A 41540-nucleotide genomic window follows, 5' to 3' on the forward strand; every position below is an offset into this window, starting at 1 on the left:
GACGCCTTCGCTCTCCAGGCGGCGCTCCGACCTCGCCTGTAGGGTACGTAGCTCGGTGCTCAACAAGGGCAGCGCGTGCCGCAGCACCTCGATCGCCCGATAATACTCGTCCAGGTCGATGTGTTCTTCGGCGGTATGATCAAGGCTGGAATCGCCGGGACCGTAGGCTGCCATCGGTACACGCCACTGCTTATAGGCTGTGTTCATGTCGGAGGTGCCGGTCTTCATCTTGAATTTCGGCTGTCCGCCGTGGCTGCGAATACTACGGGTCAGAATCCGCGCCGTCGGCTCGTTCCGCGACATCAGCACGGCAGGCGTCCGCTCGTCGATCTCCAGACGCGCATCGTGGCGGATCGTCTCAAGGAATCGGTCGAATGCATGGAAATCGAAGTCCGGCGGCGTGCGGCAGGAAATGTCGAGCGATGCATGTTCGATGTCGCCCGCGAAATGGCCTAACGTCGCCGTCGGACGGTAAAAAATACTAGGGCTGCCGTCGAAGGCTGCGAAGTGGCTGACGAGCCGGTTCCAAAACTCGACCGCGACCTCGGTCGCTTTCTCGCCCGGCCCGGCGGTATGCGAAGGCGGGCGGCGGACCTCGTAATGCATGCCCATGCGGCCCTTGTAGCCAAGCACGACGTTGGACCAGCCGCTCGGCTCGGCGATCAGGACCGCATCGGGATGGTAGCGCTCCAGCAGGTAGTGCGCGCCGCGAGAGCTGGGCGTTTCTTCTTCCACCGCCCCGACGACGAGCAGTTGCGCATCGATCGTATCGAGCTGGGCGGCAGCACAGATCGCCGTCGCCAGCGGGCCTTTAGCGTCGACCGCGCCACGGCCATACAGCAGCGATCCCTCCTGGTGGACCGGAATCTGATCCGCGACGGTATCCAGATGCCCAAGCAGCATAATCAGCGGCCCGCCTGGACTACCGCGCCGCCCGACGGCATTGCCCGCTCCGTCGACGAAGCTCTGGAAGCCTAAGCGGTCCATCGCGTCCACCAGGTACGTTGCCAGCGCGTGCTCGCCCCCGGAGGGCGACGGTATCTCGATCATCGTGCGTAAGAGCGCGGCGGCCTCGCTCGCGTTCATGGCAGCATCTCCTCTCGGATAAACGTAGCCTCAAGCGTCGTTCCCTGCCCGTCAAGCGCGGCCTGGATCGGCGACGTAAGCCGTCCGTCGCCCAGGATGACACGGCACACGCCGCCTTTGAGCGCATCCTGGGCTGCGATCAGTTTGACCCGCATTCGCCCCTGCGCACACCCAAGATACTGGGCAAAATCCTGCTCGCGCAGCCGTGTGATCAGACTCGCCGGATCGGCAGGATCGCGCAGTAAGCCGGGTACGTTCGACAGAATGAGCAGATGCGTCGCCCGTAGCGCAATCGCTAGCTCCGAGGCTAGCCGATCGCCATCGATGTTCAGCGGGCCGACCTTCGGATCGATCACCGGCGGCGAGATGACTGGCACATACCCCGACTTGAGCAGCAGGTGGAGAAGCTCCGTATTGATCTCCGTCACCCGACCGGTCAGATCGTCGCGCACAACACACAGTCGATCGCCAATGATCACTCTCGCGGGCAGCGTCTTCCTGGCCGTCACCAGCGCGCCATCGATACCGGTCAGCCCAACCGCCCGCACGCCGCGCTGGACAAGCTGTGCCGTCAGGAGTGGCTTGACCCGTCCGGCGATTGCCATCGTCAAAATATTGAGGGTGGCGGGATCGGTGTATCGGCTACGCCTGCCGTCGGGCCATGTCAGGTATTGCGACGGGATTCCCATCTGCTGGCTCAGCCGGTTGGCTTCTACCGAGCCGCCATGCAACACGACGACTGACTCGCCTCGTTCCACGAGCATCTGAATGTCGTTGCACACGTTAACCAACTCGTCTCCCAAGGAGCCGCCCACCTTGATCACGTACATTGTCGGCATGCCTCCTGCTCGGCTGCTTAGATCGGATGGAGGCCAGGAAAGCGCAGACTTTCTTGCTCGTCCCAGCCCGATAGGATATTGAGACATTGAATCGCGTTGCCAGCGCCGCCCTTGACCAGATTATCGAGCGCGGCGATGAGGATCAGTCGCCGTCCATCCGCCGATAGCTCGAACCCGATGTCACAGAAGTTGGTGCCGCTCAAAATTTTGGGATCGGGCAGGCGATAGACGCCGCTGCGCTGCTTCACCAGGCGGATGAACGGCTCGTCACCGTAGTGCCGTCGATAGATGCTCCAAACCTCTTTTTCACCGATCGGCTCCGGCAGCATCACCTGGCAAACCGCCTGAACGCCACGTACCGCCTCGATCGCCGTGGCCGTCATGTGGACCGATGCCTGGCAGACCTGGCGAATCTCGGCGGTATGACGATGATCCGCCGCCTTAAAGACCCGGATTGCGCCGCTCCGTTCGGGGTGATGGCTCGACAGGCTGGGCTCGTTGCCGGCGCCGCTCGATCCCATGCGTCCATCGACGAAAACATCGCCGTGCAGCAAGCCTTCCCGGCTGAGCGGGTAGAGTGCCAGCAGCGCGCTATTGGCGATACAGCCCGGCACGGCGATATAGCGTGCCTCGCGGATCTGCGCGCGGTTGACCTCCGGCGCGCCATAGACAAAGCGGGCCAGCCACTCCGGGGCGGGATGCTGCTCGTGATAGTAGGTGTTGTAGTCGGCGGGATTCCGCAGCCGAAAATCGGCGCTGAGATCGATGATCGTCGGCGCGAGTTCGGCCCAGCGCCCGATCGTCTGCATCGCCACGCCATGCGGCAGCGCCAGAAAGATCACATCCGCTCCGGTCACTTCCTCATCGCGCACGAAGGTCAGGCTTGTCTGCCCGCGCAAATTGGGATGGGCGGCATGCAGCGGACGGCCTGCGAACCGAGTCGATGTCACCTGCGCGAGTTTCAGCCTGGGATGCTGGAGCAGCAACCGGACCAGTTCGCCGCCGATATAGCCGGAGCCGCCGATCACAGATACGTTCATAGACGCGCCACCTGCCGAACGTACGCGACCAGCGCCTCGGCAACATCAACGCCGGTAGCCGTGACCGTACGATAAAACTCCATGGTATGGTTGATCTCCGTCACGATCAGCGAGCCGTCCGGGCGCTCCAACAGATCGACCGCGAGCACGCCGCCGCCAACTGCCTGGGCCGCTCTGAGCGAAAGCTCGACCAGATCGGGCGTCAGCTCGCAGGGCTGGGCAACCGCTCCCCGCGCCGTGTTGGTGATCCAATGCTCCGAGCAGCGATAGATCGCGTTGACCACACGATCGCCGATCACGTTGACCCGAATATCGCGGCCCGGCTTGGCGATATACTCCTGAATGTAGATGACCGAATGCGCAGGCGAGCCGAGCATCTCTTTATGTTCTAAGATCGCCTCGGCAGCCTCGCGATCGTTGACTTTCGCCAGCAGCCGCCCCCAGGAGCCTGTGACCGGCTTGAGGACCGCTGGATACCCAAAGTGGTCGATGGCGGTCAGCGCCGCCTCCGGTGTCAGCGCAACCGTGGTGCGCGGCGTCGGAACACCCGCCTGAAGCAGGGCAAGACTCGTGAGGATTTTATCGCCGCACGTTTCGATGACCTGGCTGCGATTAACAACTGGAATGCCCCGCGCTTCAAAGAGCCGTGTGGCGTATAAGCTGCGGGTGTTGGAGATGCTGCGATTAATTACCGCTGCGTAGGGGACAGCGGTATCTTCAAGCGCCATCACCAGACTACGCTCGTCAAGCTGATCGTAGGGAATGCCATGCCGCGCTAACGCCGCGAAGATCAGCTTTTCCTCCATACGAATCCGCGAGGCGATAACCGCTAGCGGTGCATCGTTCGGCCTGCTCATGGCTATTCTCCCCAATCCTCCTCAACTTCGGGAGCCAGCGCCAGCTCGACCGGACCAAGGGCGATGATCTCCAGCTCAGCCTGGCAATCGGGGCAGACGACGATCTCACCCGCGAGCGCATCGCTCGCAACCGTAACCTCTCCATCACACTCAGGGCACGTGCTCATGGTTGATTGTCCTTTCTAAGTCGATTGTGCCTGGTACAGTTGGCTTAACGATTGAGCAGTTCGCGAACGGTAGCTGTCAGATGGCCGGGTGTCACGCCATACGATGCAATCAGATGGTGATGATCGCCAACGTGATCGCAGAACGCATCTGCGATCCCGACGCGGCGCATCAGCGTCGGTGCGCGCTCGGCCAGCGTTTCCGCCACCGCGCCGCCAAGCCCGCCGATGATGCTGTGGTCCTCCACCGTAACGATCCCGCGCGTTTCGCGGGCAGCGGCTACCAGGGCCGCTTCGTCCAGCGGCTTCAACGTGTGCATATTGAGCACACGAGCCGTAATACCGAGTGCGGCGAGGCGCTCGTGCGCGGCAACCGCAGCCAGAACGGGATAGGAGCCAGCGGCCACGATCGTTACATCATGGCCGGGCCGAAGCTCGACAGCCCGCCCCACCGCGAAATCATAGTCGGCATGATAGACCAGATCCGTCCGGTTGCGGCCCAGCCGGATATAGACCGGTCCCGGCAGGTACGCTGCGGCTTCGACCATTTTGGCCGTTTCGACGGCATCGGCGGGCGTCATCACTGTCATATTGGGCAGCGCCCGCATCGCCGCTAGATCCTGCTGGGCATGGTGGGTCGGACCCAAGTACGCAGCGGCCAGGCCGCCATGTGTCGCTACGATGCGCACCGGCAGGTTGTTATAGGCGATGTCGATCTTGACCTGCTCGTAGGCGCGGGAGCTGGCGAACGCCGCCATCGTATTCACAAAGGGAATTTTGCCCAGCTTGGCGCAGCCTGCCGCTACAGACATCAAATTCGCCTCGGCGATGCCTAGGTCGATGTACTGGCCGGGCAGACTGGCTTGGAAGCTTGTTTCCAGGCCGCCCATGTCCGAGTCGAGGCAGTAGATGCGCTGGTCGCGCTGGGCCAACTCCAATAAGGTCTTGCGGTAGATCTCCCGGTCTGAAGCGGCAAACTGCTCGGTCCATTCCGGCGCGGGAGTGGTTCTGGCGCTGAGGCTCATCGTTTCGCACCTTCGTGGAGTTCCCTTAATGCCTTTCGGTGCAGATCGGCTGTCAGGGTGACATAATGACTCTTCTTGCGATCGGCCATGAACTTAACACCCTGGCCCTTGACCGTATTGGCAAGCAGGAGCGTCGGCTGCATTGGCTGGATGGGAATCTGCTCAAAGGCCGCGAGCAAGGCCGCAATATCGTGGCCGTTGACCGTCAGAACGTTCCAGCCGAAGCTTTGCCAGCGCTCGGCCAGCGGCTCCAGGCGCATTCGCTGCTCGGTCCGACCGCTGATTTGCAGACGGTTGCGGTCGACGATCGCAACCAGGTTGTCCAGGCCGAAGTGCGGCGCGGCCATCGCCGCTTCCCAGACCGATCCTTCCTGTAGCTCGCCGTCGCCCATCAAGACGAAGGTACGATTCGTCCGCCTGTCTAGCTGTGTGGTCAGCGCCAGGCCAACGCCCAACGATAGCCCGTGGCCGAGCGAGCCGGTGGGAAACTCGACGCCCGGCACTTTGAGCGTTGGATGCGAGAGCAGCCGACCGCCCGGACGAGCATAGGTCGCTAGCTCATCCACAGGAAAAAAGCCCCGTTCGGCGAGAGTGGCGTAGAGTCCAGCGCCCGCGTGACCCTTGCTCAGGATGAAATAGTCGCGCTGATCCCAGTGCGGATCGTCCGGTCGTACCCGCAGCACATGGAAATAAAGCACGGTCAGGATGTCGGCAGCCGATAGCGATCCGCCGACATGAGCACCAACCGGTCCCGCAGCCATCGCCAGGACATGCTCCCGAATACGCAGCGCCGTTTGCTGTAACGTTGCCAGATCATTCATGCAGCACCGTTGCGCTGGATGTGCTTGCTGCTCCGGGGATGTATGGCCCCTCCCGGGCAATCGCTTCCCACGGAGCTTCATACGGCAGCGACTCAGCCATCCGCCCGATCCGATCGAGGTTTTCCCAGACCTTCTCGAAGGCATCGGCGTAGAACTGAAGCAGCGGGCCGCTGTCGGGGTTGAGGTGCCGCCGTTGCAGCGTGAGCGAGTCGTTGATCACCGCGAGCGTTGTGGGATAATCTTCAATCGCATAGCGCTGCGGCGGAAGACCTGGGAGGGTCCAGGGATAGCCGTGGCCGTAGCCCTGCTGGGTCTGGAAAGGATGCTGGCCGGGCAGCGGCGTCATTTGGTATTGCGAGATCGGCACGCCTTCGGCGCGCATCGCACGCCGAACGGCCTGGCGGAACGGGCCGGGCTTGATACCATCTAGCCCCGCCGCTGCCGGATCGAAGCGGAGGCGCATAATATGATAGACGTGGGTGCAATCCGACGGAACGTAGGGCACGATCAGGCCGGGTAGCTCGGCCAGGCGCTTGAGAAACGCGCTAATGTTGCGGTCGCGACGCTCCTGATAGTCCGGATAGCGCTGAAGCTGGCTGCGGGTGAAGGCCGCCTGAACCGAGTTGAGCTTGTAGTTCCAGCTCAGCATATGCGATAGGTAGCTGCGATCCTCGCGCTCTTTGATCACCTCGCCGAACTGGCGGAGCATCACGACCTTTTCGTGGAGGATCGGATCATCCGTCGTCACCAGGCCACCTTCGCCACAGGTCGGAATGTTCTTTTGTACATTCAGGCTGAACGCGCCCATATCGCCCAACGAGCCAACCGGGCGGCCTTTGTAGGTCGCGCCGGGAGCCTGCGCCACATCCTCCACAACCACAAGGTCATGCTTGCGGGCGATCGTCAGGATCGAGTCCATATCTGCCGGAAGACCGTGAAAATGAACAGGAATGATTGCGCGGGTGCGGGGCGTGATCCTGGCTTCGATCTGTGTGGGATCGATATTGAACGTGCGCGGATCGATGTCGACGAACACCGGGATCGCCAGCTGATAGACGGGAGCCATGGCCGAGGCAATGAAGCTGAGCGCGGGCACGAGCACCTCATCGCCAGGCTGGATGCCCAGTGCCGCCAACGCCAGCGCGATAGCTGCGGTGCCATTGCTGACGCCGGCGGCATAGCGCGTGCCTGCGAGCTGCGCCCACTCCTGTTCCAGGGCGCGGGCTTCTTGCTCGCCCTCTGAGGTCGGCGTGAACTTGCCGCTGTCGAGAACGCGCAGCACCGCTTCTTTATCTGCGTCGGTCACGATCGGCCATTGGACCTGTCGCTGCTCTCGGGGCACTGCCTGCGGACCGCCGAACATTGCAAGTTTAGATCCCACAAATACCTCCATCTGATGGATTATTCTAAGTAGAGCGTCCGTAATCGGCTGGTAAGCGCTGCTTCGTCTTCGTCCGAGTACACATCGTCCTCGGCGTGGATCGCCCGTCCATCAAGGTCGGGTGGGATAGGCACACCCAGGAGATCAAGGATTGTCGGAGCTACATCCAGAATGCTCAACGCCGCGAAGCGGCCCAGCGCCGGAATATTCGGTCCGGCCATCGCCAGAAATCCCAGATTCGCGTGGCTGGCATCGTCGGCTCCGAGCTCTGTGATCGGCGTGATCAGTTTGGCGTGGCCGAGCTGGTCTGAGGTGAGATAGCGCAGCTCGTCGAACTGCACAAAGAGATCGGGGCAGCGATCAGCCTGCGAGCCGCTGTAAACATCTCGCCGCCGGATCGTCGTCACCGGCAGAGGCTGGCTGTCGGCGGTGGTTAGCTCGCTAAGGCCCGCCTGCAACTCCGCCAGCAGCCGATCGACCTCGCTGGTCGGGACGCAGCCCTGAGGCTCGCGGCCCTGTACGTTAAGGTAGATCTGCCCGCCCCAGCCACGGGCCCACGCGCGGGTGCGGCTCCAATCGATCGGAGCCTTGGCGAGTGGCGTCGGGCCGTCAATCGGCTGATCCAGGTGTAGATACCCGTTCTCGATGAGCCATTGGTTGAGGTTAACTTTGCCGTTGAGCCGTTGAATGCCGTGGTCGCTGGCGATGATCACGACAGTATCCGGCCCGGCGTGTTGCAGTAAGTCGCCAATGCGCTCGTCGCAGTAGCGGTAATGGTCGCGAATCGCATCGGCGTAGCGTGGGTCGGCATCGTACCGACCGTGGGCCGGGTCCAGGTAGCGCATGAAATAATGCCCGACCCGATCGGTGCCCATCGCGACCATAAAGAGGAGGTCCCAATCTGTGGTTTGCATCAGATGGCGCGTGATGTCGAAGCGCTGGCGATCCATTTCCCGAATGTTGCGCAGCAGCTCGTCCCGATCAATATCTCTGGCCTGCTCCGGCACGGCGGCGTCCAGCACGTAGGGCGAGCTTGTCTGTGCCAGAAGGTGGGATTGCAGCTCCGGCGGCGATACGATCGGCTTGCTGAGCGACGGAGCCATGAAGCACGCCACGCTGATACCGCCCGCGATGTCGACCGGCGGGTAGCAGATCGGTACGCCGATCGCTGCCACGCGGCGACCAGCCTCCGAGAGGAGGCTGTACAGCGTCGGCACGCGAATCACGCGCGAGTGGACGAGCCGGAAGTCGGTATAGCTCATGCCGACACGATACGTGAAATCGGTAAAGCCAAAGTGCCCGGGATCACGCCCACTGATCATTGCTGTCCAGGCGGCTGGCGTAATCGGCTGTGTGATGCTTTGCAGCGGGCCGTAGATCCCGCCTTGCATCAAGCGGCGGATGTTGGGTAGATCGGATAGCCAGCGCTCGACCAGATCCGGGCTGAGCGCATCAAGCCCAATCACAAGTACACGAGTCATAAGCTTTCTTCAATCGGCTAGTGCATCTTTCGTGATCCGTTTCCGTGATTCTGCGCGTGGGGGAGCAAAAGATGCGGTCATCTCCGCCCAGCGGCTACCTGCCCCGTTTCGACGCCACGCTACGAGCGTAGCCTGATCGCCCGCTCCAAGAGATCCAGCGTCTTTTCCTGCTCCAGCAGGAGCTGTGCGGTACGAAGCGCGACCTGATCAACGACATTCAGCCCTTCGGAGAAGCTGTGGCTGCCCAGCATACGGAGGCCGGTCCAGGAGTTGGCGACGAGCGCGACGTGCCGCCCGATCTCGGCAAGCTCGTACCAGTTGAGACGGCGTCCAGCCTCCATGAGGAAATCGGCGTGGAGCCCGGCAGCAGCCTGCGCTACCCAGGAGACGGTGTACATCTCGTCGAGGGCACGACCGCCCTCTGGCCCCAAGGCACGCTCGCACACGCCATGCAGATAGGCGGCGAGGCCAGCCATACCGGCCATGCCAGGCCCGGCGCCGGGCTCGCGGAAACGGCGCACATTGGTGGCGATGACCTCCGCGACCCATTCGCGAGTCAGCTCCGGGAAGGGGGTATTGACCTCAAGCTGTAGCCAGCGATTGGCGATCGGCGCGCCTGCGAAGAAGAAGTCACGCTCACCTTCGATGCGATTGTCTGAGCTTCTGGCCGCCAGAAAATCGCTTACCTTAATCGGTCCTTTGTAGATCGGTGGGGTGGAGTCGAGAACAAACACGTCGTCGGTTGCTTCGTCGAAGCCGTACATCACCAGCAGGTGGGCCGCGTGGACATCGCCAAAGGCCGGGCGGAACGGAATATAAAAATTATCCTCCGCGATAATGGCGGGCTCGCCCCGAGCGAGGACGGCTTTCAGATCCGCCAGCGCCGCCTCGCCGTCATCCGAGCGGTGCCAGGTGGAGGCGATGGGGTGGAACGGCATCATGCTTTCAGCGAGCGTTGGGCGGGGCGAGGGATAATAAAATTCTTCGCGAGTCACATCGTTGGGCTGGTGGTAAAACTCCCAGGCCGCTCCCATCGTCAGAATCGGGTCCTGGTTGTAGTAGAGCAGCACCGTGCCGATACAATCATGGAGGCAGCTACACAGGTCGTGAAACCAGAATGATATAGGCGACAGCTCAACTCTCATTGGACCAATCCTTCCGGTGTCTTCAGCGCAGTTGCCGCGAAGATATGGATGGCGATGTTCTGTGGGAGGCGCAGCCAGGCAAGCGGCTCCTGGCGGGTTACTGGTATCCGCTGCATCCACATCACAGGCTCTTGGCCCGATTGTATATGCCGTGGGAAATGCATATGCTTGCAGCGGAACGCTTCAACCTCGCCAAATCGCTGCGGGCCACCCGGCCAGAAATCCGAGATCCGCAGCCATTCCATCTCGATCGCGCCGCTCGTAAAGTGCAGATACACGATGTCTTCGGCACGTCGTTCGCTGGCTGCCAGAATATAAACCCAATCGTAGCGATCCGATGGGAGATCCAGCCGCTCACCGGAGCACCTGATATTGTTCAAGTGGCCCGCTTCTTTGGGTGGGAACCGAAAGGGGACACCTGCCACCTCAACAATGCTGTGGCTTTCGGGCAGTTCTTCGGCAGGAAACGAGTTCTGCCATACATTGAAGGTGCCGTCGCGTAAGTTGCTGGCGTATGAGATCGAATCCCAGTTGAAGAGCCGTGCTACATCAAGCAGCACGAATGGACTCTCAGGTGGTACAGGTGGCACCCGCTTGGCTCCTTTCCGCAGCATGATCGTTCAATTGCGGCTATTGCTGTCGCGCGAACGAGGAGACAAAGATTCTGGGTGGGTACGAGAGGTTGCTTCAAGCTCTGGACAGATCGAAGCGCACTGATCCGAAGCCCTGCACTGCTATGCGTGATATGCCCAGCGCTTCATCCGCTTGAACGCGCAGAACGAACACATCAGTAGTGTTAATAATGTTCGCTATTAAGTTCAGAACAACACGACAGATTTGGCCTGACATATGCGCCAGTCCAAAATTAACTATTCCTGTTCCCACAGGATGATTGTTCGGTTGTTGGGGATTACTTCACGTGCCTTGCACTCTTAAACGTTGCAGCCACGTGAAGACCATAGGTGGGGGGATTTGGTTTGTAGCTGATGTACCTGGTGCGCCGACAGGCCAGGAGTTTGGGAGTATCCCCAAACCTTCTCCACGCTGATGCAGAATCGTATGCATACCTTCCTGAACAGGTGCTTTGATTCTGCACGAGGTGGCACCTAAACGCAGGCATCAGGATAACACAAAGGTGAAAGAAATGTCAAAATAGTATTAATTTTCACAAAATTCATGGTGATCTTGCATTGGCGACAGTCGGATTACTCACCGTAGACCACGCGCTATAAAGCGGGCAAACAGGGAGCAAAACCATGACCCGCCGCAGGTTAAAAATAGGTAATGTTGCCGTTGCGCATGGCTGGTCGGCTGGTGTAGGTTAACCGAACCCGGATCGTTCAGAGGCCGCAGCCGCAGAGCGGAGCCAGCCTTGCTCTGCGGAACTGCCGCCGGTTTAACCACAGAGGTCATAGGAGGCAAAGCGATGAAGCTCCCCACGTTGTCGGTAGCCATGCTTGTGGTCTTCTTACTCAGCCTGGCGCCGACAGGCCAGGCGCATGGCAGCGCCACGTCCACCACACTCGATTCGTCGTCAGCTCTCAGCTCGGCAGCCGTATCGGTCAGCGCCCGGCCTATCGTCGGCTACTTCACCCAGTGGGGCATCTACCGCCGCAACTATATGGTCAAGCATGTCCATGTGAGCGGATCGGCACAGCGGCTAACCCATATCAACTATGCGTTCGCGGATGTCAGCGCCACGCTCAAATGCGCCAGCGCCGACACCTTCGCCGACTATGCCAAGGCGTTCGACACGACGGAGAGCGTCGACGGCGTGGCCGATCCAACCTCAGGCCCGGTGCTGCGCGGGAACTTTAATCAACTGCGCAAGCTCAAGGCGATGTACCCACACCTCAAGGTCCTGATCTCGGTCGGTGGCTGGACCTTATCGGACTACTTCTCGAACGCCGCGCTGCCGCAGAACCGGGCCGCCTTCGTCGCCTCGTGCATCGACATGTATCTCAAAGGCAATTTCAGCGCCGATCTGCGCGGCTACGCCGGGATCTTCGACGGCATCGACATCGACTGGGAGTATCCCGGCAGTTGCGGCGAGACATGCAACTACCGCCCTGAGGATACGCAGAACTACACCGCGCTCCTGGCCGAGTTCCGCAGCCAGATGAACGCGCTGAGCGCCCAGACCGGCAGGTCCTATCTCCTGACGGTCGCCTCGCCCGCAGGTCCGGCGCATTACACGAAGATCGAGCTGAGCGCCATTCACCAGTATCTGGATTTTATCAACCTGATGACCTATGACTTCCACGGCACCTGGGAGACAACGACCAATCTGCACTCGCCGCTCTACGGCGATCCGCAGGACCCCTCCTACAGCCAGCGCCACTGGAGCGACGCCGCCGTCCAGGCGTATCTGAGCGCGGGTGTTCCGGCTGCTAAGATCCATCTGGGCGTGCCCTTCTATGGCCGGGGCTGGTCGGGCGTCGCGCCTGGGCCAAACGGCGATGGGCTGTATCAGGCGGCAAATGGGGCGGCGCGCGGCAAGTATGCCGCCGGTGTCGACGACTACAAGGAGCTCGTTGTGCTGGAGGGAAGCTACAGGAAGTATTTCCACCCGGTGTCCCAGTCGGTCTACATCTACAATGGCCGCACGTGGTGGACCTACGACGACCCGGCCTCGATGAACAACAAGATGCAGTATATCAAGTCGAAGGGCCTGGGCGGAACCATGTTCTGGGAGCTGAGCGGCGATACCGCCTCGATCAATCTGCTCTCGGCGATCTATACCGGCTTGCAGTAGCCAGCGCATGTGCTGTCTCGGGGCGCAGCGCGCTGCGCCCTGACGCTTGCTGCCGCGCGCCTGGCTGGAGGCTAACAATGACCGCGCCCAGGCCGATGGTCGGCCTGGGCGCGAACATCGATCGGCTCGGAGGTGGGCTTTCCCTGAAAGCCCGCTTACGCGAGCTAAGACACCACATCCGGCGCGTTCGGCAAATCCATCGTGGACAGGGAAGCGTCGGGGGCGTGCAAGCCGTCGAGCGGGATACCCGTGGGCTGGCTTTTGCACAGCGGCAGGTGGACCGTAAACGTGCTGCCCAGGCCCTCAGTGCTCTCGACGCTGATCGTCCCGCCGTGCTGGCTGACGATCTCCTTGACCACATACAGGCCAATGCCAAGCCCGCCGACATGCCTGGTGGACTGACTCTGCACGCGGAAGAAGCGCTGGAAGAGATTGGGTAGCTCCGCCGAGGGTATGCCAATGCCCGGATCAGCAATCGCTACCGCTGCCTGCTCGTCGTGCGCCACGATCTTCACGGTGATCGAGCCGCCGTGCGGGCTATACTTGATCGCGTTGCTGAGCAGATTGGTGAAGACCTGCGTCAGCCGAACCTCATCACCGGCAGCGATCAGCGGCTCTTCCGGCTTGCTGAGCGCGAGGCGGTGGATGCTGAGCGTCGACGAGTGCTCCCCGACGATGCGCTGCACCAGCGCGCACAGGTCGAGCGGCACCCGCTGGATGGCAAGCTGCCCCGTCTGCACCGATGAAACATCGAGTAAGCTGCTCACCAGTCTATTCAGGCGCTCGGCCTGGGTGATAATCGCGCTGATTGATTGGAGCGTTCGCGGCGGCAGGCTATCCGTCTCGGCAACCCTGCGCCGCACCAGATGCGCATGGCCGAGCAAACCGGTCAGCGGTGTCTTCAGCTCATGCGACGCGATCGAGAGCAGCGCCTCGCGCTCGCGAACGACCTCATGAAGCGAGGCTTGCAGCAGCTCAAGCTCCTCGATCCGCTGCTTCAGCTCGTCTTCACGGACGACACGCTCCGTCACGTCGTCGATTAAGCTGATGGTGCCCACGATCCGCTCGTCGACCGTCAGCGGCGCGATCCGCACGCTCTGCTGCATCTGCGTAAACGTCGTGCCTTCGATGCCCGGCGGCATCGGCAGGAGAAACTGGTGGAAGCGCTGCGCAAGCACTACCACCTGTCCGGCGAGCGCCTGCTGGTAGGGCCGGTCGAGGCCCCGGCCCGGCAAATCGGGATAGACCTCAAACAAAGGGCGGCCCAGGACCGTCTCCGCTGTCAGCCCGCTGTGCTGCTCCAGCCAGCGATTCCAACCGACGATCCGCAGCTCCGCATCGGTAGTTAAGATCCCTTGCGCTGCCAGGTGGTTGAGCCAGCGCAACATAGCGTCGTTTAATTCCGGCGCGAGGTTGTAAGGCTGTAAGAACAAAGTTATGCCTCTTCGAGCGCTTCGAGCAATCGGTTGAGCGATGCCACGCCGAGTACAAGCACCAGATAGCCGTTGACTGCGCTAGAGCGCAGGCGAAAACCGGTGTAGATCACCAGCGCATAGCGCAGCTCTTCTTTGCCCGCGATCAGTTGGTTCAGCATGATCTGGAGCGCCTCGACCTTGAGACGCGGCACCGAGAACGCCAGATGCGTATGTAGCAGATCGCCGAACATGCTCAGACAGGCGTTGAGCAAAATATTGCCGACCTCGGTCAGTACCTCGCGCGCCGAGCTATCGAGGCGCTGGACCGACGAATCGTTGGTGAGCAGCTCCGTCAGCAGGACCGCGCTTTGGTAGTCGAGCAGCAGCAGCGCGTCGCCTTCCATCGGCCCGTGGAAGACCTGATGGATCGTCGCCACATCATTATGAATCATCTTGGCAAGCGTTGGCACAAGCTCGCCGCTTGGGTACACCGCCACGTCAGGCACATTCAGCAAGACCCGCTGACTGGTCAGCTCCGAGAGCGATGCGGCCGTACGCGAAAATGCAATATTGATCAGCTCGGCCAACCCATCCTGTTGTTCGATTGTCAAGATCATGCTGACCCTCCCCCCAGGAGGGTATCAACCGTTGTCAGAATATCGTTCGGCGCGAATGGCTTGGCGATGAACGCCTTCGCGCCTTCGCTGGCGACCATCGTGCGTGTCGAGCTTTGGACATCCGCAGTTGCCACGACGATGCTCGCCTGAGGATCGAGCTCGCGCAGCTTGCTCAATACTTCAAGGCCATGCATCCCGCGCATATTCATATCGAGGAATACCAGATCTGGCGCGTCAAGAAAATATTGCTCGATCGCCGTCATGCCGTCCTCGGCCTCGACGATCGCGTGGCCTGCCGGCTCCAAGATTTTACGCAGGGTGCGGCGCGAAAAGCTCGAATCATCGACAATTAGGATTTTAGCCATGCTATTCCTCTCACCAGCGCTGCGGCCATTTGATCGAGCGGCACGCTGTAGTCGCTCAAATGCGCCTCGTCCACAGCTCGCGGCATACCATACACCACGCACGACGCCTCGGCTTCGGTCCAGATATGGCCGCCTTGCGCTTTGATCCAGGCTGCGCCTTGCTGTCCATCTGCGCCCATCCCGGTCATCACGATACCTAACACGCGATCTCCGTAGGCTTCGGCAGCAGAGCGAAACAGGACGTCTACAGAAGGGCGATGCGGTGTATCGATCGGGCGAACATCGAGATGTGCCAGTACTGTACCACGCTCCTGGCGCTGAAACAATAGGTGTCGTCCGGCTGGCGCGATCAGCACCGAGCCAGGTACGACCGGGCTGCCTTGCTGCGCCTCGACGACGTTGAGGGGCGAGAGCTCGTCGATCTTTTGGGCGAATAGCTCGGTGTAGCCCACGGGCATATGAATCACTACCGCGATCGGCACCGGAAAATCGGCGGGCAACTGCGGGATGAGATATTTCAGCGCGTGCGGCCCGCCCGTCGAAATGCCAAGCACCACAATATCGACATCCAGCGCGTTTGGCGACGGCTCGACTCCCGATGCGGCGATCGGAACGATCGGCGGCTGCACGCGCATGAGCGGCGCCTCGGCGGCGGCCTTCACTTTCTCGATCAGCTCATCGCCGATCTGAAAGACCTTTTCGGTTGCCAGTGCCGTCGGCTTCTGGATAAAATCGACCGCTCCCGCGTCCAACGCCTGAAGCACCGCCTCGCTGCCCTCGTTGGCGATGCTGACCACCACGACGGGCACTGGGCGCCGCGCCATCTGCTCCCGCAAAAAGGTCAGACCATCCATCCCGGCCATCATCAGATCGAGCGTGACGACATCCGGGCTAAGCTGCTCGACCAGCTCCAACGCTTCCGCCCCGTCGCGTGCCGTCCCGACGACCTCGATAAACGGGCTGCGCGAGAGCATTTGCTTGACAACCTTGCGAATGTACGCCGAGTCGTCGACAATCAGCACGCGGAGCACTCGATTCATGAGAATATTCTTCCTTGCCACGAGTGCATGGTACGCCGCACCCGTCGATTGAACGGATCAGCGATCAGCAGGCACCTTTAACGTACACAAACGTGCCGCCGATCTCACAGAGCTGGTAGCTTGTCGTGATGCGTAGTAACGACTCCGACGCGCCGACGAAGAGATAGCCCGGCGTCGGCTGGTACGTGCGAAAGAGATCTACGGTTTTCCGAATCGTGCGCTCCGAAAAATAAATAAACGCATTTCGGCAAAAAATAAACGGCGCCGTGCTCAGGTGTCGGATCTCCTCGTCCACGGTCACGTTCGCCACCGCCCAGGTGACGCGCGCGTGAATCTGCGGATCGATGCGCCATGCACCGCCCGCAGCCGTGAAATAGCGTGCGCGCAGGCTCTCCGGCACGCTGCGGAACGAGCGATCACGGTACAGCCCACTGCGCGCTTTCTCGATCGCCGCCGAACTCGCGTCGCTCGCCAGAATCGTGATCGGGGCGCGGCTGAACCAGCCTGCCTGATCCAGCGCCATAGCGATCGAAAGTGGCTCTTCGCCCGTGGCGCACGCCGCGCTCCAGATGCGCACCGTCACGCCTGGATTAGCCGCCACGTACTGCGGGATCAGCACCTCGACCAGCGTACGCACCTGATCGGCCTCGCGGCAGAAAAACGTCTCCTGCACCGACAGCGCATTCAACAGGGCGCGCCACTCCTCGTCAGACGCAGCATCGTACTTGAGCAGGTAGTAGTAGTCCAGAAACGAGCCGAAGCCAAGCGCGATCACCCGTGGAGAAAGCTTATCGGCCAGCATATCACGCTGATCCTCGGCGTAGTACAGGCCGGTCCGCTCGTGGATCAGGTCGCGCAAAATAGCGAACGTGCTCGGCGGCAAGCTTAGCGTTTCAGAGTACAACGGCATAGAATTATCGCCCAAGCAACGTCCGTGCCGCCCGTCGCACGTCTGCCTCAGGATCGGCATAGGCCAGATCGTTTAGTTTGCGCGCCGCGTGCTGGTGCCCGATCCGTCCGAGCGCCGTCACGGCGGCAATGCGCACCGCCGGATCGACATCGTCGAGCGCGCCCGCGATCGGCTCTCTGACAGCGGGCAGCTTGATCCGCGCCAGAATCTCGACGACGGTCGCGCGCACCGCCGGATGCGGATGTGCCAGGCCGCGCTGAAGATCGTCCACGATGCGCGCTCCTTTACGGGCCAGCGCCGCGCGCACGGCCTCGCGCCGCTGCGGATCGATCAGCAGCTCGATCAGCGCCGCCGTCGCCTCGGATGTCTGGACCCGGCTGAGCGCCGTGATCGCCGCCTGCTGCATCTCGACATCGTGATCGGCGGCGGCGACCCATTGGAGCGCGGGCACGGCTCCCATGCCGCCGTGGAGCGCCACCGCATCGACCGCAGCCGCGCGCTGCGATGGATCAGCGCCACGTAGCGCGGCCAGCAGCGGCGGTAGCGCGGCGGGATGCCGTGTCTGTCCCAGCGCGTGGAGCGTCGCCCGCACCAGATCGGCATCCGAAGCGGCTGTCAGCGGCGTGAGGCTCTGCGCTGCCTGCTCGCCGCCGATCTGTCCGAGCGCCTCCGCCGCTGCGATTCGCACCTGTCCCGCCGTGTCGCGCTCCAGCACGCGGATCAGCGGCTCCAACGTGTCGGGCCGCGCGCGCTGGCCGAGCGAGCGGGTGGCGAAGTAGCGCACCCAGGGCTGCGGATCGTCCAGCGCGCCGAGCAGCGCCGCGAGCGCCTCAGGCTCGTCCATGTGTCCCAGGGCGCGCGCAGCCGCCGCCCGCAGGTTAGGCATCTCATGCCGCAGCACGTGCAGCAGCAGCGGGAGGCAGCGCGGATTGTCCAGGTAGGCCAGCGCCTCGATTGCCGCCTGCTGCACGCGCTCGTCGCGATCCTCGACCGCCGTGACGATCGTCACGGCGCAGGCGTCGTATCCGAAATACCCTGCGATGCGTAGCGCAGACTCGCGGATCAGCGGGTCGGGATCGTGCAGCAGCGCCGTGATGCGCTGCTCAAGATCGGGATGGCCCAGCGAGTGCAGCGCCGAGATGACCGCCTGCCGCGCCGCTACGTCCGGATCACCCAGATGCCGCAGCAGGGCCTCGAAGGCGCGGTGATCACCGATTTTCGCCAGCGCGTCTGCGGCTACCACAGCCAGATCGGGATCGGTTTCCAGCACCTCGATCAGCTCCGGCACCACGCGCGCATCGCCGATCCGGCCCAGCGCCACCACCGCCGCCGCGCGTGTCTCGGCGTCCTCCGCCGCGAGCTGCTCGATCAGGGCATCGACCACGCCAGCCCCGAAGCGCACCAGCGCCTCGATCAGCGCCAGCCGCACCGTCGGCTGGCCCAGCAGCCGCGCCAGGGCGCGCTCCACCGCCGGACCTTCGAGCCAGCCCAGCACCACCACCAGCGCGCGCAGCTCGTCGGGCGTTGCGGTATCCAGCGCGGCCAGCATGGCCTGCCGGGCCGTCGGTGTCAGCCGCGCGCTGACCTGCGCCGCGATCCGCCTGCCGTCGTCGTAGAGCCGGTCGTAGCGCCGGTACAGCGCCGCGAGCGCCTGCACCACGACCGTCACCGGAGCGTCGGGAGCGTCCAGCAGCGCCAGCAGCGGCGCGATCACCTCCTCATCGCCGAGCGCGCCCAGCGCCTCCGCAGCGGTATCGCGCAGCATATCGTCGGCCAGCAGCGGCACCAGCCCGGGCGCAACACGCGCATCGCCGATCGCTCGCAGCGCGTCGATAGCGGCAAACGCCAGGAAAAAATCGCCGCTCACAGCGATCGATAGCAGCGGCTCGATCGCCGCCGCCGCGCGGAGCTTGCCCAGCGCCTCGATCGCATGAAAGCGCACGTTTTGGTCGGGATCGTCGAGCGCCGCGATCAGCGCCGCCGCCGCGCGTGGATCGGTGTGCTCGGCCAGTGCCAGCGCCGCGTAGATCCGCAGATCGGTGTCGGGGTCCTCCAAAAAGTCGATCAGCGGCCCGACCACGTCCACATCGGTCAGCGCCAGCACCTGGAGCGCGCTGTTCAGCAGCGCCAGATCCCGATGCTCCTCACGCATCGCCCGCAGAATATCGGCGACCGCGTCTGCGCCAGCACGCGCCGCCAGACCGCTGACAGCGGTGCGACGCACGCGCCATTGGGCATCCGCCAGCGCATCGATCAGCAGCGCCGACTCGTGCTCTTTTGCCGTCGCCAGCGCCTCCGCCGCCTGCAAGCGTGCCGTGGCGTCGGGGCTTTGCAGCTGGGCGGTAAGGTCGCGCTCACGATCGAGTCGCGCCGTCATGTCTTCAACGGTCACGATCGTGCCGACGATCTGCTCGTCGATCCGCAGCGGCGCGATCGTCACGTGCTGCTGCATCGTGTCGAAGTGCCTGGACGGCGACGCGGGCGGGCAGCGCAGCAGATAGTGATGAAACAGCGGAGTCAGCACGACGACCACGCCCTGTGATACCACCTGCTCGAAGCGCGGCAGCAGCTTGCGCTCCGCGAGATCCGGCACCAGAGCCGGGAGCGGCGTGCCCACCGCAGTTGATGCCGAGATGCCGCTGTGCTGCTCCAGCCATGCGTCCCACGACTGGACCACCAGCGCGGCGTCCGTGGTCAATACTCCGACCGTACGCGGCATGGTCGGCGGTGTCTCACCGTGCATGAGGTACTCGTCCGTTTCCGTTCAACTGCTCGGCGCGCGCATCGAGCTCGCGCGCCCGCTCCAAGAGGCTGCTTGCCGCCTGGCGCGTTGCTTTGACCCCGGCGGCGTTGCGATCGGTGATCGTCCGAATGTCGGCAAGGCGGCTCAAGATGATCGCGGCAGCCCCCGAGTGCTCCTGGTTGGCGCGTGTCACCAGGGCAATATCTCTGGCGACACGTTGCGCCGCAGTGTTGATGTCGCGCATCGCCGTGGCCTGCTCGCTCATCGCCCGCGCGGTCTGCTCGGCCTCGCGGCGCATCTGCGTCACGGCGGAGGTGATCTGATCAGCGGCTGCGGCCTGCTCGGCCATCGCGGTCGACACCGAGGTGACAAGCTGTGCCAGCCGCTCGGCCTCGCCCGAAATCTGCTCGCCCGCCCTCGATTGATTGGCTAGTGCCTGCGCAGTGGTGCCTACGCCGCGCCGCATCGTCTCGACCGCCAGCGTGATGTCGCTGGCCGCGTTGGCCTGCTCGGTCGCGGCTCGTCGCAGCTGCGCGGCCATCGCCGTCGTGCGCTGCGCCGCCTTGATGATGTCACGGGCCGCGTTGCTCTGCTCGTTCATCGCCTGCGTCACCTGCTGGACCGTCCGGCGCATCTGGTTGCTCGCGTTGACGATCGTCTGCGCTGTGGTAGCCTGCTCCGAGGTTGCGGCGGCAACCTGACGCGCCTGCTGGGAGGTGGTGGCGATCGTCGCGATCACGTGCTGCCCCGCACGTAGCTGCTCGTCCGTGGCGCGCGCGATCTGCCCGACCAGCCGGGTGATCTCGTCCAGGCCGGACAAAATATTCTGAAGCCCGGCAGCGCCCTCGGAGGACTGGCGGCTCGACTCGTCCGCGACACGCAGGCCGTCGGTCGAGGCGGCCACCGCTTCCTGCACGGTATCCTGAAGGTTTTTGATAATCGCCGCAATATCAGCCGTGGCGCGCGCAGATCGATCGGCCAGGTTGCGAATCTCTTCGGCCACCACGGCAAAGCCACGGCCCGCATCGCCCGCCCGCGCCGCCTCGATCGATGCGTTCAGCGACAGCAGGTTGGTGCGCTCCGCGATCAGGTTGATCGCGTCGACGATGCTGCTGATCTCGTTCGAGCGCTTGCCCATCTCGCGCATCACGCCTGCGCTCTGCGCCACCGCCTCGCGCACGCGGCTGATGCCTTCGATCGATCGCTGGATGGCGGCACCGCCCTCTTTGGCCTCGCGCGCCACCCGCTGGGTCACGGTGTCGGCCTCCCTGGCGATCTTGGCAACGGCCTGGATCGAGCGATCCAGCTCTTCCGCGCTCGTCGCGGCGCTGCTGGCGGCATCGGTGATGGCCGCCGCGTTGTGTGCCACGCCCTGCATCGAGCGCGCCAGCTCTTCGATCGCCGTCGAAACCTCTTCGATCGACGCGGCCATCGTTTCGCTCATCGCCGTGACCTCCTCGATCGAGGCGGCCATCTCGTTGATCGAGGACGACGTTTGCTCGGCGGCGGTCGCGACTTCCTCGGTGTTGGCCGCCGTGCCCTGGATCGCGCGGGTCATCTGCTCAAGCGCCGCGCCGGTCTGGTTAACCGACGACGACAGCGCCTCGGTATCGTCGCTGACGGTGCTGATCGCATCGGTCATGCTGGTCATCGCCCTGGTCACTTGCAGCGCCGCCGCCGCCATGTCCTGGGCCGTGCTGGTCACGCTCTTGATCGATCGCGTCGACTCTTCGATCGAGGTTGCGGTCTGCGTCACCATGCTCGACAGGCTGATCGTGCTGACTGTCACCTGCTCGATCGAGGCGGCCATCTCGTTGATCGACGAAACCATTTCTTCGGTCGAGGTCGCGACCGATGCGGCCTGCGATGCTGTCTCTTGGAGCGAGGCAACGACCTCGTTGGTGGTGCTGAGCGTGCCATCCAGCGAGCGCACCTGCGACTCCGCATCGGCTGCGACCTGATCGGCGATCTGATCGATGTCGGCTGCGGTCGCCGTCAACTGCCGCGCCTGCTCAAGAATCTGCTCGACCTGTGCATTGTCGGTATTGCGCCGTTGGCGTAGGAAGAATCCCATAGGTGCTCCTCGAACAAAGAACAAAAGAACAAAAAAGCAATAGAACAAAGGCCGTAGGTCGGGACGAAAGAGCCAAGAACCAAGAACCGAGAACCGAACAAAAGAACAAAAGCTTAAACGTCCAACTTCTTTGTTCCCTTGATCCCTTGTTCGCTTGTTCCCCTGACCGACCCCGCTTCCGATGTCGGAAGCAAGGACTCGGCCAGCGTCAAGACTTCGCGCAGATTCAGCAGCAGCACGAGGCGGTCGCTGAGCGTGGCGATGGCGTCGAGGTAGTTGCCGCTGAGGCTGCCGATCGCCTCAGGCGGCGGCTGGAATGTGTCGGGGTCGATCTGCACAAACTCGCGCGCCGAGTCGACCACCAGCCCAACTTGCCGCCGATCGTGTTTGATCACGAGCAGCCGGGTGCGAAGATCGTACGGGATTTTGGGCAGGCCAAACCGCGCGCGCAGATTGAGCGCCGGGATGAGCTGGCCGCGTACGAACACCACGCCGTCGATCGCCGTCGGCGCGTTCGGCACGGGCGTCACCTGTTCGAGCATGTCGATGTGCTGGACATCGCTGCTGCGAATCGCGTAGCTCGTTCCGGCTAGCTCGAACAAAATATAGGGTTGGGTTGTTGTCGGCAGCTCGTGCATCGTTGAACTCGTCCTTCCATCAGCCGCAAAGGACGCTGGCCCCGCTGGCCGCGCGCCGCCCTCGCGATCAAGCCTGTTCAGGTCTGCCGGATCGAGAATCAGCACGACCCGCCCATCGCCCAGCTCGGTTGCGCCGCCGATGCCGACGACCTGCACCAGCGGATCGGCGATCGGGCGGACGACGATCTCGCGCTTATCCAGCAGCCGATCGATGGTCAGCACAAACGTGTGGCGCTCCTGGCCGATCACCAGCCCGTAGCCCGCGCCATCCTCCGCGCCCGGCAGCCGGAAGACGCGCGCCAGCCGCACCAGCGGCACGACCTGCTCGCGATAGCGCAGCAGCTCGTTGTTCTCCAGAGCCGTGATATCGTCCGGCGCGATCTGAATCGCCTCGCGCACGGCGGGCAGCGGCATGGCAAAGGTTTGCCCGGCAGCCGCGACGATCAGCGCATCCATGATCGTCAGCGTCAGCGGCAGCTGCATCGTAAAGCGCGTGCCACGGCCAACTTCGGTTGTCAGCGTGAGTGTGCCGCCCAGCTCGTAGATCGTTCGCTGGACGACATCCATGCCTACGCCGCGACCGCTGACGCGATCGACCTGCTCGCGGGTTGAAAAGCCGGGCAGGCACAGCAGATCCAGAAGCTTCGCGTCGTCGGGCAGGCCATCGCCGTCGAGCAGCCCCAGGGCACGCGCGCGCTCGGCGACATCGTGGCGATCGATGCCGCGTCCGTCGTCGGCCAGCTCGATCGTCACGATGTCGCCCGTGTCGAACGCCGAGAGCATCAGTGTGCCTTCGGCTGGCTTGCCCTGCGCCATGCGCTCGCTCGCTGGCTCCAGGCCGTGGCTGACCGCGTTGCGCACCAGATGCAGCAGCGGATCGGCCAGCCGCTCGACGATGTACTTATCGACCTCGGTATGCTGGCCGTGAAGTTCGAGCCGCACCTGTCGGCCTAGCTCATGGGCCAGATCGCGCACCACGAACTGCATCCGCGCGAAGATGTCGCCCATCGGCACCATCCGCACGCGCACGACGCCCTCGCGCAGATCGCGCAGCTGCCGCCCAAGCTGCACGTTGATGTCGTGCAGATCCCGCCACTCGTTGACCTCGATCTTCGGCTCGATCTGCGCTAGCCGGTTTTCGAGGCGGGAGCGCGTGATGACCAGCTCGCCGATCATGTGCATCAGCTCGTCGAGGCGCGTCAGATCGACGCGCACGACGTTGGCGGGGGCGACCGAGATCGGAGCGGCGGACGTGCTCGCCGCCGCTGGCTGCGCCGCCACCTGCACGCTGTACGGCTCCCAGCGCAGGCCATGTGCTGCCCAGGCCGAGAAGCTCTCGGCGTCCGCATCCGTCGCCACGATAAACTCGAACGCGACGCCCGCAGGTCGCACGAGCGGTCTGGCATGCTCGATCTCGCCGATCTCCTGAAGCTGGGTGCGCACGCTGTTGACGTTGACTCCCTGATCGGCCAGCTCGGGCGTAGGCAGGAATTCAAAACGCCAGACCTGGCGGAGCGTCGGAGCGGGCGGCGCTGTGCCGTTGCCCTGATCGGGTAGGCTCGCAGCCCCGGACGAGGGCACAGCTTCAGGCCGCGCTTCGTCCGGCAGCAGGTCAGTCAGCGCCGCGAGCACCGGATCGACGTCGGGGCCGGGCTGTCGGGCGCGCCACGCGGCGAGGGCCTGCTCCAGCATGCGCACCTCCACGATCAAGGTGTCGAGCGCCTGGGCCTGAAGCACGACCCGCTGATCGCGGAGGGCACGGAAGTAGCTTTCGGTCTGGTGGGCCAGCCGCTCGACATCGCTGACGCCGACCATGCCCGCCAGCCCTTTCAGCGAGTGGAAGCTGCGAAATAGCTCCTCAAGCAGCGCCCGATCGACGTGGACTCGCCCAACGAACGGCTCAAGCGCCAGCAGATCGCGGCGAATCACCGTTAAGTGCTCATCGCACTCGGCAAAAAAATCGTCGAGAAACTCATCGAAGAACGAATTGTCCGCCGGAGATGAGGCTGGTATCACATGCTTCTCATTCTCGTCGTGCGGGAGCACATGCAACCACACATTGCCTGTTGCTGGAAAGAAGAGTGCGTTGATGACGTATTATACCGATTCTAGTAGCTCAGTGATACACGATTCCAGCGTTTGCGGCGCAAATGGCTTGGTAAGATAGACGGATGCCCCGGCATTCAGCACCGCATCGCGGCTTATGTCGTCGCTGCGCGTGGTGAGGACCACGATCGGGATCGCCCGATACGCCTGGTGCGACCGCACGAACTGCACGACCTCCAGGCCATGCATATCAGGCATATTCAGGTCCAGAATCATCAGGTCCACGCGGGCCAGGGCCAGTTGCTCGATCGCCTCCAGCCCATTGCCGGCTTGCAGGAAGCGCACATCCTTGAGATGGCGGAGCGAGGCCATGACCATCCGCCGTATCGTCGCGGAGTCATCGACCACGAGAATTGTGCTCATAGCTTTCTCCCGGCAGGTTTCTGTAGTAGCTACAGCAACTCCTACCCAAACACACAATGAATGTCAGGTTTCCACGCGAGGCTGAACGGATTTCGTGTCGATCAAGGACTGTTGGGTATAAAGTACCACATACAAGCCTAACAATCCGTGGCGTCGGCATGGTATCTTGAAAGCGCGCTTATATCAAGCTCGCACCATGTATTTTACCGAGAAAGGAAGCTCGATGGTTCAGGCTGTGGTGATGTCGGGGCCGCACCAGCCGCTCGAAGTGCGTCAGTTCGAGATGCCGCAGCTCGAAGATGGCGCGGTGCTGCTGCGCACGCTGGGCAGCGAGGTCTGCGGCACCGATGTGCATCTGTGGCATGGTCAGTTGGCGGGCGTGCCCTATCCGATCATTCCCGGTCACGTGAGTGTCGGCGAGGTTGCCGCGATCGGCGGGCGGGCGGTGGATGTTGATGGGCGGCTGCTGGGCGTGGGCGATGTGGTCACGTTCGTCGATGTCTACGGATCGTGCGGTCGCTGCTGGCACTGTACGGTCGCGCAGGCCAGCACGCGCTGTCCGCAGCGGCGCGTCTATGGCGTGACGCTCTCGGCGGATGAGGGCCTGCTCGGCGGCTGGAGCGAGTATATCTACCTGCGGCCCGGCGTGCATATCGTCACGCTGCCGCCCACGCTGCCCTGGGAAACGTTTATCGCTGCGGGCTGCGGCCTGCCGACGGCGCTGCACGCGGTCGAGCGCGCCGAGATCCGCTTTGGCGATACGGTCGTCGTGCAGGGCAGCGGGCCGGTCGGCCTGAGCGCGGCGATCCTGGCGCAGCTCCGGGGCGCGGGCAGCGTGATCGTCGTCGGCGGCCCTCCCGTGCGGCTGGCGATGGCCCAGGCGCTCGGCGCGGATGCCGTGCTGGACATCGGCGAGCTGGACGAGGCCGCGCGCTACGCCGCGGTGCGCGCGCTCACGCGAGGCCGTGGCGCAGACGCGACGATCGAGGCGACCGGAGTAGCCGCCGCCGTGCCTGAGGGCATGCGCCTGACCCGCGACGCGGGACGCTATGTGGTCGTCGGGCAGTACACCAACGTCGGATCGGTGGCGTTCAATCCGCACCTGGATCTGAATCAGAAGCATCTTGATGTGCGCGGCTGCTGGGGCAGCGATGTTAGCCACGTCTACCGCGCGGTGCAGGTGCTGGCGCGCTACCATACGCGCTTCCCGTGGGCCGAGTTCGTCAGCGGGCGCTACGCGCTCGACCGCGCGCAGGCTGCGCTGGAAGATGTCGCCGCCCAGCGTGTGGTTAAGGCGCTGATCATGCCGCAGTAGCATTGTGAAAGGACCACGCATGACCGATCATCGCTTTCCCTGGACCAGCGCGCAGATCGAGGCGATTGCCGCCGCGCATCCGACGCCCTTCTACCTCTACGACGAGCGCGGGCTGCGCGAGCAGGCCAGACGGCTGCACGCCGCGTTCGCCTGGGCTCCCGGCTTCAAAGAATATTTCGCGGTCAAGGCCACGCCCAACCCGACGATCCTGCGGATTCTGCACGAGGAAGGCTGTGGCACCGATTGTAGCTCGCTGGCCGAGCTGGTGCTCTCCGAGCGTGTCGGCATTACCGGCGAAGAGATCATGTTCTCATCCAACAACACGCCTGCGGTCGAGTTCCAAAAGGCGCGCGAGCTTGGCGCGATCATCAACCTCGACGATCTCAGCCATATCGAGTATCTGGAGCGCCACGCGGGCCTGCCGGAGCTGGTGTCGCTGCGGTACAATCCCGGCCCGCTGCGCACCGGCAATGCGATCATCGGCAATCCGATCGAGGCCAAGTTTGGCTTGACGCGGGCGCAGTTGTTCGAGGGCTATCGCGTCCTGCGCGACAAGGGCGCGACGCGCTTCGGCCTGCATACGATGGTCGTGTCGAATGAGCTGAGCCAGGATGCGCTCGTCTCCACCGCGCGAATGATGTTCGAGCTGGCGGTCGAGCTAGCCACCGCGCTGGATATTCGGGTCGAGCTGATCAATATCGGCGGCGGCATCGGCATTCCCTACCGCCCGGAGCAGCAGGCGGTCGATCTTGCGGCGCTTTCCGCCGAGATCCAGGCGGCGTATGCCGCGACGATCGGCGCGCACGGCCTCGATCCGGTACGTCTGTGCATGGAGTGCGGGCGGATCATGACCGGTCCTTACGGCTTCCTGGTGGCGCGGGTACGGCATCTCAAGCAGACCTACAGGCGCTATGTGGGCCTGGATGCCACGATGGCCGATCTGATGCGTCCGGGGCTCTACGGCGCGTACCATCATCTGACGGTGCTCGGCAAGGAGCATCTGCCTGCGACCGAGCTATACGATGTGACCGGCTCGCTGTGCGAGAATAACGACAAGTTTGCCGTCGATCGTCCGCTGCCGACCGTCGAGGTTGGCGATCTGGTGGCGATCCACGACGCCGGAGCGCACGGTCACTCGATGGGCTTCAACTACAACGGCAAGCTTCGCCCCGCTGAGCTGCTGATGCGGCTCGATCAGCGCGTCGCGCTGATCCGGCGGCGCGAGACGCTCGACGATTATTTTGCGACGCTGCGCTTTCCCGGCTCGGATTTCGATTCCTTACTCGATGGAGCATAGGCCGTGAGCAAGCACCAGATCCTGATCGTCACGTCGCGGATCGATCCGCACGCCGACGCGATGATCCTGACGTTGAAAGAGCTGGGCCATACGCCGATCCGGCTCAATACCGAAGATATTCCGCTGCACACGGCGCTGAGCATGCGTCTCGACGGCGCTGATTGGCACGGGACGATCCGGCTTCAGACCAACGCGCGTGTCGCGGACATCGATCAGATCCGCTCGATCTGGTGGCGACGACCGGGTATGCTCGGTCTGCCGCCGGATCTCTCGCCTCAGGAGCGCGCATTCGCCCAGGAGGAGATCGGGCATGTGCTGTCGGGCCTGTGGGCCTCGCTCGATTGCTACTGGATGAGCTTTCCGGCCAATATTCGGCAGGCAAGCTGGAAGGTCGAGCAGCTCAAGCGGGCGGCGGCGCTCGGCTTTGAGGTGCCTCGCACGCTGATCACCAGCGATCCGGCGGCGGCACGCGCCTTCTTTGAGGAGTGCCATGGGCAGATCATCTTCAAGGTGCTCTCCGACTCGTTCCTTGGCTTGCAGGCCGCCGATCCGAGCGGCGGTCAGGCACCGCCCGCGTCGTTCAAGGGGGCGCGCACCACGCTGATCACCGCCGACAGGCTGGATCTGCTTGATCTGGTGGCGCTCGTGCCCTGCCAGTTTCAGGAGTATATTCCCAAGCGCGTAGAGCTGCGGGTCACGGTGATCGGCGATGAGCTTTTTGCCGCCGAGATCCACTCGCAGGCGCATGAAAAAACCAGAGTCGACTGGCGCAACTACGATGTGACCATCCCCTACCATAAAGCCACGCTGCCGCCCGATGTTGCCGATCGCTGCATGACCTTTGTGCGCAGCTACGGGCTGAACTACAGCGCGCTGGATCTGATCGTGACGCCCGATGGACGCTATGTATTTATCGAAAATAATCCCAACGGACAGTTTATGTTTGTCGAGGAGCTGGTGCCCGAACTCAAGCTGCGGGCTCATCTGGCGGCCTGTTTGATCCGAGGCGCGAACAGCTAGCGCCGGGCGGGACGGAGGTAAAAGAACCAGGAACCGAGCGCCACGCGCTAGAGCAGAGATCTCGAAACCTGGAACTCGAAACGCAACGCTCCACGCGCGCGACAACGATAAACCAGGGCCGGATTGCGTCCGGCCCTGGTCGTGTGTGAAGCGCGATCGGCTTCACTATCTTTCTGATAGAGGTGTTTCAATAAATACAATAGCTTTAATCTACACTCGATTTAGCAAGCGCGGCGTATTAGCCCAACCCATCCTGTCCATAGCCGTCGGTCATCGTGCCATAGCCGTCGGTCATCGTGCCGTAGCCGTCGGTCATCGTGCCATAGCCGTCGGTATTCATGCCGTAGCCGTCGGTCATCGTGCCATAGCCGTCGGTATTCGTCGTGTAGCCGTTACCGATGTTCTTCAGCTTGTAGCCGCTTGAGCAGGCATACGCCTTGTGGTCGGTGTTGGTGGCAGCCAATGCTTGCCCGTTGTCAACCCAGACCTGCTCCTGAGCGTCGTAGTGGGCGTCGGCGGCATCGATCTCTGCGTCGGGCAGATCCTGTGCGATGTTGAAGGCGAGCAGTTTGCTGTTCATGTGGTGTGCTCCTGTGGTGTGCCCGCTGTGTTAGATAGGGCACATAAATGCCGGTGACAACAGCCGAGTGTTGCTTGGAATCAAGCAGCACCTTCTTGCAGTGAATGTTTGAGCTAGAGGGGTCACTCCTTTGGTTCACGCCAGCCGTGTGCCTTATGACGACGCGAATGAGCACAAAGGATCGCACGTGGGAGGATCGTGTGCTATGGGGCTTGTTGCGTCGTGTCCTCCTTTCAATAGAGATCTTGACATTGTCACTCTACTATAGATGTTAGTGTTCGTCAATACTCCTTGTGAGGATGTTACGCATACGTCAAGGCGAAGAAAGAGAGAAGAAAGATGATTACTCTGCTCTGCTCCTCCTGCGCTCGCTGCGCTCGCTCTTCTTTGTTTTCCACCCTGGCGACGCTGCGCTTGACAATAGTACGAGTGCATGTCATGATCTGTGCGTTCGTGGGCGCTCGAACGCCTCGCAGCAGCTCGCCGGTCCGGCTATCCGAAGCATCCGCGCTCGCCCTAGAGCGGCGCTGCTGATATCCGCAAGCTCGGTTCAAGGAGCACAGCAAAACCTGCTGTCGGTTAAGCCAGCGTCTGTTGGCGGTCGTGGAGCACCGATGCGCGCGACCGACATAACCGCTACGTCCAGCCGGGCGATCACTGGGTCCGTCTCACCTTCATCGATCTGCAACCCGCGCTCTCGCCACTCGCAGCCATCCGCCCCTGGATCGGCTGGAGTCTTCTGTCCGCTGGATCGCATCGTCGTTCGTCGAGCGCTGGGGTAGCGCACCGGCGACATCTCGGCTCCGATCAAGGCAACCGATCCAATCACGACTGTGCTGAAGCTTCGAGCAGCGCCCGGTCGATCGTGTGTGGAGCAGGCACGATTCTGATCGCGTCGATCCGCAAGCCCGGTGGTGGTTGCCCGCGCCACGAGCCAGCGTCAATGGCCCAAGGAGGATCTATGAGTAGGCACACGCAGGCCCGGATGTTCCAAGCGATTGCAGTGATCGCCATGATTGCGACGCTGCTAACCGGCTTGCAGGCACGCCGCATGTCGGCCAGTCCCCTCGCCCAAAACCAGGGCCAGGTTTCGATCTCGTGCGATTATTTCAGCCCGACCGATATTGCGTACGCCATTAGCCTGGAGCAGCGCCCAGGCGGCGCTCCCACGGTCACGGTTGTGCTCACGCTGGTCGACGGCAGCGAGGAGACGCAAACGTTTACCGGCAACAGCGCCAGCTATCGCGGGCCGTACGTCAAGGTGCGCGTGTTTGCCACGTGGCCTGACGGCACCACCGGCTATGCCGAGGCGACCTGCGGCCAGATCTTGCCGACGCCGACATCGACGCCCACCGCCAGCCCGACACGCACCCCCGGCCCGACGCGCACCCCCGGCCCGACGCGCACCCCCGGCCCGACACGCACCCCCGGCCCGACACGCACCCCCGGCCCGACGCGCACGCCAACCTCAACCAGCACGTCCAGCCCCACGCCAACGCCGCTGACCAGTGGCCGCATTTCGATCACCTGCGACTATTTCGGACCGCGCGATCGGCGGTTTACGGTGAGGCTTGAGGAGCGTCCCGGTGGCCCGCCATCAGGCATCGCCGTGCTCGGCCTGGTCGATGGAGGAACCGAGACGCGCAGCTTCAACGAGAACACGGTGACGTTCCGGGGGCCATACGCTACGCTGCAAGTGACGGCTATCTGGCCCGACGGCGCGAGGGGCTCGGCATCGGCGACCTGTGGCCTGGTGCCGCCGACATCGACGCCCACCGCGACGAGCACGCCGACCACGCCGCCAATTACGGCGACGCCGACGACGCCGATCGATGAGGAGACACCGACCGCCACGCCGACAACGCCGATCGATGAGGAGACACCGACCCCGACCGAGATTACTCCGCCGCCTACCCAGCCTGCGCCGACGCCGACGACACCGGCTCCGGCCAGCACGGCCACTCCTGGCCGCTCCCAGGCGGTCGCGGGTGCCAGCGGCGACGCCGAGCAGCAGGCGACGCGCCGACGGTCGGTTGCGGGTGCCAGCAGCGACAATCAGGTGCTTCCGGCGGTGGGCATGGACCATCCCGCTGCAACCTGGTGGCTGCTGCTCGCCGCCGGGTGGCTGCTGGTAGCCCTTGGCTCCGCCCTGCGCGCATGGCAGCTTGTGCGCGAGCAGGAGTAGCCTGATCGCCTTCTCGTAGCCGCAACACCTCGATTCATTCCAGCAGAGCGTAGCTTATGCGCTCTGCTGGCTGCTTTCGGCTCCTGTCTGGCGCAGCGTCCGGCGCTTGAGCATGCTGCCCAATCTTTGGGCTTGCCTGGCGACGACCTAAAGGACCAGCCGGTCGGAGAACCGACACGGCTTGCGCCAGGCCGATCCGCGCGCTAGTATCCCTCGCTATGATGGGTAGAATATTGTTATCGTATCGACCGCTGCTCCGCAGCGCGCTGATCTGTGTGCTCCTGGCAGCCACGCTGCTGGCTCATCTTGCGCAAGCCGAGACGAGCCCGCATAGCGTGCCGCCGAAACAGCCCGTCGCGCAGATCTATATTCCTTTCATCGCCAATCTGCGCACCACGCGCTTTGCGGTGATCGGCGACTACGGCACAGGCAGCCCAGGCGAGCAGGCGGTCGCGGCGCTGGTCAAAGGCTGGCAGCCCGATTTTATCGCGACGACCGGCGATAATAACTATCCGAGCGGCGAGGCCGCGACGATCGACGCCAATATCGGCGCGTACTACCATGAGTTTATCGCGCCCTACTACGGCACCTACGGGCCGGGCGGCACGATCAATCGCTTCTTCCCCACGCTGGGCAACCACGACTGGGCATCCGGCGCGGGGCCGTACTTCGACTATTTTACGCTTCCCGGCAACGAGCGCTACTACCATCTGACCTGGGATTCGGTGCAGCTCTTCGCGATCGACAGCGATCCCAACGAGCCGGATGGCGTCTCGTCAACCTCGGCGCAGGCCATGTGGCTCCAAAACGCGCTGGCGACCTCGTCGGCGTGCTGGAAGATTGTGTATATGCACATGCCGCCGTACTCATCCGGCGCGCACGGCTCGACGCCCTGGATGCAGTGGCCGTTTCAGGCGTGGGGCGCTGATGCGGTGCTGGCCGGACACGATCATACCTACGAGCGAATTGTGCGCGATGGCCTGCCCTATTTCGTCAATGGCCTGGGCGGCCATGTGGCGTATCCGTTCGGCGAGCCGATCGCGGGCAGCGAGGTGCGCTTCAACGCCGATGTCGGCGCGATGCTGGTCGAGGCCGATCGCGAAAAGATCGTCTTCTCGTTCAGCACCCACACAGGCGCGCTCGTCGACAGCTACCGCCTGAATAAAGCTTGTCGCTGAGCGTGTGCTATCCTTTGGTGCAGATCGAGTCTGCGTTGGTTCTGGCAGTTACATATCGAGGTTGCTATGCCTTCCCTGCCCTTTGGCGAATCGGCGGATGATTTCCGCTGGTGTACCGGTATCGAAGATACCTTTATTCCTCAGACACGGCCCCATCTGCGCGCGCTGGACGAGTATGAGCTGATGGGACACTACGAGCGCTGGCGCGACGATCTGCGCCTGGCACAGCAGACCGGGGCGCGCATGATCCGCTGGGGCATTCCCTGGTACCGCGTCGAGCCGCAGCCGGGCTCATTCGACTGGTCATGGACCGATCAGGTTATTCCCTACATCGTCGATGAGCTGGGTCTGGAGCCGATCATCGACCTGATGCACTATGGTACGCCGCTGTGGATGGATCGCTCGTTCGTCGATCCGCGCTATCCCACGGCGGTCGCGGCGTACGCGCGGGCCGTGGCCGAGCGCTACGGCAGCCGCATCCGGTACTACACGCCGCTCAACGAGCCGATCGTCAACGCGCTGATGTGCGGCATGCGCGGAGTCTGGCCGCCCTATCTGCGCGGCGAGCGCGGCTTTCTGGCGGTCGGGATGGCGCTCGCTCAGGGCATCGTGCGCACCGTGCGCGCCATCCGAGCGGTCGATCCGTCTGCGGTGATGGTACATGTCGAGGCGGCGGGCCTGACACGCGCGGCTCGCGCTGAGCTGGAGCCGCTGGCGGTGGAGCAGCGGCGGCGCGGCTTTCTCTTCTACGATCTGATCACGGGTCGCGTCGATGGGTCGCATCCGCTGCTGAGCTGGCTGCTGACCAACGGCGTTAGCTATACCGCGCTTCAGCAGCTTGCCGAGCAGGCGATCGACCTGGATGTAATGGGCCTCAACTTCTATCCGCAGTGGTCCACGCAGCAGATCGGGCTGAACGCGCAGGGCCGCATCAGCTATCGATCGATCGAGCAGGATGGCGCGGGCTTTCACGAGCTGATCGCGGATTATTACGAGCGCTATAACGCGCCGATCATGATCACCGAAACCAGCGCCAAGGACGGAATCGCGATCAAGCAGCGCTGGCTCGACGCCTCGGTGACAACGGTTCGCGCGCTGCGTCAGGCGGGCGTGCCGGTGATCGGCTATACGTGGTTTCCGCTCTTCACGATGATCGACTGGCGCTACCGCACCGGTCGGCGTTCGCTCGACGACTACCTGATCGAGTTGGGATTGTACGAGTCCGCGCCGACGACGACCGGGCTGTGCTACGTCGAAACGCCGCTGGTCGCGCGCTTCAAGGCGCTCACGCTCGATCCGGCTGCGGCGATCGGCGAGCTTCAGCCGGCTGCCAGTCCCGCGTTTTGAGTTTGAAGTTCGGAGTTTCGAGTTCAGGCCCTCACCCCGGGCCGGGTGCCCTCTGGACATGGCACCCGCCCTCTCCCATTGCCATAGGAGAGGGGGCACAGTGAGCGCTTGGTTCTCGGTTCTTGGTTCTTGATGCGCCGCGTGCCCTTTGGGCATAGCACCCGGTTTGTTCCCTTGCTCTTTGTTCTTTGTTCTTTCTCCCCCCTCATCCTTTTGACCGAGGTAGCCCACCTGTTCGGCTGGTACACTACGCTGCGTGGAATCGCCCCACGCTTCCCCTTTTTTCCAATGTGAGGGTGCAGGAGGAACAGCAATGGACTCGTTCGACGCGGTCTTTATTGGCAGTGGACATAATGCGCTGATCGCCGCCGCGTATCTCGCGCGTGCCGGTTGGAGCGTGTTGGTGCTGGAGCGCAACGACCGGCCCGGCGGCCTGGTGCGCACCGAGGAGCTGACGCTGCCCGGATTCAAGCACGATGTGTACTCTAGCGCCCATCCGCTCTTCGCAACGTCGCAGGCTTACGCCGATCTCGGCCCTGAGCTGGCGCAGTACGGCCTGAACTACGTCAATATCGACGTGCCGACCGGCGTCTCGATGCCCGATGGTCAGGCGGCGATCTTTCCCCGCGACATGGCGGCGATCATGGCCGAGGCCGATCGGCTGGCTCCCGGCGATGGCGCGGCGTTCCAGCAGATGATCGGCGAGTTCAGCGCGTACGCGCCGCAGGTCTTTAGCCTCTTCTCGATGGATCTGACATCGCCTGGGGCGACCAGGATTATCCGTCAGCTCATGGATAATCCCGATGGCCCCGGCTTCTCGTCCTTCGCCGCCGATTTTCTGCTGACCGGGCGCGATGTGCTCGAGTCGCGCTTCACGTCGCCGGTCTTTCGTGCGATGGTCGCGCCGTGGCTGATGCATCTGGGCCGCACGCCCGACAGCGCGAATAGTGGCTTCTGGGTGCCGCTGACGCTGATGTCGGTGATGGGCGGCGGTATGGCAACGCCGGTCGGCGGCAGCGAGATGCTGGCCCGGTCGCTGGTGCGGCTGATCGAGGACAAGGGCGGCACGGTCAAGGTCAATAGCGCTGTCGAGCGGATCACGCTCAAGAACGGCAAGGCGGTCGGCGTCTGCACGGAGGATGGCACCGAGTACGGCGCGAAGCGCGCGGTTATCGCCTCGACCAATCCCGATCAGCTCTACCTGCGCCTGCTGTCCGATGCCGAGGTCGCGCCGACGATCAGGCGGCAGGCCCAGAACTACCGCTACGGTCGCGGCTGTGTCCAGATTCACCTGGCGCTCTCCGAGCCGCCGCGCTTCGCCGACGAGCGGCTCAACCGCGTTGGCCTGGTCCACCTGACCTCCGGCCTCGACGGCTGCTCTCAGGCGATCAACGAGGCGGCGCGCGGCCTGCTGCCTGCCGAGCCGACGATCTCGCTGGATGTGCCGACGCTGCTCGATCCGTCTCGCGCGCCCACGGGCCAGGCGACGATGCGGCTGCAAATGCTGGAGATCCCCTGCCGCCCACGCGGCGACGCCGCCGGAGCGATTGATGTCGGCGATGGCACCTGGACCGACGACCTGAAGCAGCGCTTTACCGATCGCGTGCTGGAGATCGTCGGGCGACACGCGCCGAACGTGCCGGGCGCGATCCTGGGCTGCCACATCATCAGCCCCGACAATCTGGCGCGCTTCAGCCCCAACCAGGGGCCGGGCGATCCCTACGGCGGCTCCCACGACATCGCGCAGAGCTACCTGCTGCGGCCACTGCCCAGCCAGCCGAGCCATCGCAGCACGGTGCCCAACGTCTATATGCTTGGCGCGGCAACCTGGCCCGGCCACGGCGTGAACGGCGGCTCAGGCTACATCGTGGCGCAGCAGCTATTGGGCCACGCAGAGTAGCCCATCGATCGGCACCTGGCTATCGTCGATCTGCCTAAGATCCGTTCTGACCACCGCGTAACACCTGTCGAATAACGAGATGCAAGGGGAGCGACTCGCCGAGTCGCTTCTTTTGTTTACCTTCCGTCATGCCCTGGTTGGCGCTTGAGCGAATTGGTGTCGGCATGTAACATGGTGATGATCGATGTGCGACGCGGACGAAGGCCCAATCCAAGGAAGGAACGTATGCTAGCAGCACCTGTGTATGCCCATTTTCGCCATCCCGATGGGAGTTGGTATCGGCTGTGGATGACGTACACCGCGCCCAAGACCGATCGAGGCCATCCCTGGCATCTCCACGCAACCTACGACAAAAGCGGCACGATCGCGCCGGTCGCCGGTACGCAGTGGTATACGCAGCCGTATGGCATGGCAAACTGGGACTTCGATACGGAATCCGAGGCGCTTGACGCTTTCAGGGCTCGCGCGAGCGAGCGTCTGGCGCATGGCTACGAGCTGCGCGAGGGCACGATCCCCGAAGCCTAGCCGCTCCATCGGCGAGCACCCGGCTGATCGCAGCCGCCAGCCCCGGTCGTTCTGCGCCCTAACTCGCGCAGGACCATCGACGATCTGCTGGCGGCTGCGCGCTCGTTTAAAGGGGATGGATTGCGCTTTGAACCAATTATAGAAATTCCCTAAAAAATGCTGTGACAAAAGAGTACGTGCTGCATTTAGGTAGGTGTACACGCAATGAGCGAAGTAACAAAGAGTAGAAACGTACCAATACCCATCAAGCTACTCGCGGCTAATGAAGACATCGAGACGTACGACACGTTGCCGGAACTTCTAACAGCCTGATGCCACCTGTATCAACCTTGACATGATCGGCGTACACACAGCTCGCCGACACATGATCAGCAGGTGTGCCTGATCAGATCCCATACCACGAAAATCCACATCAGGAGGTGCCACGGAGTATACAGTACGACCGTTTAGGTATTCATGCTCAAAAGACGCTTGCTAGCAGCGTCATCGTGCTTGAAGTCCAAGGCCCCAGCGGCTTACTGTCCGTCCATCATCGTCGGCTCAATCAACTCTAGTTCGACATCAAGGAAGGTTATCATCACAATGTACTCGCCACGTTTACTGACTCAGTCTCGCATGTTCCACAAGCTGACCGCCCTGACCCTGCTCTTTGGCGCACTGGCCGTTACCGCCGTTCCGACGAACGCCGCGCCGAACAAGCCCGATCGTGGTAATCCTCATAGCATCGTCTCCAGCGACGGCTCTGTCCCTGCTGCAAGCGACGCTGGGGTTCATCGCGCCAGGGGCGAAAGCTTTGTCCTGCCGGAGAGCGGCACGGGTGCTGCCGTCAATAGTACGGCGAAGGACGCGCCGGTTGCCCCGGCGGCGGTTCCAGGCCAGGAAGTCGGTATCGAATCGGTGATTGGTACGGATAACCGCTACCAGATCTTCGGCACGACGAGCTACCCCTACTCGGCGATCGTCCACGTCACGTCGAGCATCGGCGGCTGCACCGGCTGGATGATCGGCCACAACACCGTCGCGACCGCCGGCCACTGTGTGTACGGCACGAGCGGCTGGGCCTCGAACGTCACCGTCTATCCGGGCCGCAGCGGCAGCTCGCTGCCCTACGGAAGCTGCAGCTATACCACGCTCTACACGGTCAACGGTTGGGTTAGCAGCCGCAGCCCTGAGTACGACTACGGCGCGATCAAGCTGAACTGCTCCGTCGGCTACAACACCGGCTGGTTCGGCTTCCGCTGGACATCGGCGAGCCTGACGGGTCAGCCGAGCTACATCTCCGGCTATCCGGGCGACAAGCCGTACGGCACCCAGTGGCGCAGCAACGACTATGTGCGCATCACCGAGACTCGCCGCCTGTTCTACGCCAACGACACCTACGGTGGTCACAGCGGCTCGCCGGTCTGGAATGACGAAGCAAGCTGCTCGCCGTGCGGTATCGCGATCCACGCCTACGGCGTCGGCAGCAACGGCTACAACGGCGGCACGCGCATCACCGAGCCTGTGTTCAATAACCTTCTGGCTTGGCGAAACTCCTAAACCTGCATCTCGCGCAGGATCACCTATAGACCGAGTGCGTCTGGCTAGACTACTCCCCCCGCCAGCCGACGCACACGAAAACCGCCAGGGATTATCCCTGGCGGTTTTGCTGTGTCGCGGGCATCGAGCCGCTGTGTATTGCAGAATCAAGGAGCATGGCTGCTGCTAACATCCTCCTGAGGCAAAACAAGCTGCCTGGCACGTCGATTGCTACTAGATAGCGCCATCCGCTCGAATTAAGCGTACCGAACGCCAACGCCAATGCTACGCAGGAGGCCGACATACAGGCTCGGTAGGGCGCTGTGCGCTTCTCGGTTGTCAGCATGATTGCACGCTGCCATCGACATGCTGCTCGTTCAGGAAAGGATATAGATATGACGGCTCATCGTACGACGACGCATAACTCAGTGCCGATGCGACCGGCTCAGCCGCTGATCTTGGTGGTTGAGGATGATCCGGCGCTCCGTGTGTTTCTGGCCGATCTGCTGGACGGCGAAGGCTACCGCCCGCGCTGTGTAGCGTCGGGCACGCAGGCATTGCAGGCGCTCGCCGAAGATACGCCCGATCTGGTGCTGCTCGATCTCTGCCTGCCCGATCTGGATGGCTATGCGGTATCGCAGCGGATTCGCGAGAGCGCCCAGCGCCACGTGCCGATCCTGATGGTCAGCGCTAACCGCGATCCGCGCGATGTGCTGGAGGCACTGCATGTGGGCGTAGATGATTATTTGCGCAAGCCGTTTGATGTGGTCGAGCTGCTGGCGCAGATTCGGGCGCATCTGCCCCTGGTGCTGCCGGTTGTTGAGGATGAGGCCGTGCCGGGGAGGATCGATCTGGCCGAGCCGCTTCCGGCAGCGCCGCTGGCTCAGCCCTGCGATCAAGCGGCATAGGCTGCAAGATCAAGCCCCGCGCATGGCGGGGCTGTTTCGTGTCTGCAGTCAGGCGTGCGGCTGCTGCAAGCTCAGCGCTCGTCGCGATCCGGCTGTCGCTCGTCCGCCTCCTGCTCGCGCAGCGCGGCCCGCCGATGCTCCTCGATCTCGCCGGGCTTGCTCTCGTTGTAGCTGGAGCCATAGCTCGGCCCCTGATCGCCCATCTGCATCTTGTCGTCGCGCTCGTCCTCTTGGGCTTGCTTATGCTCTGTCATACGTCTCTCCCTCTCCTCCCCTGGCCTGCCGCCACAACGATTGTACAGCAAAGCCAGTGCCAGCACCCGCCGAGCGCTTATTGGCGGTAGGTGTTGCGCAGATAGGTCCGGCTGAACGTGCCGAGATTACTGAAGTAGATGCTGACAAGCTTGGCCGGATCTGTGGCAAGCTCACCGCCGAGCAGCGAGCTGCCGTCGTTCTGATCATCCCATTTCCACGGCGCGTTGGCCGCGTTGTCGCTGCCGTTATCGCCACGGAAGACGCCCCAGCTGGCAAAGGTAAGCCCATCGTAGCGATGCGCCCACAGACCATCTGCGGCAAAGATGTCTACGAGCCGGTAGCTGACGCTGGAGTCGTTGCCCGACGACGGGACTTCGCCAGTCGTGCGATTCGGATAGTAGATCACGCCGTCGCCGCCGGGAAAGCTGCTGCCGTTCCAGGCTTTCGCGCCGTGGCCTTTGGCCTCCTGAAAGGTGGTGGGATGGGCGGCGCTATCGAAGGTGCGCATGATCACCGGCCCGTCGATCGATTCTTGCCCGCTGCGAAGCTGGCTACCGCTGGGCGTGAAGGAGTAGAAATCGCGGTGGAATACTGTGACCATGCCCTCGAACAGCCCGTAGGTGCTGCCATCTTTGCGGACGATCGCGAGCACGCCCTCCATGTCGTTCTCATGGGTGTTATCAAACGGATTGTCGCTCCAATCGCGGGGATGGTAAAACCCGTAGACGATATACCAGTGGGTGTCGGTTTCCGTAACAGAGTAGTACACGGTGCCGATGAGCCTGCCGAGCTGATCGTCCTGGCTCTCCCAATTGTTTTGAGCATTCCAATCGCCATCGTAGTTGACGGCGGTCAGATAGTCGGCGTCATAGTCGCTTGAATCGGTATCCTGGTAGTGGATCGGTGCCCAACGATAGGCCAGTTCCAGGTCGGTGGGCGCCGCGACGAGGGTGCCGGGCTGGAAGCCCAGCAGCAGGCAGATGAGCAGCAGCAACAGAAGACGACGCATGGGATGAACCTCCCTCAGTGAGATGGTTGTCTGCATCGGGGGGTGGATTCGAGTTTAATCGAAGTGCTGCGCCGCGCATCTAGTCCTTTTGGTGGTAGGCCGCCCAGGTAGGCTGGATGGTCTGGTATAGGATCTTTGGCCTACCACGCCTGCTTCGGCTACCGATCTGTCCGCTGCTGCGCCTGCTCCAGCCAGCCGCGCAAGGCGGCTGCAAGCGTCTCGACATGCGGCGGCAGGACCATGCTGTAGTGATCGCCTGGCACCTCGGCGACGGCTAAGCCTTCCGGGATTAGCTCCTGCCAGCCCAGCGTCGGATCGCTCTGGGCTACGCCCTTGCTATAGCGCGTATGCAGCAGCAATGCCTGGCCTGCGTACGGCCCTGGCAGATAGTGCTGGATCGCCCGGATGTTGGCCTGGAAGACCTCGAACCGCTGCCGGAGCCGATCCATCCCCAGCTCCTGCGGCACCAGAGCTGCCGAGCGCGCGTGCTCCAGCAGCGTTTGCACCCGCTCGTCGGGAGGCAGCTTGTCGGCTGCCTCCAGCACAGCCGTCGGCATGCTCGGCGCGCGAGCCGCAAGGCCGCTCAGATCGTTGATGAACGCCATGATCAGCGTCGCATCGCTCTGCTCCGGCAGGCTATACTGCTGAAAGTAGGCAGGCGCGACGCTATCCAGTAATACCAGCAGGCCCACCTCATGCCCCTGCTGCCGGAGCTGACGAGCCATCTCAAAGGCGACGATCCCGCCCACCGACCAGCCGCCGATGAAATACGGGCCTTCAGCCTGGATCGAGCGCAGCAGCGCGATGTACGAGGCCGCCATCACTTCGAGGCGAGTCAGCGGCGGGCACTCGCCTTCCAGCCCGGCGGCCTGAATCGCGTAGAAGGGCTGGTCGGGTCCGAGCGCCTGGGCCAGCGCGGCGTAGCTGAAGATGTCGCCGCTGACCGGGTGGACGCAGAAGAACGGGTCGCGCTCGCCGTGCGGCTGAAGCCCGATCACCAGATTCGTGTCTTGCGTATCGCGCGACCCCCGGAGCATCTGCGCGACCTGCTCGACGGTAGCGCCCTGGAACAGCGCCGCCAGCGGCAGGCGATGCTGAAACTCCTGCTCGATCCTTGAGACGAGTCGCATCGCCGATAGGGAGTGCCCACCCAGCGCAAAGAAGCTATCGGTCATGCCGATCGGTCGGATGTTGAGCACCTCTTCCCAGAGATGGGCCAGCCGCAGCTCAGTCGGGTTGCGCGGCGCGACCAGCGATGGCGCATCGGCTCCACGAGTCGCGCCGGGCGCGGGCAGGGCGTGACGATCGAGCTTGCCGTTGGGCGTGAGCGGCAGCGCGTCGAGCACGACGAACGCCGCCGGGATCAGGTGGTTGGGCAGCCGCGCCTGCAAGTACGCGCGGAGGTCGGCGTGGCGGCCCGCACCCCCGGCCTCGGCGCTCCCACCTGTCGGCGCGGGGGCGCGTTGTGCTGCGTTGTGTTCCTGGGTTCCCGTGTTTCCTGGGGCTGCCACGACATAGGCGACAAGGCGCGCCTGTCCCGGCGCGTCCTCGCGCAGCAGCACCACCGCATCGCGCACCGCCGCGTGCTGGCGCAGCGCCGCCGCGATCTCACCCAGCTCGATGCGGAAGCCGCGCAGC

The 41540-nt window shown here is 63.2% G+C and carries 35 protein-coding genes; 11 read left to right on the forward strand and 24 right to left on the reverse strand.

Annotated features, from left to right (window positions below):
* From VFZ66_18700 to VFZ66_18750, 11 genes are all read right to left on the reverse strand, one after another.
* The coding region (locus tag VFZ66_18700; protein ID HEX6291221.1) for a [LysW]-lysine hydrolase at nt 1–1086 on the reverse strand (1086 nt) is incomplete at its 3' end.
* Nucleotides 1083–1925, reverse strand: a complete 843-nt coding sequence (locus VFZ66_18705; GenBank protein ID HEX6291222.1) for a [LysW]-aminoadipate kinase — start codon at nt 1923–1925, stop codon at nt 1083–1085. The genes VFZ66_18700 and VFZ66_18705, both read right to left, overlap by 4 nt.
* 17 nt (nt 1926–1942) lie before the next feature.
* Nucleotides 1943–2965 (reverse strand): N-acetyl-gamma-glutamyl-phosphate reductase, encoded by a 1023-nt coding sequence (gene argC / locus VFZ66_18710; GenBank protein ID HEX6291223.1) that lies wholly within the window; start codon nt 2963–2965, stop codon nt 1943–1945.
* Nucleotides 2962–3822: a lysine biosynthesis protein LysX gene (lysX, locus tag VFZ66_18715; protein HEX6291224.1), complete on the reverse strand. Its 861-nt coding sequence runs from the start codon at nt 3820–3822 to the stop codon at nt 2962–2964. Before lysX ends, argC begins: the two co-directional genes overlap by 4 nt.
* Before the next feature lie 2 nt (nt 3823–3824).
* Nucleotides 3825–3989 (reverse strand): lysine biosynthesis protein LysW, encoded by a 165-nt coding sequence (lysW, locus tag VFZ66_18720; protein HEX6291225.1) that lies wholly within the window; start codon nt 3987–3989, stop codon nt 3825–3827.
* 44 nt (nt 3990–4033) lie between these two features.
* A complete protein-coding gene (locus VFZ66_18725) occupies nt 4034–5011 on the reverse strand; it encodes a transketolase C-terminal domain-containing protein (protein ID HEX6291226.1) in 978 nt (325 codons plus the stop codon).
* Nucleotides 5008–5832, reverse strand: coding sequence for a transketolase (locus VFZ66_18730; GenBank protein ID HEX6291227.1), 825 nt, complete (start codon nt 5830–5832; stop codon nt 5008–5010). The genes VFZ66_18725 and VFZ66_18730 overlap by 4 nt, the downstream gene beginning before the upstream one ends.
* Entirely contained in the window at nt 5825–7213 is a 1389-nt protein-coding gene (locus VFZ66_18735) for a DegT/DnrJ/EryC1/StrS family aminotransferase (protein HEX6291228.1), read from the reverse strand. The genes VFZ66_18730 and VFZ66_18735 overlap by 8 nt, the downstream gene beginning before the upstream one ends.
* A gap of 20 nt (nt 7214–7233) precedes the next feature.
* Nucleotides 7234–8694, reverse strand: a complete 1461-nt coding sequence (locus VFZ66_18740) for an alkaline phosphatase family protein (GenBank protein HEX6291229.1) — start codon at nt 8692–8694, stop codon at nt 7234–7236.
* Between the two features lie 119 nt (nt 8695–8813).
* Entirely contained in the window at nt 8814–9839 is a 1026-nt protein-coding gene (locus VFZ66_18745; protein ID HEX6291230.1) for a BtrH N-terminal domain-containing protein, read from the reverse strand.
* On the reverse strand, nt 9836–10429 hold the full coding sequence (locus VFZ66_18750; protein ID HEX6291231.1) for a hypothetical protein: 594 nt from the start codon (nt 10427–10429) through the stop codon (nt 9836–9838). The genes VFZ66_18745 and VFZ66_18750 overlap by 4 nt, the downstream gene beginning before the upstream one ends.
* 836 nt (nt 10430–11265) lie before the next feature.
* On the opposite strand from VFZ66_18750, the gene VFZ66_18755 reads away from it, so the two are divergent.
* Nucleotides 11266–12594, forward strand: a complete 1329-nt coding sequence (locus VFZ66_18755) for a glycoside hydrolase family 18 protein (GenBank protein ID HEX6291232.1) — start codon at nt 11266–11268, stop codon at nt 12592–12594.
* Nucleotides 12595–12758: 164 nt separating this feature from the next.
* Here VFZ66_18755 and VFZ66_18760 read toward each other — a convergent pair whose 3' ends face one another.
* From VFZ66_18760 to VFZ66_18800, 9 genes are all read right to left on the reverse strand, one after another.
* Nucleotides 12759–14027 carry an ATP-binding protein gene (locus VFZ66_18760; GenBank protein HEX6291233.1) on the reverse strand — a complete coding sequence of 423 codons (1269 nt, stop codon included), beginning with the start codon at nt 14025–14027 and terminating at the stop codon, nt 12759–12761.
* A 2-nt stretch (nt 14028–14029) separates the two neighbouring features.
* Nucleotides 14030–14626, reverse strand: a complete 597-nt coding sequence (locus VFZ66_18765; GenBank protein HEX6291234.1) for a hypothetical protein — start codon at nt 14624–14626, stop codon at nt 14030–14032.
* Complete coding sequence (locus VFZ66_18770) at nt 14623–14991, reverse strand: response regulator (GenBank protein ID HEX6291235.1); 369 nt, start codon at nt 14989–14991, stop codon at nt 14623–14625. Before VFZ66_18770 ends, VFZ66_18765 begins: the two co-directional genes overlap by 4 nt.
* Nucleotides 14976–16031 (reverse strand): chemotaxis-specific protein-glutamate methyltransferase CheB, encoded by a 1056-nt coding sequence (gene cheB, locus VFZ66_18775; GenBank protein HEX6291236.1) that lies wholly within the window; start codon nt 16029–16031, stop codon nt 14976–14978. Before cheB ends, VFZ66_18770 begins: the two co-directional genes overlap by 16 nt.
* Before the next feature lie 64 nt (nt 16032–16095).
* A complete protein-coding gene (locus tag VFZ66_18780) occupies nt 16096–16941 on the reverse strand; it encodes a CheR family methyltransferase (GenBank protein ID HEX6291237.1) in 846 nt (281 codons plus the stop codon).
* 4 nt (nt 16942–16945) lie between these two features.
* Nucleotides 16946–19684 (reverse strand): HEAT repeat domain-containing protein, encoded by a 2739-nt coding sequence (locus VFZ66_18785; protein HEX6291238.1) that lies wholly within the window; start codon nt 19682–19684, stop codon nt 16946–16948.
* Nucleotides 19674–21758, reverse strand: coding sequence for a methyl-accepting chemotaxis protein (locus VFZ66_18790; GenBank protein HEX6291239.1), 2085 nt, complete (start codon nt 21756–21758; stop codon nt 19674–19676). Before VFZ66_18790 ends, VFZ66_18785 begins: the two co-directional genes overlap by 11 nt.
* 113 nt (nt 21759–21871) lie before the next feature.
* Nucleotides 21872–24412 (reverse strand): chemotaxis protein CheA, encoded by a 2541-nt coding sequence (locus VFZ66_18795; protein ID HEX6291240.1) that lies wholly within the window; start codon nt 24410–24412, stop codon nt 21872–21874.
* Between the two features lie 81 nt (nt 24413–24493).
* A complete protein-coding gene (locus tag VFZ66_18800; GenBank protein HEX6291241.1) occupies nt 24494–24865 on the reverse strand; it encodes a response regulator in 372 nt (123 codons plus the stop codon).
* Nucleotides 24866–25088: 223 nt separating this feature from the next.
* On the opposite strand from VFZ66_18800, the gene VFZ66_18805 reads away from it, so the two are divergent.
* Genes VFZ66_18805 through VFZ66_18815 form a run of 3 tightly spaced genes read left to right on the forward strand, consistent with a single transcriptional unit; the run spans nt 25089 to nt 28497 of the window.
* On the forward strand, nt 25089–26180 hold the full coding sequence (locus tag VFZ66_18805; protein HEX6291242.1) for a zinc-binding dehydrogenase: 1092 nt from the start codon (nt 25089–25091) through the stop codon (nt 26178–26180).
* Nucleotides 26181–26199: 19 nt separating this feature from the next.
* Entirely contained in the window at nt 26200–27477 is a 1278-nt protein-coding gene (locus VFZ66_18810; protein ID HEX6291243.1) for a diaminopimelate decarboxylase, read from the forward strand.
* 3 nt (nt 27478–27480) lie between these two features.
* Nucleotides 27481–28497 carry a hypothetical protein gene (locus VFZ66_18815; protein ID HEX6291244.1) on the forward strand — a complete coding sequence of 339 codons (1017 nt, stop codon included), beginning with the start codon at nt 27481–27483 and terminating at the stop codon, nt 28495–28497.
* Between the two features lie 238 nt (nt 28498–28735).
* Here the strand turns inward: VFZ66_18815 and VFZ66_18820 are convergent, their stop codons facing one another.
* A complete protein-coding gene (locus VFZ66_18820; GenBank protein HEX6291245.1) occupies nt 28736–29077 on the reverse strand; it encodes a DUF4744 domain-containing protein in 342 nt (113 codons plus the stop codon).
* Between the two features lie 961 nt (nt 29078–30038).
* On the opposite strand from VFZ66_18820, the gene VFZ66_18825 reads away from it, so the two are divergent.
* The 7 genes from VFZ66_18825 (at nt 30039) to VFZ66_18855 (ending at nt 38638) form a co-directional block, all read left to right on the forward strand.
* The gene (locus VFZ66_18825) at nt 30039–31262 is read left to right on the forward strand and encodes a hypothetical protein (GenBank protein ID HEX6291246.1); all 1224 of its coding nucleotides are present in this window, start codon (nt 30039–30041) and stop codon (nt 31260–31262) included.
* Between the two features lie 233 nt (nt 31263–31495).
* Nucleotides 31496–32440, forward strand: a complete 945-nt coding sequence (locus VFZ66_18830; GenBank protein HEX6291247.1) for a metallophosphoesterase — start codon at nt 31496–31498, stop codon at nt 32438–32440.
* Nucleotides 32441–32506: 66 nt separating this feature from the next.
* Nucleotides 32507–33787 (forward strand): family 1 glycosylhydrolase, encoded by a 1281-nt coding sequence (locus tag VFZ66_18835; protein HEX6291248.1) that lies wholly within the window; start codon nt 32507–32509, stop codon nt 33785–33787.
* Nucleotides 33788–34100: 313 nt separating this feature from the next.
* Entirely contained in the window at nt 34101–35687 is a 1587-nt protein-coding gene (locus VFZ66_18840; GenBank protein ID HEX6291249.1) for an NAD(P)/FAD-dependent oxidoreductase, read from the forward strand.
* A 225-nt stretch (nt 35688–35912) separates the two neighbouring features.
* Nucleotides 35913–36212 (forward strand): hypothetical protein, encoded by a 300-nt coding sequence (locus tag VFZ66_18845; GenBank protein HEX6291250.1) that lies wholly within the window; start codon nt 35913–35915, stop codon nt 36210–36212.
* A gap of 615 nt (nt 36213–36827) precedes the next feature.
* Complete coding sequence (locus VFZ66_18850) at nt 36828–37751, forward strand: serine protease (protein ID HEX6291251.1); 924 nt, start codon at nt 36828–36830, stop codon at nt 37749–37751.
* A gap of 374 nt (nt 37752–38125) precedes the next feature.
* Nucleotides 38126–38638, forward strand: coding sequence for a response regulator transcription factor (locus VFZ66_18855; GenBank protein ID HEX6291252.1), 513 nt, complete (start codon nt 38126–38128; stop codon nt 38636–38638).
* Nucleotides 38639–38709: 71 nt separating this feature from the next.
* Here the strand turns inward: VFZ66_18855 and VFZ66_18860 are convergent, their stop codons facing one another.
* From VFZ66_18860 to VFZ66_18870, 3 genes are all read right to left on the reverse strand, one after another.
* Nucleotides 38710–38892 (reverse strand): hypothetical protein, encoded by a 183-nt coding sequence (locus VFZ66_18860; protein ID HEX6291253.1) that lies wholly within the window; start codon nt 38890–38892, stop codon nt 38710–38712.
* Between the two features lie 77 nt (nt 38893–38969).
* Nucleotides 38970–39902 carry a hypothetical protein gene (locus VFZ66_18865; protein ID HEX6291254.1) on the reverse strand — a complete coding sequence of 311 codons (933 nt, stop codon included), beginning with the start codon at nt 39900–39902 and terminating at the stop codon, nt 38970–38972.
* 158 nt (nt 39903–40060) lie between these two features.
* A partial coding sequence (locus tag VFZ66_18870; GenBank protein HEX6291255.1) for a thioesterase domain-containing protein occupies nt 40061–41540 on the reverse strand: 1480 nt, incomplete at its 5' end.

The organism is Herpetosiphonaceae bacterium (assembly GCA_036374795.1).
Classification (GTDB): domain Bacteria; phylum Chloroflexota; class Chloroflexia; order Chloroflexales; family Kallotenuaceae; genus LB3-1.

What these genes read in the sequence shown, in the direction of transcription:
- VFZ66_18855 (HEX6291252.1), top strand. Translation starts at nt 38,126, where the DNA reads ATGACGGCTCATCGTACGACGACGCATAACTCAGTGCCGATGCGACCG.
- VFZ66_18730 (HEX6291227.1), bottom strand. Translation starts at nt 5,832, where the DNA reads ATGAATGATCTGGCAACGTTACAGCAAACGGCGCTGCGTATTCGGGAG.
- VFZ66_18705 (HEX6291222.1), bottom strand. Translation starts at nt 1,925, where the DNA reads ATGCCGACAATGTACGTGATCAAGGTGGGCGGCTCCTTGGGAGACGAG.
- VFZ66_18865 (HEX6291254.1), bottom strand. Translation starts at nt 39,902, where the DNA reads ATGCGTCGTCTTCTGTTGCTGCTGCTCATCTGCCTGCTGCTGGGCTTC.
- VFZ66_18860 (HEX6291253.1), bottom strand. Translation starts at nt 38,892, where the DNA reads ATGACAGAGCATAAGCAAGCCCAAGAGGACGAGCGCGACGACAAGATG.
- VFZ66_18825 (HEX6291246.1), top strand. Translation starts at nt 30,039, where the DNA reads ATGAGTAGGCACACGCAGGCCCGGATGTTCCAAGCGATTGCAGTGATC.
- VFZ66_18850 (HEX6291251.1), top strand. Translation starts at nt 36,828, where the DNA reads ATGTTCCACAAGCTGACCGCCCTGACCCTGCTCTTTGGCGCACTGGCC.
- VFZ66_18790 (HEX6291239.1), bottom strand. Translation starts at nt 21,758, where the DNA reads ATGGGATTCTTCCTACGCCAACGGCGCAATACCGACAATGCACAGGTC.
- VFZ66_18725 (HEX6291226.1), bottom strand. Translation starts at nt 5,011, where the DNA reads ATGAGCCTCAGCGCCAGAACCACTCCCGCGCCGGAATGGACCGAGCAG.
- lysX (HEX6291224.1), bottom strand. Translation starts at nt 3,822, where the DNA reads ATGAGCAGGCCGAACGATGCACCGCTAGCGGTTATCGCCTCGCGGATT.
- VFZ66_18800 (HEX6291241.1), bottom strand. Translation starts at nt 24,865, where the DNA reads ATGAGCACAATTCTCGTGGTCGATGACTCCGCGACGATACGGCGGATG.
- VFZ66_18805 (HEX6291242.1), top strand. Translation starts at nt 25,089, where the DNA reads ATGGTTCAGGCTGTGGTGATGTCGGGGCCGCACCAGCCGCTCGAAGTG.
- lysW (HEX6291225.1), bottom strand. Translation starts at nt 3,989, where the DNA reads ATGAGCACGTGCCCTGAGTGTGATGGAGAGGTTACGGTTGCGAGCGAT.
- VFZ66_18785 (HEX6291238.1), bottom strand. Translation starts at nt 19,684, where the DNA reads ATGCACGGTGAGACACCGCCGACCATGCCGCGTACGGTCGGAGTATTG.
- VFZ66_18740 (HEX6291229.1), bottom strand. Translation starts at nt 8,694, where the DNA reads ATGACTCGTGTACTTGTGATTGGGCTTGATGCGCTCAGCCCGGATCTG.
- VFZ66_18820 (HEX6291245.1), bottom strand. Translation starts at nt 29,077, where the DNA reads ATGAACAGCAAACTGCTCGCCTTCAACATCGCACAGGATCTGCCCGAC.
- VFZ66_18755 (HEX6291232.1), top strand. Translation starts at nt 11,266, where the DNA reads ATGAAGCTCCCCACGTTGTCGGTAGCCATGCTTGTGGTCTTCTTACTC.
- VFZ66_18840 (HEX6291249.1), top strand. Translation starts at nt 34,101, where the DNA reads ATGGACTCGTTCGACGCGGTCTTTATTGGCAGTGGACATAATGCGCTG.
- cheB (HEX6291236.1), bottom strand. Translation starts at nt 16,031, where the DNA reads ATGAATCGAGTGCTCCGCGTGCTGATTGTCGACGACTCGGCGTACATT.
- VFZ66_18745 (HEX6291230.1), bottom strand. Translation starts at nt 9,839, where the DNA reads ATGAGAGTTGAGCTGTCGCCTATATCATTCTGGTTTCACGACCTGTGT.
- VFZ66_18765 (HEX6291234.1), bottom strand. Translation starts at nt 14,626, where the DNA reads ATGATCTTGACAATCGAACAACAGGATGGGTTGGCCGAGCTGATCAAT.
- VFZ66_18780 (HEX6291237.1), bottom strand. Translation starts at nt 16,941, where the DNA reads ATGCCGTTGTACTCTGAAACGCTAAGCTTGCCGCCGAGCACGTTCGCT.
- argC (HEX6291223.1), bottom strand. Translation starts at nt 2,965, where the DNA reads ATGAACGTATCTGTGATCGGCGGCTCCGGCTATATCGGCGGCGAACTG.
- VFZ66_18845 (HEX6291250.1), top strand. Translation starts at nt 35,913, where the DNA reads ATGCTAGCAGCACCTGTGTATGCCCATTTTCGCCATCCCGATGGGAGT.
- VFZ66_18810 (HEX6291243.1), top strand. Translation starts at nt 26,200, where the DNA reads ATGACCGATCATCGCTTTCCCTGGACCAGCGCGCAGATCGAGGCGATT.
- VFZ66_18770 (HEX6291235.1), bottom strand. Translation starts at nt 14,991, where the DNA reads ATGGCTAAAATCCTAATTGTCGATGATTCGAGCTTTTCGCGCCGCACC.
- VFZ66_18835 (HEX6291248.1), top strand. Translation starts at nt 32,507, where the DNA reads ATGCCTTCCCTGCCCTTTGGCGAATCGGCGGATGATTTCCGCTGGTGT.